At 72.4% G+C, this 54810-nt stretch carries 54 protein-coding genes and 2 pseudogenes (1 of these 56 only partly in view); 28 read left to right on the plus strand and 28 right to left on the minus strand.

Going from position 1 to position 54810, the window contains the following annotated elements; translation table 11 throughout:
• The 4 genes from kdpB to ACFO3J_RS32920 form a co-directional block, all read right to left on the minus strand.
• Positions 1-1490: potassium-transporting ATPase subunit KdpB (gene kdpB / locus ACFO3J_RS32905; protein ID WP_386437509.1), on the minus strand; the 1490-nt coding region annotated here is incomplete at its 3' end.
• Entirely contained in the window at positions 1490-3154 is a 1665-nt protein-coding gene (kdpA, locus tag ACFO3J_RS32910; protein ID WP_386437512.1) for a potassium-transporting ATPase subunit KdpA, read from the minus strand. The genes kdpA and kdpB, both read right to left, overlap by 1 nt.
• On the minus strand, positions 3154-3243 hold the full coding sequence (gene kdpF, locus ACFO3J_RS32915; protein WP_386437515.1) for a K(+)-transporting ATPase subunit F: 90 nt from the start codon (positions 3241-3243) through the stop codon (positions 3154-3156). The genes kdpA and kdpF overlap by 1 nt, the downstream gene beginning before the upstream one ends.
• On the minus strand, positions 3240-3428 hold the full coding sequence (locus ACFO3J_RS32920; protein WP_386437518.1) for a hypothetical protein: 189 nt from the start codon (positions 3426-3428) through the stop codon (positions 3240-3242). Before ACFO3J_RS32920 ends, kdpF begins: the two co-directional genes overlap by 4 nt.
• Positions 3429-3724: 296 nt before the next feature.
• On the opposite strand from ACFO3J_RS32920, the gene ACFO3J_RS32925 reads away from it, so the two are divergent.
• A complete protein-coding gene (locus ACFO3J_RS32925; RefSeq protein WP_386437521.1) occupies positions 3725-5194 on the plus strand; it encodes an aldehyde dehydrogenase family protein in 1470 nt (489 codons plus the stop codon).
• 122 nt (positions 5195-5316) lie between these two features.
• Here ACFO3J_RS32925 and ACFO3J_RS32930 read toward each other — a convergent pair whose 3' ends face one another.
• Both ACFO3J_RS32930 and ACFO3J_RS32935 read right to left on the minus strand, forming a co-directional pair.
• Positions 5317-6474: an ROK family transcriptional regulator gene (locus tag ACFO3J_RS32930; protein ID WP_386437524.1), complete on the minus strand. Its 1158-nt coding sequence runs from the start codon at positions 6472-6474 to the stop codon at positions 5317-5319.
• Positions 6475-6642: 168 nt separating this feature from the next.
• Positions 6643-7146 carry a MarR family winged helix-turn-helix transcriptional regulator gene (locus tag ACFO3J_RS32935; protein ID WP_386437527.1) on the minus strand — a complete coding sequence of 168 codons (504 nt, stop codon included), beginning with the start codon at positions 7144-7146 and terminating at the stop codon, positions 6643-6645.
• Positions 7147-7336: 190 nt separating this feature from the next.
• Between ACFO3J_RS32935 and ACFO3J_RS32940 the strand changes: the two genes are divergently transcribed.
• The 6 genes from ACFO3J_RS32940 (at position 7337) to ACFO3J_RS32965 (ending at position 12020) form a co-directional block, all read left to right on the plus strand.
• Positions 7337-7882, plus strand: a complete 546-nt coding sequence (locus ACFO3J_RS32940) for a YceI family protein (RefSeq protein WP_386437529.1) — start codon at positions 7337-7339, stop codon at positions 7880-7882.
• A gap of 21 nt (positions 7883-7903) precedes the next feature.
• On the plus strand, positions 7904-8302 hold the full coding sequence (locus ACFO3J_RS32945; protein ID WP_386437695.1) for an LUD domain-containing protein: 399 nt from the start codon (positions 7904-7906) through the stop codon (positions 8300-8302).
• A gap of 14 nt (positions 8303-8316) precedes the next feature.
• Positions 8317-9261 carry a DUF5996 family protein gene (locus ACFO3J_RS32950; RefSeq protein WP_386437531.1) on the plus strand — a complete coding sequence of 315 codons (945 nt, stop codon included), beginning with the start codon at positions 8317-8319 and terminating at the stop codon, positions 9259-9261.
• Between the two features lie 107 nt (positions 9262-9368).
• Positions 9369-10334 (plus strand): RNA polymerase sigma factor, encoded by a 966-nt coding sequence (locus tag ACFO3J_RS32955; RefSeq protein ID WP_386437534.1) that lies wholly within the window; start codon positions 9369-9371, stop codon positions 10332-10334.
• 84 nt (positions 10335-10418) lie between these two features.
• Complete coding sequence (locus ACFO3J_RS32960) at positions 10419-11318, plus strand: alpha/beta fold hydrolase (RefSeq protein ID WP_386437537.1); 900 nt, start codon at positions 10419-10421, stop codon at positions 11316-11318.
• A gap of 54 nt (positions 11319-11372) precedes the next feature.
• Positions 11373-12020 (plus strand): hypothetical protein, encoded by a 648-nt coding sequence (locus tag ACFO3J_RS32965; RefSeq protein ID WP_386437540.1) that lies wholly within the window; start codon positions 11373-11375, stop codon positions 12018-12020.
• Between the two features lie 45 nt (positions 12021-12065).
• Here the strand turns inward: ACFO3J_RS32965 and ligD are convergent, their stop codons facing one another.
• A complete protein-coding gene (gene ligD / locus ACFO3J_RS32970) occupies positions 12066-12953 on the minus strand; it encodes a non-homologous end-joining DNA ligase (RefSeq protein WP_386437543.1) in 888 nt (295 codons plus the stop codon).
• A 38-nt stretch (positions 12954-12991) separates the two neighbouring features.
• Between ligD and ku the strand changes: the two genes are divergently transcribed.
• From ku to ACFO3J_RS33005, 7 genes are all read left to right on the plus strand, one after another.
• Positions 12992-14005, plus strand: coding sequence for a non-homologous end joining protein Ku (gene ku, locus ACFO3J_RS32975; protein WP_386437546.1), 1014 nt, complete (start codon positions 12992-12994; stop codon positions 14003-14005).
• Between the two features lie 155 nt (positions 14006-14160).
• Positions 14161-14904: a GNAT family N-acetyltransferase gene (locus ACFO3J_RS32980; RefSeq protein ID WP_386437549.1), complete on the plus strand. Its 744-nt coding sequence runs from the start codon at positions 14161-14163 to the stop codon at positions 14902-14904.
• Between the two features lie 130 nt (positions 14905-15034).
• Positions 15035-15244, plus strand: coding sequence for a putative leader peptide (locus tag ACFO3J_RS32985; protein WP_386437552.1), 210 nt, complete (start codon positions 15035-15037; stop codon positions 15242-15244).
• Between the two features lie 125 nt (positions 15245-15369).
• Positions 15370-16599, plus strand: coding sequence for an LLM class flavin-dependent oxidoreductase (locus ACFO3J_RS32990; RefSeq protein WP_386437555.1), 1230 nt, complete (start codon positions 15370-15372; stop codon positions 16597-16599).
• A gap of 22 nt (positions 16600-16621) precedes the next feature.
• On the plus strand, positions 16622-17998 hold the full coding sequence (locus tag ACFO3J_RS32995) for an NtaA/DmoA family FMN-dependent monooxygenase (RefSeq protein WP_386437558.1): 1377 nt from the start codon (positions 16622-16624) through the stop codon (positions 17996-17998).
• Positions 17995-19080, plus strand: a complete 1086-nt coding sequence (locus tag ACFO3J_RS33000; RefSeq protein WP_386437561.1) for an LLM class flavin-dependent oxidoreductase — start codon at positions 17995-17997, stop codon at positions 19078-19080. Before ACFO3J_RS32995 ends, ACFO3J_RS33000 begins: the two co-directional genes overlap by 4 nt.
• Positions 19077-20246 (plus strand): LLM class flavin-dependent oxidoreductase, encoded by a 1170-nt coding sequence (locus ACFO3J_RS33005; RefSeq protein ID WP_386437563.1) that lies wholly within the window; start codon positions 19077-19079, stop codon positions 20244-20246. The genes ACFO3J_RS33000 and ACFO3J_RS33005 overlap by 4 nt, the downstream gene beginning before the upstream one ends.
• 138 nt (positions 20247-20384) lie before the next feature.
• Here the strand turns inward: ACFO3J_RS33005 and ACFO3J_RS33010 are convergent, their stop codons facing one another.
• The 3 genes from ACFO3J_RS33010 to ACFO3J_RS33020 all read right to left on the minus strand — a co-directional run bounded on the left by ACFO3J_RS33010 (position 20385) and on the right by ACFO3J_RS33020 (position 25658).
• Positions 20385-20603, minus strand: coding sequence for a hypothetical protein (locus tag ACFO3J_RS33010; protein ID WP_386437566.1), 219 nt, complete (start codon positions 20601-20603; stop codon positions 20385-20387).
• Positions 20600-24538: an ABC transporter ATP-binding protein gene (locus tag ACFO3J_RS33015; protein WP_386437698.1), complete on the minus strand. Its 3939-nt coding sequence runs from the start codon at positions 24536-24538 to the stop codon at positions 20600-20602. Before ACFO3J_RS33015 ends, ACFO3J_RS33010 begins: the two co-directional genes overlap by 4 nt.
• A gap of 511 nt (positions 24539-25049) precedes the next feature.
• Positions 25050-25658 (minus strand): TetR/AcrR family transcriptional regulator, encoded by a 609-nt coding sequence (locus ACFO3J_RS33020; protein ID WP_386437569.1) that lies wholly within the window; start codon positions 25656-25658, stop codon positions 25050-25052.
• 125 nt (positions 25659-25783) lie between these two features.
• Here ACFO3J_RS33020 and ACFO3J_RS33025 point away from each other — a divergent pair, with 125 nt between their 5' ends.
• Entirely contained in the window at positions 25784-26488 is a 705-nt protein-coding gene (locus ACFO3J_RS33025; RefSeq protein WP_386437572.1) for an SDR family oxidoreductase, read from the plus strand.
• 64 nt (positions 26489-26552) lie between these two features.
• Here ACFO3J_RS33025 and ACFO3J_RS33030 read toward each other — a convergent pair whose 3' ends face one another.
• Entirely contained in the window at positions 26553-27182 is a 630-nt protein-coding gene (locus tag ACFO3J_RS33030; RefSeq protein WP_386437575.1) for a TetR/AcrR family transcriptional regulator, read from the minus strand.
• Between the two features lie 78 nt (positions 27183-27260).
• Between ACFO3J_RS33030 and ACFO3J_RS33035 the strand changes: the two genes are divergently transcribed.
• Positions 27261-27959, plus strand: a complete 699-nt coding sequence (locus ACFO3J_RS33035; protein WP_386437578.1) for an alpha/beta hydrolase — start codon at positions 27261-27263, stop codon at positions 27957-27959.
• Between the two features lie 61 nt (positions 27960-28020).
• Here the strand turns inward: ACFO3J_RS33035 and ACFO3J_RS33040 are convergent, their stop codons facing one another.
• From ACFO3J_RS33040 to ACFO3J_RS33055, 4 genes and pseudogenes are all read right to left on the minus strand, one after another.
• Positions 28021-29433 (minus strand): LPXTG cell wall anchor domain-containing protein, encoded by a 1413-nt coding sequence (locus ACFO3J_RS33040; RefSeq protein ID WP_386437581.1) that lies wholly within the window; start codon positions 29431-29433, stop codon positions 28021-28023.
• A 58-nt stretch (positions 29434-29491) separates the two neighbouring features.
• Positions 29492-29932, minus strand: a complete 441-nt coding sequence (locus ACFO3J_RS33045; protein ID WP_386437584.1) for a PPOX class F420-dependent oxidoreductase — start codon at positions 29930-29932, stop codon at positions 29492-29494.
• 14 nt (positions 29933-29946) lie between these two features.
• A complete protein-coding gene (locus tag ACFO3J_RS33050) occupies positions 29947-30549 on the minus strand; it encodes a TetR/AcrR family transcriptional regulator (protein ID WP_386437587.1) in 603 nt (200 codons plus the stop codon).
• Between the two features lie 412 nt (positions 30550-30961).
• Positions 30962-31198: pseudogene (locus ACFO3J_RS33055) on the minus strand (short-chain dehydrogenase); the annotation flags it as partial.
• A 301-nt stretch (positions 31199-31499) separates the two neighbouring features.
• Between ACFO3J_RS33055 and ACFO3J_RS33060 the strand changes: the two are divergent.
• Positions 31500-32615, plus strand: a complete 1116-nt coding sequence (locus ACFO3J_RS33060; protein ID WP_386437590.1) for an enolase C-terminal domain-like protein — start codon at positions 31500-31502, stop codon at positions 32613-32615.
• A gap of 66 nt (positions 32616-32681) precedes the next feature.
• On the opposite strand, the gene ACFO3J_RS33065 is transcribed toward ACFO3J_RS33060, so the two are convergent.
• Together ACFO3J_RS33065 and ACFO3J_RS33070 are read right to left on the minus strand one after the other, a co-directional pair.
• Complete coding sequence (locus ACFO3J_RS33065) at positions 32682-33254, minus strand: NAD(P)H-dependent oxidoreductase (protein ID WP_386437593.1); 573 nt, start codon at positions 33252-33254, stop codon at positions 32682-32684.
• 61 nt (positions 33255-33315) lie between these two features.
• Complete coding sequence (locus ACFO3J_RS33070) at positions 33316-33894, minus strand: TetR/AcrR family transcriptional regulator (protein WP_386437595.1); 579 nt, start codon at positions 33892-33894, stop codon at positions 33316-33318.
• A 175-nt stretch (positions 33895-34069) separates the two neighbouring features.
• Between ACFO3J_RS33070 and ACFO3J_RS33075 the strand changes: the two genes are divergently transcribed.
• Complete coding sequence (locus tag ACFO3J_RS33075) at positions 34070-35077, plus strand: zinc-binding alcohol dehydrogenase family protein (protein WP_386437598.1); 1008 nt, start codon at positions 34070-34072, stop codon at positions 35075-35077.
• An 86-nt stretch (positions 35078-35163) separates the two neighbouring features.
• On the opposite strand, the gene ACFO3J_RS33080 is transcribed toward ACFO3J_RS33075, so the two are convergent.
• Entirely contained in the window at positions 35164-35976 is an 813-nt protein-coding gene (locus ACFO3J_RS33080; RefSeq protein ID WP_386437701.1) for an AraC family transcriptional regulator, read from the minus strand.
• 211 nt (positions 35977-36187) lie between these two features.
• Between ACFO3J_RS33080 and ACFO3J_RS33085 the strand changes: the two genes are divergently transcribed.
• A complete protein-coding gene (locus ACFO3J_RS33085; protein ID WP_386437601.1) occupies positions 36188-36964 on the plus strand; it encodes an alpha/beta fold hydrolase in 777 nt (258 codons plus the stop codon).
• Here the strand turns inward: ACFO3J_RS33085 and ACFO3J_RS33090 are convergent.
• Positions 36904-38070, minus strand: coding sequence for an L-dopachrome tautomerase-related protein (locus ACFO3J_RS33090; RefSeq protein ID WP_386437604.1), 1167 nt, complete (start codon positions 38068-38070; stop codon positions 36904-36906). The genes ACFO3J_RS33085 and ACFO3J_RS33090 overlap by 61 nt on opposite strands.
• Before the next feature lie 172 nt (positions 38071-38242).
• Here ACFO3J_RS33090 and ACFO3J_RS33095 point away from each other — a divergent pair, with 172 nt between their 5' ends.
• Complete coding sequence (locus ACFO3J_RS33095) at positions 38243-38824, plus strand: DUF421 domain-containing protein (RefSeq protein ID WP_386437607.1); 582 nt, start codon at positions 38243-38245, stop codon at positions 38822-38824.
• 50 nt (positions 38825-38874) lie between these two features.
• On the opposite strand, the pseudogene ACFO3J_RS33100 reads toward ACFO3J_RS33095, so the two are convergent.
• Positions 38875-39637: pseudogene (locus ACFO3J_RS33100) on the minus strand (SDR family oxidoreductase).
• 271 nt (positions 39638-39908) lie between these two features.
• On the opposite strand from ACFO3J_RS33100, the gene ACFO3J_RS33105 reads away from it, so the two are divergent.
• Positions 39909-40736, plus strand: coding sequence for a helix-turn-helix transcriptional regulator (locus tag ACFO3J_RS33105; protein ID WP_386437610.1), 828 nt, complete (start codon positions 39909-39911; stop codon positions 40734-40736).
• 61 nt (positions 40737-40797) lie between these two features.
• Positions 40798-41100 carry a hypothetical protein gene (locus ACFO3J_RS33110; protein ID WP_386437613.1) on the plus strand — a complete coding sequence of 101 codons (303 nt, stop codon included), beginning with the start codon at positions 40798-40800 and terminating at the stop codon, positions 41098-41100.
• A 133-nt stretch (positions 41101-41233) separates the two neighbouring features.
• On the opposite strand, the gene ACFO3J_RS33115 is transcribed toward ACFO3J_RS33110, so the two are convergent.
• Positions 41234-42664 carry a dihydrolipoyl dehydrogenase family protein gene (locus ACFO3J_RS33115; protein ID WP_386437615.1) on the minus strand — a complete coding sequence of 477 codons (1431 nt, stop codon included), beginning with the start codon at positions 42662-42664 and terminating at the stop codon, positions 41234-41236.
• 222 nt (positions 42665-42886) lie between these two features.
• Between ACFO3J_RS33115 and ACFO3J_RS33120 the strand changes: the two genes are divergently transcribed.
• Positions 42887-43483 (plus strand): histidine phosphatase family protein, encoded by a 597-nt coding sequence (locus tag ACFO3J_RS33120; protein ID WP_386437617.1) that lies wholly within the window; start codon positions 42887-42889, stop codon positions 43481-43483.
• A 288-nt stretch (positions 43484-43771) separates the two neighbouring features.
• Positions 43772-45316, plus strand: coding sequence for an apolipoprotein N-acyltransferase (gene lnt, locus ACFO3J_RS33125; protein ID WP_386437620.1), 1545 nt, complete (start codon positions 43772-43774; stop codon positions 45314-45316).
• 30 nt (positions 45317-45346) lie between these two features.
• Here the strand turns inward: lnt and ACFO3J_RS33130 are convergent, their stop codons facing one another.
• Positions 45347-46237, minus strand: a complete 891-nt coding sequence (locus tag ACFO3J_RS33130) for a Gfo/Idh/MocA family protein (RefSeq protein ID WP_386437704.1) — start codon at positions 46235-46237, stop codon at positions 45347-45349.
• Positions 46238-46423: 186 nt separating this feature from the next.
• Between ACFO3J_RS33130 and ACFO3J_RS33135 the strand changes: the two genes are divergently transcribed.
• Positions 46424-46840 (plus strand): hypothetical protein, encoded by a 417-nt coding sequence (locus tag ACFO3J_RS33135; RefSeq protein ID WP_386437623.1) that lies wholly within the window; start codon positions 46424-46426, stop codon positions 46838-46840.
• On the opposite strand, the gene ung is transcribed toward ACFO3J_RS33135, so the two are convergent.
• The 5 genes from ung to ACFO3J_RS33160 form a co-directional block, all read right to left on the minus strand.
• Positions 46837-47523, minus strand: coding sequence for a uracil-DNA glycosylase (gene ung / locus ACFO3J_RS33140; RefSeq protein WP_386437626.1), 687 nt, complete (start codon positions 47521-47523; stop codon positions 46837-46839). The two genes, ACFO3J_RS33135 and ung, sit on opposite strands and share 4 nt — an antisense overlap.
• Positions 47524-47665: 142 nt before the next feature.
• The gene (locus tag ACFO3J_RS33145; RefSeq protein WP_386437629.1) at positions 47666-48424 is read right to left on the minus strand and encodes an SDR family oxidoreductase; all 759 of its coding nucleotides are present in this window, start codon (positions 48422-48424) and stop codon (positions 47666-47668) included.
• A 22-nt stretch (positions 48425-48446) separates the two neighbouring features.
• Positions 48447-49208, minus strand: a complete 762-nt coding sequence (gene fabG, locus ACFO3J_RS33150; RefSeq protein WP_386437632.1) for a 3-oxoacyl-ACP reductase FabG — start codon at positions 49206-49208, stop codon at positions 48447-48449.
• A 231-nt stretch (positions 49209-49439) separates the two neighbouring features.
• Entirely contained in the window at positions 49440-49823 is a 384-nt protein-coding gene (locus ACFO3J_RS33155) for a DUF3037 domain-containing protein (RefSeq protein WP_386437635.1), read from the minus strand.
• Positions 49820-50638 carry a HipA family kinase gene (locus tag ACFO3J_RS33160; protein WP_386437638.1) on the minus strand — a complete coding sequence of 273 codons (819 nt, stop codon included), beginning with the start codon at positions 50636-50638 and terminating at the stop codon, positions 49820-49822. Before ACFO3J_RS33160 ends, ACFO3J_RS33155 begins: the two co-directional genes overlap by 4 nt.
• Positions 50639-50670: 32 nt before the next feature.
• On the opposite strand from ACFO3J_RS33160, the gene ACFO3J_RS33165 reads away from it, so the two are divergent.
• Both ACFO3J_RS33165 and ACFO3J_RS33170 read left to right on the plus strand, forming a co-directional pair.
• Positions 50671-52821: a S9 family peptidase gene (locus ACFO3J_RS33165; RefSeq protein ID WP_386437707.1), complete on the plus strand. Its 2151-nt coding sequence runs from the start codon at positions 50671-50673 to the stop codon at positions 52819-52821.
• A gap of 73 nt (positions 52822-52894) precedes the next feature.
• Positions 52895-53386 carry a Rieske (2Fe-2S) protein gene (locus ACFO3J_RS33170; protein ID WP_386437641.1) on the plus strand — a complete coding sequence of 164 codons (492 nt, stop codon included), beginning with the start codon at positions 52895-52897 and terminating at the stop codon, positions 53384-53386.
• A 40-nt stretch (positions 53387-53426) separates the two neighbouring features.
• On the opposite strand, the gene ACFO3J_RS33175 is transcribed toward ACFO3J_RS33170, so the two are convergent.
• Positions 53427-54332 carry a LysR family transcriptional regulator gene (locus ACFO3J_RS33175; RefSeq protein WP_386437644.1) on the minus strand — a complete coding sequence of 302 codons (906 nt, stop codon included), beginning with the start codon at positions 54330-54332 and terminating at the stop codon, positions 53427-53429.
• A 72-nt stretch (positions 54333-54404) separates the two neighbouring features.
• Between ACFO3J_RS33175 and ACFO3J_RS33180 the strand changes: the two genes are divergently transcribed.
• Positions 54405-54810, plus strand: partial view of a DMT family transporter gene (locus tag ACFO3J_RS33180; protein WP_386437647.1) — the 5' end (the start) only. It continues 641 nt past the right edge of the window; only the first 406 of its 1047 coding nucleotides appear in the window; it begins with the start codon at positions 54405-54407; the stop codon falls past the right edge of the window.

Genomic DNA, 54810 nt, shown 5'->3' on the forward strand with positions numbered 1-54810 from the left:
GTCCGGATCCCCATCCGGCGCAGCTCGTCGAACCGCTCCCGCATCCCCGACTTGACGACGTCCTTCAGATTGATCACACCCAGCACCGACGCGGTGGTCCGCCCCTCCCGGGTGACGACCTCACCGACCACCAGCGGGGTGCCGCCACTGGAGGCGATGCCGTCGACCAGCGGGCCGACCTCCTCCGTGGGGTGGCCGCCGTTCTCCCGTATCCAGTGCATGACCGAGGTGGCGGCGCCCTTGCGCAGCGCGCGGTGGTCGCCGTCCTCGACCAGGTCGACACCGCTCATCCGGGTCTGCGCGGTGAACGGCACGAACTCGGCGTTGCCCAACTCCCCCTCGGCGCGACCGCGCAGGCCGTAGCGCTCCTTGGCCAGCACCACGATGGAGCGGCCCTCGGGAGTCTCGTCGGACAGCGAGGACAGCTGGGCGGCGTCGGCCAGTTCATTGACACTCGTTCCCCCGACCGGCAGGAATTCGGCCGCCTGCCGGTTGCCGAGGGTGATGGTGCCGGTCTTGTCCAGCAGCAGCGTGTTGACGTCGCCGGCCGCCTCGACGGCCCGGCCGGACATCGCCAGCACATTGCGCTGCACCAGCCGGTCCATGCCGGCGATGCCGATCGCGGACAGCAGCGCCCCGATGGTGGTCGGGATCAGCGCCACCACCAGCGCCACCAGGACCACGATGGACTGCTCGGCGCCCGCGAAGATCGCCATCGGCTGGAGGGTGACCACGGCCAGCAGGAAGACGATGGTCAGCGACGCCAGCAGGATGTTCAGCGCGATCTCGTTGGGCGTCTTCTGCCGGGAGGCGCCCTCGACCAGCGCGATCATCCGGTCGATGAACGTCTCACCCGGCTTCGAGGTGATCCGGACCACGATCCGGTCCGACAGCACCCGGGTGCCGCCGGTGACCGCGCTGCGGTCGCCGCCCGACTCGCGGATGACCGGCGCGGACTCACCGGTGATGGCCGACTCGTCGACCGAGGCGATGCCTTCGACGACGTCGCCGTCGCCCGGGATGATCTGTCCGACCTCGACCACCACATGGTCGCCGAGGCGCAGTTCGGCCGCCGGGACGGACTCCTCGCGCGCGGAGAACGCGCCGGGCCGCCAGTCGAGCAGTCGGCGGGCGACGGTCTCGGTCTTGGTACGGCGCAGGGTCTCGGCCTGCGCCTTGCCCCGGCCTTCGGCCACCGCCTCGGCCAGATTGGCGAAGACCGCGGTCAGCCAGAGCCAGGCGGAGATCACCCAGGCGAAGACGCTCGGCTCCTTGACCGCCTCCAGCGTGGTCAGCAGCGCTCCGACGCCGACCACGAACATCACCGGGTTGCGCGCCAGCAGTCGGGGGTCGAGTTTGCGCAGGGCCTCCGGAAAGGCGACCAGCAGCATCTTGGGGTCGAGCAGGCCGCCGGATATGCGGTGCGGCGGCTGGGCGGCGGCGGTGCCGCCGCCGGTCGGGACCGGAGGCCGGTCAGTGGTCAGGGACATCAGTGCAGACCTTCCGCGAGCGGACCCAGCGCGAGCGCGGGGAAATAGGTGAGGCCGACGACCACGATGATCACGGCCGTGACCAGACCGACGAACTGTGGTCGGTGCGTGGGCAGCGTGCCGGCGGTCACCGGGACGGACTGCTGCTTGGCGAGCGAACCGGCGAGTGCCAGCACGAAGATCATCGGCAGGAAGCGGCCGAAGAGCATCGCCAGACCCAGCGCCGTGTTGTACCAGTGGGTGTTGACGCCGATGCCGGCGAACGCGGAGCCGTTGTTGTTGGCCGCGGAGGTGAAGGCGTAGAGCACCTCGGAGAAACCGTGCGGGCCGCTGTTGAGCATCGAGGCGCGCTCGCCCTTCAGCGACATGGCGGCGCCGGTGCCGATCAGCACCACGGCCGGGGTGGCCAGGATGTAGAGCGAGGCGAACTTCATCTCCCGGGCGCCGAGCTTCTTGCCGAGGTATTCCGGGGTCCGGCCGACCATCAGACCGGCCACGAAGACCGCGATGATCGCCAGGATGAGGATGCCGTAGAGACCCGAGCCCGTACCGCCGGGCGCGACCTCGCCGAGCATCATGTTGAAGATCGTCATACCGCCGCCGCCCGGCGAGAACGAATCATGGAAGGAGTTGACGGCGCCGGTGGAGGTCAGCGTGGTCGACGCGGCGAACAGCGCCGACGCCCAGACGCCGAACCGCTGTTCCTTGCCCTCCAGCATGCCGCCCGCCGCGTGGCCGGCCGCGCTGCTGTAGCTGTGCAGTTCGTTGACGGTGATCAGGGCGACCGACGCGGCCCAGATCAGGCCCATCACGGCGAGGATCGCGTAGCCCTGGCGGTGGTCGCCGACCATCTTGCCGAAGGTGCGCGGCAGCGAGAAGGAGATCACCAGCATGAGGTAGATCTCCAGCAGGTTGCTGAAGCCGGTGGGGTTCTCGAACGGGTGGGCGGAGTTGGCGTTGTAGAAGCCGCCGCCGTTGGTGCCCAGTTCCTTGATCGCCTCCTGCGAGGCGACCGGACCGCCGGTGATCGACTGCTTGTCGCCCACCAGGGTGGTGATCTCGTGGATGCCGTGGAAGTTCTGGATCACGCCGACCGCGACCAGCACGATGGCGAAGACGAACGCCAGCGGGAGCAGCAGCCGTACGGTGACGCGGGTCAGGTCCACCCAGAAGTTGCCGACCCGGTCGGTGTGCTTGCGGGTGAAGCCCCGGATCAGCACGGCGACCACCGCTATGCCCACGGCAGCGGACACGAAGTTCTGCACCGCCAGGCCCATCATCTGGACCAGGTGGCCCATGGTGACTTCGCCGGAGTACGACTGCCAGTTGGTGTTGGTGACGAAGGAGGCCGCGGTGTTGAAGGCCTGGTCCGCCTTGACCGGCGGGAAGCCCAGGGAGAGCAGCAGGTGGTTCTGCAGCCGCTGGAATCCGTACAGGAACAGCACCGATATGACGGAGAAGGCGAGCACGCTGCGCAGATAGACCGGCCAGCGCTGGTCGGCGTCGCCGTCGACGCCCGCGAGTCTGTAGATGCCCTTCTCGACCGCCAGGTGCTTGCCGGTGGTGAGGATACGGGCCATGTAGTCGCCCAGCGGGCGGTAGGTGAGCGCCAGCGCGCCGATCAGGGCGAGTATCTGGAGCCAGCCCGCCAAAGTGTCGTTCACTAGAACTTCTCCGGGTGGATCAGGGCCAGCACGAGATACCCGAGCAGGCCGCAGGCCACTATGAGGCCGACGATGTTCTCCGCGCTCACAGCTTCTCGACCCCCTTGGCCACGAGGGCGAGCACAGCGAACACCGCGATCGTCACGGCGATGAAAACGAGATCGGACATGGGTGGAACCCCGGATCGTCGGATGGGCAGGAAGCTGGAGGAGCAGGTGCCGGAAATTCCGGCTCCCCAAAGAAACCGCCTGCTCGGCGGGGTATCGGCGCTCATTGACGCTTCCCTTGCGCCCGAGGCCGCGACGTTGACGTGGTCTTGACGATGCTGGCACGGGGGTCGGCGGACGGGGCCGAGGCGCGCTCACCGCGGAGCGCGGGCGACCCGGGGGCGGGTGCGGTGCCGGGCGGGCGCGCCCCGGGTAGGCGGACCGGCGGGCCGGGAGCGTCCTTTACCAGGCCCCCACTCCTCAAACTCGCCCCTCGCTGCTAAGTTCAGAGTTCGGAAGGTTAACAAACACAGCTCCTCGGCGCTCCACCCGCACGATCAGCACTTCGAACACGGAGGCCCGTATGCCGACCCCATCCACGCCGAACCCCTGGGACGGCGCTCTCTTCATCGGCGGGGCGTTCGTCCCGGCCGAGGACGGGCGTACCTCGGCCGTTCTGGACAAGGCACGCCAGGAGCCGCTCGGCAGCGCCGGCTGGGCGTCGCCCGCCGACCTCGACCGCGCGGCGCGCGAGGCCGCCGCGGCCGGCCGGGCCTGGGCGGCGACCGACTTCGGCACCCGGGCCGACCTGCTGCGGAACGTCGCCGAACGGCTGCGGGCGCGGTCCGCCGAGTTCGCCGACCTCATCGTCCGGGAGACCGGGTCGATCCGGGGCAAGGCCGAGTACGAGGTGGCCGGCGCCATCGACGAGCTGTACGAGGCCGCCGCGCTGGCGGGCGCCGCGCTGTCCGAGACGCTGCCCTCCCGCGCGCCGGGCCGTGAGAGCGTCGCGCTGCGCGTCCCGCTGGGCGTCATCGGGGTGATCACCCCGTGGAACTTCCCGCTGGTGCTGGCCATGCGCGTACTGGCCCCGGCGCTCGCCGTCGGCAACGCGGTGGTCCTCAAGCCCTCGCCGCACACCCCGCTGAGCGGTGGACTGCTGCTGGCCGACGTGTTCGCTGCGGCCGGACTGCCGGCCGGGGTCCTCCAGGTGGTCCCGGGCGGACAGGACACCGGCGAGGCGCTCACCGCCCACCCGGACATAGCGATGGTGCACTTCACCGGTTCCAGTGCGGTCGGGCGCTCCATCGCCCGGGAGGCGGGCGGCCGGCTGAAGAAGGTCTCCCTCGAACTGGGCGGCAACAACGCCCTGATCGTGCTGGACGACGCCGACCTGGACCAGGCCGGACAGATCGGTGCCTGGTCGGCCTTCCACTACCAGGGCCAGACCTGCATCACCGCCGGGCGCCACATCGTGCTCCGGCCGGTGTTCGACCGCTATGTCGCCGACCTGGCGGCGCGGGCCGCCCGCATCACCGTCGGCGATCCGGCCGAGGACGGGGTGGGCCTGGGTCCGATGATCAGCACCGAGCAGCGCGAGCGGGCCCGCAAGCTGCTGGCCGACGCGGTCGACGCGGGCGCGACGATCGTGGCGGGCGGTGACGGCGAGGGGCTGTTCCACCGTCCGACCGTGGTGACCGGTGTCACCCGGGACATGGCGCTGTGGACGGAGGAGATCTTCGCCCCCATCGCGCCGGTGCTGGCGGTGGACAGCGAGGAGGAGGCCCTGGCCGTCGCCAACGACACGCCGTACGGCCTGGTCGACGCGGTCGTCACCGGCGACCCGGAGCGGGGCCGGCGGCTGGCCCTGCGGCTCGGCGCTGCCATGGTGCACGTCAACGACACGACCTGCCTGGACGAGGCGCGCGCTCCGTTCGGCGGGCGCGGCGCCTCGGGCCTGGGCGGACGGTCGGGCGGCGAGTCCAACCTGCACGAGTTCACCGAGCTGCGCTGGCTGACGGTCCAGCACGAGCCGGTGGCCTACCCCTACTGAGACCGATGTCCGGACGCGGTGCGGTCCGGCGCTCCTCGGGGGAGCGCCGGACCGCGCCGCGTCCTCGTCCCCCCTCCGGAGCCCCCGGCGGGGATCCCCCGGCCCGGCGGCGGCCGCCGCGCTCAGGCCATCGAGTCCAGCGCCCGGGTGACGGCGACGTGCACCGCGCCCAGCAAGGTGGCGCGGTCGCCGAGTCCGCCGACCGTCACCTCGGTGTCCCATGTCAGCTCGCGTACGGTGCGGCGGACTTCGAGCAGCACCAGCTGGTTCTGGCCGACCCCGCCGCCGAGCACCACCAGGCCCGGGTCGATCAGCGCGACCACGGCGGCCACCAGCCGGCCGATGTCCGTGGAGTGCTGGTCCACCACCCGGCGCGCGACGGCGTGTCCGCCGGCCGCCGCCTCGAACAGGGCTTTGGCGTCGCGGGGCACCGGACCGGCGCCGGCGGCCGGCCAGGCGGCGGCGCACCGCTCCATCAGCGCGTCGGAGCCCAGAAACTGCTCCAGTCCGGCCCGCCGGGGCGGCTGGGAGCCCGACCAGGGGAACGGCAGCATGGCGGCCTCGCCGGCCGCGCCGTTGGCACCCTGCATCAGCCGGCCGTCCAGCACGATCCCCACGCCGATCTTCACGCCCACCTGGATGTACGCGAACATCTGCTGATTGCGGGCCACACCGAAGCGGTGCTCGGCGACAGCCGCGCAGTTGACGTTGTTCTCCACGGTCACCGGCACGCCCGGGGGCATCCCCAGGGCCTCGGTGATCCGGGCGGTGCCGTGCGGTCGCAGACCGCCCCCGCGCTCGGTGTTGGGGAGCGTCGGCGCCGCCACCACCACTTCGCGCAGCGGGCCGTGGTGTCCCGCGACCTCGTCGCGCACCTTCCGGACGACACCCGCGGCGGCGTCGGCGGCCTCCGGGGTGACGGTGGGGGCGTCGGCCGGCAGCCGTTCCTCGGCGGAACCGATCTCCCGGCCGTCCAGGGTGTAGGCCGCCGCCCTGACCCCGGTGGCCCCGATCTCCACACCGAGGACGTGGCCGGCCCGGGAGGCCAGCGAGTAGACCACCGCGCTGCGCCCGGTGGCACCCCGCGAACTGCCCTGGCCCGCCACCAGACCGAGCCGCGAGAGCTCGGCCATCGCCACCGACATCGTGGGGCGGGACAGTGCCAGCACCGCGCTGAGCTGCGGCCGGGTCGCCGGACCGTCGACGGCCAGGGCGCGCAGCACCGCTCGCGCGCTGGCGGGCAGGTCGAAGCGGTCGGCGGTGGCGGTCGCGTCCATCATGTCCCTCGATGTCCCTCGTGAGACGAGCTCCTGTGGAGCGGGGGCGACCCGGCGGTTCCGGATCCTGCTCGCGGGATTCTCAGAAGGCAAAGTTACCGGATCTACCTCAGCTGGCTTTCGGGTGTTCGTCAACTTGCCGAACACCCGGGAGGACCCAGCGCGGAGCAGTCAGCCGCAGTGCTGGTCGGGAGCCGGGTCGAGGGACCGGAGCGTGCTGGACAGATCGGCGAACCCCTCGGCCCCCAGCGACCGGACGACCCGTTCACGAAGCGCGCCGGCCAGGGTCAGCGCGGCGGTGACGGCCGCCTTCCGCCCGGCGTCGGTGAGCGTGGCCAGGGTGATACGGCGGTCGGCCGGGAGCTGGCGCCGCTCGAGCAGCCCGGCGGCGGCGAGGCGGTCGGCGACCTTGGTCGTACCCGCGGTGGTGAATCCGAGGGTGGCGGTGAGCTGGTTCATCGGCGCGCTGTTGCCGGCCGCGGTGAGCAGGAACCACAGCACCTGGAAGGACGACGGCGCCAGACCGGCTTCGGCTTCCACGTCACTGAGGAGCTGGTCGCTCAGCCGCCGCATGCCGGACTGCATCACGTCCCACTGGGCCAGCAGCGCCAGATCCTCCGGGTCGGGACAGGCGCCGAGCTGCTCACCGGGGTCGGCCCCCACCTGCTGCGTCACGTTGCGGTGCTCCTCTCGTGCGGTGCGACTGCGCTTGCCCCAGAGTATCAACACCAGTTATTGTCTCACTGGCTACTTAATATCCGGATACTCATTGAACGTTTCTCAACTTGTTTCCGGTCTGCTCGCCCCCCTGCTTCTCGCAGCTCGCGCGTCCACCCGCGCGTCCACCCCCGAAAGGCGATGTGCCATGTCCGAATCCCCCACCCAGGCAACCGACGCGACGACCCCGGCCGTCCGGACCGGCCGCTGGATCCTCGACCCGACCCGGTCGTCCTTCGCCCTACGGCACAAGACCCTGTGGGGTCTGGTCACCGTCAAAGGCACCTTCGCCGACCTCGCGGGAGAAGGGGAGGTCCAGCCCGACGGCACCGCCCGCGGCGCCCTGACCATCGCCGCGTCCTCGCTCGACACCGGCCACGCCAAGCGCGACGTCCACCTGCGCAGCGCCGACTTCTTCGACACCGAGGAGCACCCGGCGATCGGCTACACGGCCCGCCACGCGGAAATCGACGCGCGGGGCAAGGTCGAGGTGACCGGTGAACTCACCGTGCGAGGAGTCACGCAGCCCCTCAATGTCGCCGCCGACATCGCCCGCGCGGGTGACGCGGTGACCTTGAGCGCGGAAACGACCGTGGACCGCGCCGCCTTCGGGCTGACCTGGAACAAGCTGGGCATGTTGACCGGGCGCACCACCGTGACGGTGACCGCGCACTTCACACCCGCCTCGTCCTGAGCGGTCTCGGCCAGCGAGACGCTGCGCTCGTCGGGCATCGCCGCGGACATCGACCAGTCCGGGCGGTACAGGAGCCTGCGGGCCGAGCAGGCGGACTGGGACATGGCCACCCGCTCCGACGACGTCCGGGTCACCCGGTCCGCTCCCGATGTGGTGGTGGGCAGCGTCCACGCCGTCACCGAGGACGGCAAGCTGGTGACGGCCTCCGCCTCCGGCAGCCAGCTCGCCCCGTACGCCTTCGGCGCCGCCCGGGCGGTCTGGGTGGTCGGCGCGCAGAAGATCGTGCCCGACCTGGCCACCGCGCTGCGCCGGGGCCGGAGCGCCCCTGCGACTGCCGTGCGCTGGCGCGCGGCGCCGGAGTTGCCGAAGATGACCGGGGAGAGCCAGGGGAAGTATCGCCCCCCGGCAACGGCCCGCTGATCCTGGAGAGCGACGTGGAACTCTTCCCGAACCTGCCCCTGGAGTCCTGGCGGGACACGAAGGAGACCCTGCACCGGTTCCTGCAGATCGTCGGCAAGATCCGGCTGGCCGGCAGCCCCCGCCGCAACCACTGGTGGAATGTGCCGTTCCACCTGACCGGGCAGGGCATCACCACCCGGCCGATGGGCCCGGTCCAGGGCGGCGAGACCTTCTGCGTCGACTTCGACTTCGTCGCGCACCGCCTGGCGGTGCGCACCCTGTCCGGCCGGGAGGCGTCCTTCCCGCTCACCGGCCGGTCCGTCGCCGACTTCTACCGGGACACCCTGACCGCGCTGATCTCCCTCGGTATCGGGGTGGAGCCCGAGCACCCCTATCCGTACGACCTGCCCGACGCCCGCCGGCCCTTCGCCGAGGACCACGAGCACCACGCCTACGACCCGGCCGCCGTCACCCGCTACTGGCGGGTTCTCAGCCAGGTGAATCTGCTGCTGGAGGAGTACGCGGCGGGTTTCTCCGGCAAGACCAGCCCGGTGCACCACTTCTGGCACACCTTCGACATCGCCGTCACCCGCTTCTCCGAGCGCGAGGTGGAGCCCCCGGCCGGCGCCGATCCGGTCACCCGTGAGGCGTACTCGCGCGAGGTGATCAGCGCCGGATTCTGGTTCGGCGACGCAGACGTCCCGGCGCCCGCCTTCTACTCCTACACCGCCCCCGAACCGGACGACCTCACCACCCGCCCCCTTCGTCCGGAGACCGCCGAGTGGGCGGACAGCCGGGGCAGCCACCTGGCCCTGCTGATGTACGACGACGCGCGGGCCGCGAGCGACCCGTGGGGCACCGCCCTGGATTTCCTGAACAGCGCCTACCGGGTGGGAGCCGACCTCGCCGGATGGGAGCGGCGCCGCGAGTGCCCCGGCGGTGTCACCGACCAGCGGCTGCGGAGCGCCGGGGCGCACTGACCGCGGCGCCCCGACCGCCCGGGGAATGGACCCCCGCCGGGTCCGGTTCGCAGCAGGTGAGGCCCGGAAGCGGGAAGCACGCGACAAGGAAGAGAAGGCGGATCGTCATGACGAGCACCTGGCTCGCGGACGCCGAGCTCACCCGAGCCGCCCAGTCCGGGGACGTGGTGGCGCTGGGACTTCTGCTGGAGCGGCATCAGGCGGGCATGCGCGCGGTCGCGCTGAGCCTCCTGGGGCACGGCCCGGACACGGACGACGCCGTGCAGGACGCCGCGCTCACCGCGCTGCGGCGGATCGGTGACGTCCGGGACCCCGCGGCGGTCGGCCCGTGGCTGCGGATGATCGTACGGAACGCGTGTCTGACCCGATTGCGGTCCACGCGGTACACCGAGCGCGTCGAGGATCTCGAACTGCCCTCGGCGGCGCCCACCCCGGAACAGGCCCTGGACCGGCACGCCCTCCAGGACTGGGTGTGGCGCGCGATCGAGGATCTCTCCCCCACGTTGCGGATGCCGCTCATACTGCGGCACTTCAGTACCGACATCACGTCGTACGAGCGGATAGCGGCGGTCTGCGGGCTGCCGGTCGGCACCGTCCGCAGCCGGCTCAGCCAGGCGCGCGCCAAGCTGGCCGAAGCGCTCACCGCCACCGCCGCCTCGGCGCACAGTGATACGGCCCGGCTGGCCGCCGCCAGCCGCAGGGAGGCCCGCGAGACGCTGGCCGCCGCGGAGCGCGGCGCGTTCGCCGAACTGCTGGCGGAGCGCTGGGCGCCGGACATCACCCTGCTGAGCGGCAACGAACCGGTGGGCGGCGGCGAGCTGCTGGTCAAGGGCATGGAGGGCGATCTGGCCGCCGGGGTGCGCCAGCGCCTCGTCGATGTGGTGGCGAGCCGGTCCCTGGTCCTGTGGGAGATGGACATGACCAGTCCGGCGCAGGACCCGGAGCACTGCCCGCCCGCGGTGACCTGGGTGATGTCCCTGGAAGCCGGCCGGGTGCGCCGACTGCGGCTCTTCCACCCGCGGCCGGCCGGGCAGCCGGCGCACGGCGTAACGACCGCGGCCCGCGCGATGTGACCGCCGTCACATCCGCCGAATCGAACTTCGCTCCCGTCCCCGCGTCCTGTCGGTGTTCCCCGCACCACCAGGATCGGAGCCCCCATGAACACCGTCGCCCGGCATCCGCTGTCGCACGGCGCCCATACCGTCGACATCCAGGGCATCACCCAGCGCTATCACGTCCACGGCACCGGTCCGGTGTGCGTGGCGCATTCCGGCGGCCCCGGGATCCGCTGGGAGTACTTGCGGATGCCCGCCGTGGAGGAGCACCTGACCGTCGTCTATCCGGAACCGGTCGGCACCGGCGGTTCGGGCCGCCTTCCGAACCACCCGCACGGTTACACCCGGGATCTGTACACGAGCTTTCTCGACGCGCTGATCGACCACCTCGCCGTGCCGCGGGTCCATCTGCTGGGCCACTCGCACGGCGGCTTCGTCGCCCAGCACTACGCGCTGCGCCACGCCGACCGGCTGGCCGGCGTCATCCTGTACGAGAGCGCGGCGGCCACCGGGCCCGAGTTCGGCGCGGAGGCCATGCGCAAGGTCGGGGAGTTCGCGACGAGGTTCGCGGACCGTCCGGAGCTGCCGGAGGTCCTCGGCGCTCTCCAGTCGGTCCCCGCCATCTCGAACGACGAGGAGTTCACCGCGGCGGCGCGGGGGCTGCTGCCGGCCTACTTCGCCGACTACTGGAGTCGCGAGGAGGAGCTGGCACCCCTGCGGGCGGCGGTGGGCGGCTCGCACATCTCGGGCCTCGACGCGAACGGCGGCCCGGACGTCATCGACGACCGGGCGGCGCTCGGGTCGCTCGGCGTCCCCGCCCTTGTCGTGGTCGGCCGCCATGACGTGATCTGCGGGGTGCGCTGGGCGGAGGAACTCAACAAGCTCATTCCCGGCTCGGAGCTGGTGGTGCTGGAAGGCAGCGGACACTTCGGCCACATCGAGGAGCCGGAGCGCTTCTCCCGGGCGGTCGCCGACTTCGTGGCCTCCACCGCCTCGGACTGAGCGGCGCCAGGACGGGGTGACGGCGGGACGGGGCCGGACGGTACGGTGCCTGGCGTGAGCCGATCACCGATGCGTACGCCCGGTCCCGTCACCGCCGACGATGTCGACCTCGCCGTCCGCCTGTGCCTGGACGCGCTGCGCCAAATACCGGCGGAGAGCTGGGACGACCGCGCGGGCTCGCTGGACTGGTCACGCTGGGAGACGGCGGAGCACCTGGCCGACGACCTGTTCGCATACGCCGGTCAACTCGGCCCCCGCAAGCCGTCGTTGACCTCCCATGTGCCCTTCGGCTGGCAGCGGCGCTCACCCGGCGGGCCGGCCAACACCATCTCCGCCGACCGGGCCGAGGGCACCGGGGGGCTGATCCGGGTACTGGAGGCGTGCGGAGCGCTGCTGGTGGCCATGGTGCGGGTGACGGCGCCCGGGGTCCGCTCCCACCATGTCTTCGGGGCCTCCGACCCGGAGGGTTTCGGCGCGATGGGCGTGGTGGAGACCCTGGTGCACACCCACGACCTGACCGCCGGGCTGGACATCAGCTGGGAGCCGCCCGCGGACCTGTGCGCCCGGGTCCTGCACCGGCTGTTCCCGGACGCGCCCGCGGACGCCGAGCCGTGGCCGGCCCTGCTCTGGTCGACCGGCCGGCTGGACCTGCCCGGCCGCCCCCGGCCGACCACCTGGCGGTGGTACGGAGAACCGAGGTGATCACGTCATCGCCGGGCGCGCCCGTCGCCGAGCCCCCGGGCCGGATCAGTCCGGCAGGGTCCCGGCGCGACCGGGGTCGAGCAGCGGGGCCAGCGGATCGCCGTGCTGGGCGATCCGGCCCGGCACCTCGTGGAGGGTGAGGACCAGTTCGGCCGGATCGCGCGCCGCGGCCACCTCGTCCCAGGCCAGCGGCGCGGAGACGGTCGGCGCCGCCTGCGCCCGTACGGTGTAGGGGGCGGCGGTCGTCTTGCGCGCGGAATTCTGCGACCAGTCGATGAAGACCCGCCCCGCCCGCTCGGCCTTGGCCATCGTCGCCACCACCGCGCCGGGGTCGCGGGACTGGAGTTCGCGGGCGACGCGCTTGGCGTAGGCGGTGGTGGAGGCGGAACTCGCGCCGCGTACCGGTGCCAGCAGGTGCAGACCCTTGGCGCCGCTGGTCTTGGCCCATACCTCGATGCCGTCCTCGGCCAGCCGTTCACGCAGCCGCAGCGCGACCCGGCAGCAGTCGATCACCGTACGGCCCTCGCCGGGATCGAGGTCCAGCACCAGCCGGTCGGCCCGCTCCGGCGCGGCGGCCGGCCACTGGTGGACATGGATCTCCACGCAGGCGAGATTCGCGGCCCACATCAGGGCGGCCAGGTCGTTGATCTGCACCTGGTCCATCGGTTCACCGCTGTGCCGCAGCGTCTCCTCGACGGTCACCCAGTCGGGCGTACCGGCGGGCGGCCGTTTCTGGAAGAAGCGCTGGCCCTCCACACCCTCGGGGGTGCGGACGAAGCTGGCCGCCCGGCCGCGGATGTACGGCAGCAGGGTGTCGGCCACGGTCGCGTAGTAGTGCAGCAGTTGGCCCTTGGTGGTGCCGGTGCGCGGCCAGAGCACCCGGTCGAGGTTGCTGAGCGTGAGACGTCGGCCCTCGACCTCGGTGATCGGCATACGATAAAGATCCCATAGTCGGATAAAAAGGACATGCCATGCGCAGTGTCTGGTCGGGAAACCTGGCCTTCGGCCTGGTGTCCATCCCGGTGAAACTCGGGTCCGCGGTGTCGAGCCACAAGATCGGCTTCCGCCAGATCCACCGCACCGACCAGGGCCGCGTCCGCTACCAGAAGACCTGCGAGCTGGACGAGCAGGTGCTCTCCGCCTCCGACATCGGCCGCGCCTACGAGACCCCCGACCAGCTGGTCGAGGTGACCGACGACGACCTCAAGGCGCTGCCGCTGCCCACCGCCAAGACCATCGAGGTCAGCGGCTTCCTCGACATGGAATCGGTCGACTCCATGCAGGTCGACACGCCCTACTTCCTGGCGCCGTCCTCCCCCGCGGCCAACAAGCCCTATGTGCTGATGCGGGACGCCCTGGCCCGGTCGGGGAAGGCCGCGGTCGGCAAGTTCGCCATGCGCAACTCCGAGCACCTGGCGCTGATCCGCGCGCAGGACGACGTACTGCTGCTGCAGACGCTGCGCTGGCCGGACGAGCTCAACTCCCCCGCCGAGGCCGCTCCCCGGGGCAAGGTCAGCATCAGCGACTCCGAGCTGCGGCTCGCCGACACCTTGATCGAAGCGCTGGGCGAGGCGGACCTCGCCGAGTACCACGACGAGTACGCGCAGGCGGTGGAGGCCCTGGTCAGCGCGAAGCTGGAAGGCGCGGAGCCGCCGGTGACCGGCGAGGAGGGCCGGGGCGGCAAGGTCGTGGACCTGATGTCGGCGCTGCAGGCGTCCGTGGACCAGGCACGCGGCGACGAGGAGCCGCAGCGGGACGCGACGGTGCACCAGCTGAAGTCGCCGGGGCGGAAGAAGGCCCCGGCGAAGGGACCGGCGCGAAAGCCGACGGGGAAGAAGGCGGCGGGAGCCGGGTCCGCGGCGGCGGAGCGGGACGAGGGGGCGGGCGGGTCGGGCGCGGAGGCCTCGAAGAAGACGGCTGCCAAGAAGACCACCGCGAAGAAGGCGCCCGCAAAGAAGACCGCCTCGCGCCGCCGCACCGGCTGACGGCGCGGACGTACCCCCGTCCCCGTCCGCCGCGGCTTCCCCGTCCGGATCCGCGGCCCGGGATTTTCCGGCGCCGGTTTCGGGTTCGCATCAGTGATCGGAGAATGCCGCCGAGCGCACGACCCGTACGGAAGAAAACGGAGAGACAGCCGACCATGTCGACCAGCCTTCAGCCACCGCACGAGCAGGTGCCGCCCAACGGTCCCGCCCCCTCCGTCCTGGACAACGTCGCCTGGGCGGCGCTGACCGGACGCCAGCGGCACCTGGCGGAGATCGTCGGTTCGGCGGCCCGCTTCCAGCCGGAGGTGTCCCCCTTCACCGCTGTCGCCGACGCCGCGGACCCGGGCTGCTGGACCGACCTGGCCACCCTGGTCGGTCCGGGGAACGCCTTCGCGCTGGCCGGAGTGCCGACGCTGCCCGAGGGCTGGGCCACCGGCCAGTCAGGGCAGGGAGTCCAGCTGGTGGGCACCGCGCTGCGCGGCGAGGCCGACCCGGAAGCGGTGCGGCTCGGCGCGGCCGACGTCCCGGAGATGCTGGACCTGGTGGGCCGCACCAAGCCGGGGCCGTTCATGCCGCGCACCGTCGAGCTGGGCGCCTACTACGGCATCCGCCGGGACGGCGAGCTGGTCGCGATGGCCGGTGAGCGGCTGCGCCCGCCGGGCTGGACCGAGATCAGCGCGGTCTGCACCGACGACCGGTACCGCGGCCAGGGCCTGGCCACCCGGCTGGTCCGCCACACGGCGGCCGGCATCCAGGACCGGGGCGACACGCCCTTCCTGCACGCGGCCGCGGTGAACACCGGTGCCATCCGGCTCTACGAGGCGATGGGCTTCACCAAGCGCCGGACCGTCCTCTTCCACTTCCTGCGGGTGCCGGACGACGCTCTCACCGGTCGCTGAGGCCTTCGGGCCCCGCCCGGCCCGGACCCGGAGGAGACGGGGCCGGACGTGCGGGAAGGGGATTGCGCGCGGTGGCGCGGGCGGGTTAGCGTCAATGGACCTTGGGGTCCGGACAGGGAGGGTGACGGCAGTGCGAGCACAGCTCCGCCCGCGGTTCCACCGCGCCGTCCGCGACGCCCGCACCGTCCACGGGACCTCCTCGTCCGCGCCCGCCGCCCGGCGCGGCTGCTTCCACCCCGCTGCCGTACGCGTACTCGTGCCCGGCGGGCCGCTGATCCGGCTCTACGGACGCCAGCACATCGATCTGCTGCGGGTGGCCGGCGCACTCTGTTGCCGCTGATCCGCTCCTCCGCGACGCGACCGCTTCCCTTCCGGCACCACCGCTGACGTACGCGCTCACGCGTACGTACCAGGGTCCTGCCCGCTCGCGTCCGTCCACGGCCGATCGAGAAAGGCTCCCCCGGTATGTCCCTGTCACCACCTTCCCCGCTGCACCTCGCCGTCGCCCTCCAGGACGCGGGCTGGCACCCGGCCGCCTGGCGGGAACCCGACGCCCGGCCCCGCGAGCTGCTCGACGCCCGCTACTGGCTCGACTCCGTACAGGAGGCCGAGCGCGGACTGCTCGACTTCGTCACCTTCGAGGACTCCCTGTCCCTGCAGTCCTCCCTGCCCTTCGAACCCGACGACCGCACCGACCAGGTACGCGGCCGGCTGGACGCGGTGCTCACCGCGGCCCGGGTGGCCCCGCTGACCCGGCACATCGGACTGGTCCCCTCGCTGGTCGCCACCCACACCGAGCCGTTCCACCTGTCGAAGGCGATCGCCACCCTCGACTATGTGAGCACCGGCCGCGCGGGGCTGCGCGTCCAGGCCGCCGCGCAGACCCATGTGGCGGCGCACTTCGGCCGCCGCGTACTGCCGCCGCTGTCCCTGGCGGACTTCGGGTCGGGGGCCGGCGGTCAGGTCCAGGAAGTGGTGGCCGACCTCTTCGACGAGGCCGCCGACTATGTCGAGGTGGTCCGCCGGCTGTGGGACAGCTGGGAGGACGACGCGGAGATACGCGACGCGGCCACCGGCCGTTTCGTGGACCGCGACAAGCTGCACTACATCGATTTCGAGGGGCGGCACTTCAGCGTCAAGGGGCCCTCGATCACCCCCCGGCCGCCGCAGGGCCAGCCGCTGGTGACCGCGCTGGCGCACGCGACCGTCCCCTACCGGCTGGTGGCCCGCTCCGCCGACGTCGGCTTCGTGACGCCGCACGAGCCGGCCCAGGCTGGCCCGATCGTGGCGGAGATCCGCACCGAGCAGCAGGCCGCGGGCCGCGCCGCCGAGACCGTGCACATCTTCGGGGACCTGGTGGTCTTCCTGGACGACGACGCGGCCGCCGCCGGGGCCCGGCGGGCCCGGCTCGACGCGCTGCTGGAGGCGCCGTACCGGAGCGACGCACCGATCTTCGCCGGTACTCCGGCCCAACTGGCCGATCTGCTGCTGGAGTTCCAGCGAAACGGGCTGACCGGCTTCCGGCTGCGTCCGGCCGACGCCGAACACGACCTGCGCGCGATCACCGGCGGCCTGGTGCCCGAACTCCAGTCCCGCGGCGCGTTCCGCCGCTCCTACGAGGCCGCGACCCTGCGCGGCCTGCTCGGGCTGCCCAGGCCCGCCAACCGCTACGCCGCCGGCACCGCCGGTGCCTGAGCCGGAGGGACCGAACCCCGCCATGACCACGCCCAAGCAGATCCATCTCGCGGCCCACTTCCCCGGCGTCAACAACACCACCGTGTGGAGCGACCCGGCGGCCGGCAGCCATATCGACTTCAGCTCCTTCGCCCATTTCGCCCGCACCGCCGAACGCGCCAAATTCGACTTCCTCTTCCTCGCCGAAGGTCTGCGGCTGCGCGAACAGGGCGGTGTGATCTACGACCTGGACGTGGTGGGCCGCCCCGACACCTTCACCGTGCTGGCCGCGCTGGCCGCGGTCACCGAGCGGATCGGGCTGACCGGCACCATCAACTCCACCTTCAACGAGCCCTACGAGGTGGCCCGGCAGTTCGCCAGTCTGGACCATCTGTCCGGCGGTCGCGCCGCCTGGAACGTGGTCACCTCCTGGGACGCCTTCACCGGCGAGAACTTCCGCCGCGGCGGCTTCCTGGCCCGGGACGACCGCTACTCGCGGGCCAAGCGGTTCCTGGAGACCGCCGGTGAGCTGTTCGACTCCTGGCACGGGGACGAGATCGTCGCCAACAAGGAGTCCGGCCGCTTCCTGGCCGATCCCGCCGCCGGCGCCTTCCGGCACAAGGACGAGCACTTCGACATCGAGGGCCGGTTCAATGTGCCGCGCGGCCCGCAGGGGCGTCCGGTGATCTTCCAGGCGGGCGACTCGGAGGAGGGGCGGGAGTTCGCCGCCTCCAGCGCCGACGCCATCTTCGGCCGGCACTCCGAACTGGAGGCGGGGCAGGCCTTCTACCGGGACGTCAAGGGACGGCTGGCGAAGTACGGCCGCGCCCGCGAGGACCTGCTCATCCTGCCCGCCGCCACCTTCGTACTGGGCGACACCGACGAGGAGGCCCGGGACAAGGCGCATGAGGTGCGGCGCAGCCAGGTCAGCGGCCAGACCGCGATCAAGCTGCTGGAGCAGGTGTGGAACCGGGACCTGTCGGCGTACGACCCGGAAGGCCCGCTGCCGGACATCGACCCCGACCCCGGCGAGCACACCGTGGCGCGCGGCCGCGCCAGTGTCCGGGCCCACCACGACCCGCTGGTCACCGCCCGGGAGTGGCGGAGCCTGGCCGAGGCGGAGGGGCTGTCGATCCGCGACCTGATGATCAGGACCAGCGCCCGGCAGACCTTCGTCGGCTCGCCGCGGACCGTCGCCGACACCATCGACTCCTTCGTGCAGGCCGATGTCGCCGACGGCTTCATCCTGGTGCCGCACATCACCCCCGGCGGCCTGGACGACTTCGCCGACACGGTGGTGCCGCTGCTCCAGGAGCGCGGGGTCTTCCGCACCGACTACACCGGCACGACGCTGCGCGACCACCTCGGTCTTCGCACCCCGCGCCCGGCCGGCGAGGCCTCCCGGGAGGCGGCGTCGTGAGATTTCTGGCCATCACCTTGATCGTGCACGCGCCCGATCCGCTGACCGGGATCAAGAAGCCGACGACGGAGCGCTTCCAGGAGGTCGTCGACAACGCGGTGCTCGCCGAGGAACTGGGCTTCGACGGCTTCGGGGTGGGGGAACGCCACGAGCGGCCCTTCATCTCGTCCTCGCCTCCGGTGGTGCTCAGCCACATCGCCGCGCTCACCTCGCGCATCCGGCTGTTCACCGCGGTGACGACCCTGAGCCTGCTCGACCCGGTGCGTGCCTACGAGGACTACGCCACGCTCGACCATCTGTCCGGCGGACGGCTGGAGTTGATCGTCGGCAAGGGCAACGGCTCGGCCCAGCGCGACCTGTTCCAGGTCACCACCGACGACCAGTGGGAGCGCAACGCGGAGAGCTACGAGCTCTTCCGGCAGATCTGGCGGCAGGACAAGGTCAGCGCGAGCCCCCGCTTCCGGCCCGAGCTGCGGGACGCCGAGGTGTGGCCCCGCCCGCTCCAGCGGCCGGTCCGGGTCTGGCACGGCAGCGCCACCAGCCGGGAATCGGTGGACCTCGCCGCCCGCTACGGCGACCCGCTGTTCTCCGCCAACGTCACCAACCCGATAGAGCCCTACGCCGAACTCATCCGCCACTACCGGCAGCGCTGGGAGCACTACGGCCACGACCCCGCGCTGGCCGCGGTCGGCGCGGGGACGGCCGGCTACTACGCGGCGCCCACCTCGCAGGAGGCCCTCGCCACCTACCGGCCGGTCTTCGAGGGCAATCTCCGGCTGCAGAGGCAGCTCGGTGCCACCCCGGTCTTCGCCACCTTGGAGGACTTCGTCGAGCGCAGCTCCGCGCTGATCGGCAGCCCGCAGCAGATCATCGACAAGGTGCACCGCTATCACGAGGAGTTCGGGCACAGCGTGCTCCACCTGCACGCCGACGCGGGCGGCCTGACCCGCGCCCAGCACCGCGCCGCCCTGGAGCTCTTCCAGTCCGACATCGCCCCTGTCCTGCGCAAGGACATACCCGACCCGCCGTGGCCCTGGGCCCCGGTCGGTCCCGCACCCACCCAGGAAGGCGGCGTCGTATGAACGCGTCAGCGGCTCCCGGCTCCGGCGCCGTACCCCTGTCGATCCTCGATCTGTCCCCGATCCCGTCCGGCTCCACCCCGGCGCAGGCCCTGCACAACACGGTGGACCTGGCCCGGCGGGCCGAGGCGGCCGGCTACTCCCGCTACTGGCTGGCCGAGCACCATCTGGCCACCGGAGTGGCGGGTGTCTCGCCGGCGCTGGTGATCCAGCTGGTCGCCGCGGCCACCGAGCGGATCAGGGTGGGTGCCGGGGCGGTGCAGCTCGGGCACCGGACGGGGCTGTCGGTGGTGGAGGAGTTCGGCCTGCTGGACGCGCTGTTCCCCGGCCGGATCGACCTGGGCCTGGGCCGGACGGGCTTCCCGCCGCCGAAGGCGAAAGCCGACGGCGGCCAGCCGCCGGTCGTGAAGGCGCCGGCGCCGAAGAAGGAGGAGCACACCACCCCCGAGGGGCTGCTGATCCCGGCTCCGTTCGACTTCAGCTCACTGGTCGGCTCGCCGCTGCTGGCCCGCTACGCCGGTCTCGTCCAGTTCCCCGGCGCCGAACAGCCCGAATACCGCGCGCAGTTGGAGCAGATCCTGGCGCTGATCCGCGGCGACTTCCGTACCGCGGACGGCCTTGAGGCGCACGCGCTGCCGGGTGAGGGCGCCGAGCTCGAAGTCTGGGTGCTGGGCAGCAGCGGCGGGGCCAGCGCCCAGGCGGCGGGCGCCCTCGGGCTGCCCTTCGGGGCGAATTACCATGTGAGCCCGGCCGCGATCCTGGAGGCGGTGGAGGCCTACCGCAAGGCGTTCGTGCCGTCCGCGAAGCTGGCCAAGCCCCATGTGCTGGTGTCCGCCGATGTGGTGGTCGCCGAGGACGACGCGACCGCCGAGCATCTGGCCTCCCCGTACGGGCTGTGGGTGCACAGCATCCGCTCGGGGCGGGGGGCCGTCCCCTTCCCGACCCCGGAGGAGGCCGCCGCCCACAGCTGGACTGCGGAGGAGCGGGCCCTGGTCGAGGACCGGATACGCACCCAGTTCGCGGGTTCGCCGCAAACCGTGGTGGAGCGGCTCAAGGTGCTGCAACAGGCGACCGGCGCGGATGAGTTGCTGGTCACCACCATCACCCATGACCACCAGGACCGGGTGCGTTCGCTCGAACTGCTCGCCCGGGCCTGGTGGTCGCGGTGACAGCGGGCCGCCGTCAGCGGCCGCCGCGCCGCCGCGGCGCCGGGTCGGCGATGACCGGCGGGGTTCGACCGGCGTCCCGGTCCGGCAGGCCGGTGCCCGGCGGCACGCTCTCGTCGATCCGGTCGACTATGTCCCGGCCTAGTGTGATCCGGTCCGCGCCGAGCTGACCGTCCAGCTGCTCGAAGACTCCAAGATGCGCGGGCCGATGCTCGCCGAGGTGACGCCGGGGTGCTCCGGGACGAAGGCCGGCGCGAGCTGGACCAGGGTCAGCCCGGCCTCCCCGGCGAGTACGGCGCGGGCGTCTGCCGCCGCCGGCTCGGCCGCGTCGTCCCGGGAGGCGATGCCGAAGCGGGTCATCCGGCCGGGTCGGGGATCAGCTGGTCGACGGTGGCGGCGCCGCCGGTCTGGCGGAAGGCGTCCCACAGGTCGCGGTAGGTGCCGTGCGCGGCCAGCAGACCCGCGTGGGTGCCGGTCTCCACCACCGTGCCGCCGTCGATGACCACGACCCGGTCGGCCCGGGCCGCGGTGGTCAGCCGGTGGGCGACCACCAGCGTCGTGCGCCGCCGGGTCAGCGCCTCGGTGGCCGCGGCGACCCGGCTCTCGGTGGCCAGGTCCAGGGACGCGGTGGCCTCGTCGAGCAGCAGGATGTCGGGGTCCACCAGTTCGGCGCGGGCCAGCGCCAGCAGTTGCCGCTGCCCGGCGGACAGGCCGCGGCCCCGCTCGCCCACCGGCTGGAGGTAGCCCAGCGGCAGCCCGGCCACCATCTCGTGCGCGCCCACCGCGCGGGCCGCGGCCTCGACCTCGGCGTCGCTCGCGTCGGGCCGACCGTAGGCGACGGCGTCCCGCACCGTGCCGCTGAACAGGTGGGCCTCCTGGGGCACCACGCCGAGCCGGCCGCGGTATCCGGCCAGGTCGAGCTCGCGCAGGTCGTGGCCGTCGACCCGGACCGAGCCGGACGTCGGGTCGTAGAACCGCGCGATCAGCTTCATCACGGTGGACTTGCCCGCGCCGGTGGCGCCGACCAGGGCGACCGTCTCCCCCGGTGCGATCCGCAGGTCCAGCGCGTGCAGCACCTCCTGGCCGCCGCCGCCCGCGTAGCCGAAGGAGACCTGGTCGAACTCGATGCCGCCGCGCAGCCGCCGGACGGCGAGCGGGTGGTCGGCGACCGGGGTGCCGGTCGGCGTGCGCATCAAGGTGCGCAGCCGGCCGAGGCCGACGACGGCCTGCTGGTATCCGTCGAAGACCTGGGAGAGCTGCTGGATCGGGGAGAAGAACAGGTCGACGTAGAGCAGGAAGGCGATCAGGGTACCGGCGGTGAGCGCCCCGGAGCGGACCTGGCCGGAGCCGACGGTGAGTACGGCGGCGGTGGACAGGGTGCCGAGGAACTCCACGAAGGGGAAGAAGGTGCCCATGTAGCGCTGGGCGCGCAGCCGGGAGTCGCGGAAGGACCAGGCGAGCACCGCGAAGTCGCGGGCGTTGCGCTCCTCGCGGCGGAAGGCCTGCGTGACGCGGATGGCGGTCACGTTCTCCTGGAGGTCGGCGTTGACGGCGCTGACCCGTTCGCGGGCCTCCTGGTAGGCGGGCACCGAGTAGCGGCGGAACAGCGCGGTCGCCCCGATCAGCAGCGGCAGCGCGCAGAGCAGCACGACGGCCAGTCCGGCATCGATGACCAGCAGGGTGACGAGCACGCCGAACACGGTGAGCAGGCTGACCACCGCCGTGATCAGGCCGGTCTGCAGGAAGTTGGACAAGGCGTCCACGTCGGTGGTCATCCGGGTCATGATCCGGCCGCCGAGCTCGCGTTCGTAGTAGTCGAGGCCGAGTCGCTGGAGCTGCGCGTAGGTCTTCACCCGCAGGGTGTAGAGCAGCCGTTCCCCGGTGCGTCCGGTGGTGCGCAACTGGGCCACGGACACCGCCCAGTCCGCGAGGACCACGACCGCGGCGGCGCCGGCCGCGATCAGCAGCACCTTCCCGGACTGCCGGGCCACGCCCTGGTCCACCCCCTGGCGGACCAGTACGGGCACCACGATCTGGGCGACGGCGTCCAGCGCGACCAGGAGCAGGCCGAGCGTGAGTGCCACCCGGAAGGGGCGGATGAGCGCGCCCAGGCCGAAGTGCGGGTCGGCCGCGCGGGTTTCGTCGGTGGGGACGTCCGGGTCCCGCTCCGGCAGCGGCATCCTGGCCAGTCCGGCCAGCAGTTCCGGGGTCGGCGGGGCCGAGCCCAGCACGCCGGCGCCGGGCGCGCCCCGGCCGCGGCGGCCGGCGGTGGCCGCCGCCATGGCCATCATCTGGGCGGCCCTGAGCTCGGTGCCCTCCTGCCGTTCGGGGTCTGCGGTGTCGGAGCGGCGCCACAGCTCGGCGGTGACGGCAGGTGGCACCGGGGCCGGTTCCCGCTCGTCGGCGGGCAGCCGATCACCGGGGTCGTGCGAGGCGGCCACCTCGGCCATGACCTGCTCGGCCGACACGTCGGCGGTGGACACGTGCCCGGCCGGGCCGGTCGCCGTGTTTTCCGGAGCCCTGGCGCCGTCCAGCTCCGGCCCGGTCGGCGACGGTTCGCCGACGGCCATCAGCAGGGAGCGGAACAGCGGTGAGCGGGCCCGCAGTTCGTCCATCGTGCCGGTGTCCACCACCCGGCCGCCGTCCAGGACCGCGATCCGGTCGGCGAGTTCGAGTGTGGACCGGCGGTGGGCGACGATCAGCGTGGTGGGGCGGCGGGTGGCCTCGCGCAGGGCGGTGTGGATCTCGGACTCGATCCGTGCGTCGATCGCCGAGGTGGCGTCGTCGAGCACGAGGACGGCCGGGTCGCAGAGCAGCGCCCGGGCCAGCGCGACCCGTTGCCGCTGGCCGCCGGACAGGGTCAGGCCCTGCTCGCCGATCACCGTGTCCCAGCCCTGCGGCAGGCGTTCGACGAACTCGTCGGCCCGGGCGATCCTGGCCGCCTCCGCGATCCGGTGCTCGCTCGCGTCCGGGTCCCCGTAGGCGATGTTGGCCCGGACGGTGTCGGACAGCAGCAGGCTGTCCTCGAAGACGTAGCCGATCCTGGACCGCAGCGAGGACAGCCGCAGCGCGCGGACGTCCACGCCGCCGACGCGCACCGCGCCGGAGGGGACGTCGTAGAAGCGCGGCAGCAGCGCGGCGGCGGTGGACTTGCCCGATCCGGCCGGTCCGATCAGGGCGACGGTCTCGCCGGCCGCGATGTCGAGGGTGAAGCCGCGCAGCAGCGGCTCGGCGCCGCCGTAACCGAAGGTGACGTCCTGCCAGCTCAGGGCGGGCGGCTCGGCGGGCAGGTCCTGGGCGTCCGGGGCGTCGGTGATGACCGGTGCCTCGTCGATGACCTCCAGGACGCGTTCGGTGCCGGCCCTGGCCTGCTGCCAGACGGTGAGCAGGGTGGCGACCTGGCGGACCGGGGTGACGAAGGAGCCCAGATAGGTGGTGAAGGCGAGGAAGGTGCCGAGCGAGATCCGGCCGTGCAGCGCCAGCCAGCCGCCGAGCGCCAGCACCGCGACCTGCCCGAGCGCGGGCACGGCCTGCAGGGCCGGGTTGTAGCGGCTGGTGTAGCGCACCACGCGCAGCCGGGAGGAGAAGAGCTTGCGGGCGCGCTGCTCCAGTGCCACCAGCTCGCGCTGCTCCTGCCCGAAGCCCTTGACCACCCGTACCCCGGAGACGGTCGCCTCCACGCCCGAGGCGACCTCGGCCGCTTCCTGCTGGGCGTGCCAGTTCGCCGGGAACAGGTCACGGCGGCTGCGCAGCGCGATCAGCCACAGCAGCGGGCCGACCACCAGCGCCACCAGGGTCAGCAGCGGGGAGAGCACCGCCATGAAGACCAGCGAGATCACGAACATCAGCGCGTTGCCGGTCATGTTCGGCAGGAACTGCAGCAGGGTCTGGATCAGGGTGATGTCGGAGATCGAGCGGCTGACGATCTGCCCGGTGCGCAGCGCGTCCTGCTGGGCGCCGCCGAGTCGCAGCAGGGCGGCGAAGGCGTCGTTGCGCAGGTCGTACTGCACGCCGAGTGACAGCCGTCCGGCCCGGTAGCGGCGCAGGAAGCTGGCGCCGAAGCGCAGCGCCCCCAGCGCGGCCAGCAGTGAGGTCCAGGGCGCGAGGGAGCTGGTGGTGCCGGCCGCGACGCCGTCCACGACATGGCGCAGCACGAGGGGCAGGGTCGCGGTCGCGGTGGCCGCGAGCATCGCGCCGAGGAAGGCGGTGTACAGATCGCCGCGATGGCGCAGGCAGTAGCCGCCCAGCCGGCGGACCCAGCCGACCGGGATCGGGGCCTGCGCCGGGGTCGCCACCGGGGTTGCCGCGGCGGGCGGGTCGGCCGCCGGAACGGGCGGCCCTGGCGTTGCGGGTCGACTGACCGTCACCGAACCTCCGTGAGTGCGCTGCCGGGACGCCCGGCGCCGGTGTCGACCGTTTCGAAGAGGCGGCGGGCGCGGGGCCGGCCGGGCTCGTCCGTGGGAGCCGGGCCGTGCTGCCCGGGCCGGGCGCTCCGGGCCGGCTTCTCCCGGCGGCCGGCCCGGGCGCCGCCGGGGGCGGGGCGCACCCGCCGGCCGGCCGCCGCACGGGCGTTGAGGGGTGCCGGCTCGCGGTCGGTCCCCCGGTCAGGGGGGTCGTTCTCCTCTTCGGATCGCACGGCGGCGGAGTCTACGGCGGCAGGCTGTGTGTCCGGGCGGGACGCGGTCGGGACGGGCGCGCGGGGGCGTGTCGGGGCGCCCCGGGCCGCGCGGCGCCGAACCGGTGACCGAGGCGCCGCGCGCCACTGCCCCGCCGCTTTCCGCCGTCCGCCACCTGCCGGCGCGGTCGTCAGGCGACGCCGGCCGTGTCGATGAGGGATGCGGCGGTGGCCACCGCCAGCCCGTCCAGCGGGTCCGCTCCGATGCCGGCCCGCGCGCTCGCCCCGTCGTAGAGCAGCGTCAGCTGGCGGGACAGCCTGTCCGGGTCGGCCGCGCCGCCGTGTTCGGCCTCGGCGCGGAAGAAGTCGCTGAGGTTCTGCTTGCCGTGGGCGGCCACGATGCTCGCGGGGTGCTCGGGGTCCTTCAGCTCGACCTGGGTGCTGAGATACGGGCAGCCGCGGTAGCCGGGTGAGAGCGCGGCCTCCTCCAGCCGCTCGAAGACGTAGAGCAGCCGGGCGCGGGGATCCCGGGGCGCGCCGGGCGGCGGGAGCAGCAGGGCGGACAGCCCCGCCTCCTGCCTCTCCAGCGCGGCGGCCAGCACCTCGTCCTTGCTGGTGAAGAGCTGGTACATCGAGCGCTTGGACACCCCGGCGGCCTTGCACAGGGCGTCGATGCCGGTGCCCACGCCTTTTTGGTAGAAGAGCTCGGCCGCCGCGTCGAGCAGGCGGTCGCGCGGCGAGGGCTTGACCGTCCGCTGCGCTCGCCCGGCCGGTCGGGGGTCCGGTGTGGTCTTGCTCATAGGGGGAGTTTAGCGCGATGGGTCGACACAGGAAACAGATCGGTTTACTGTCATGGACACCGATCGGTTTCCTGCCGGTCGGCGAGCGACCCACCCCTTCCATCCGCACAGGTAAGGACACCCCCATGAAGATCGACGGCTCCGTGGCACTCGTCACCGGCGGCAACCGCGGACTCGGTGAGCGGTTCGTCCGCGCGCTCCTCGACGCCGGGGCGAGCAAGGTCTACGCCGCGGCCCGCGACCCCAGGAAGGTCACCGTGCCCGGCGCCGTACCGCTGGCCCTCGACGTCACGGACCCGGACTCGGTACGCGCGGCGGCCGCGGCGGCGCAGGACGTCACCCTGCTGATCAACAACGCCGGGTCGTCCACCGGGGGAACCATCCTGGAGGGCGGCGCGGCCGACTTCCGGCTGGAGTTCGACACACATGTCCTGGGCACCCTCGAGGTGAGCCGGGCCTTCGCCCCGGTCCTGGCCCGCAACGGCGGCGGCGCGATCGTCAATGTGCTGTCGGTGCTGTCCTGGATCGCCTTCCCCGGCAGCGCCGCGTACTCGGCCGCCAAGTCCGCGCAGTGGTCGGTGACCAACTCCCTGCGGCTGGCGCTCGCCGAGCAGGGCACCCAGGTCACGGCGCTGCACGTCGGCTATATGGACACGGACATGACGGCCGCGCTCGATGTGCCGAAGTCCGACCCGGCGAAGATCGCCCGGATCGCGCTGGACGGAGTCGAGGCCGGCCTGCACGAGGTGGTCGCCGACGACATCAGCAAGGGCGTGCAGGGCGGCCTGGCCTTCGGCCCGAAGGCGCTGTATCCCCAACTCGCGGGCTGAGGGCCACCGAACGGAGCCCGGCCGGTCGGCGCGGACCGACTCGTGGGGGCGTCCGGTGACAGCATCAGGCCGGCGGTCCGGTCGCCGCTCGTGCCGCCGGCGTATCCGCGGCGGTCTCCGGTGGAAGCATGCCGCCGTGAGAAGTGGTGACGGAGGCGAGCGCGGCCAGGAAATCGTCGAAGGCCTGATCGGCCCGCGCCACCTCACCCGTGGCCTCGATGTCCATGATGAGACCGCGGACGACCGCGAGGACGAGGGTGCCGAGTTCGGGTCGGCCGACGCTTCGCATGCCGTCCTCGAAAGGTCGCAGCCAGTCGGTGGTGGCCTCGCGACGGAAGTCCGGCCACAACTGCTGCCCGGCATCCTCGCGCAGCCTGCCGAACATGCTGAGGTAAGGGCGGCCGGCCGGACCGGTCATGACCCGCCAGGCCCGTCGCAGCGTGCTCGGATAGGGCTCGTCCGCCCGTGGGGACACCAGCTCGCCGAAGAAGTCGCGCTGGCGCCGCCGCGCCCGTCCCAGGGTTTCCCGCAGCAGCGCGTCCCGGGTGCCGAAGTGGTAGATCAGCATCCGGGTCGAGGTCTCTGCCGCCGCCGCGAACGGTTCGAGGCGGTCGGGCAGCCCGTGCGCGAGCGCGTGGTCGACGCAGGCGTCGAGGATCCGGTCGCGGATCTCGGGCTGCTTGTGCCGTCCCATCGCCGCACTTTTTCACGTAATCGGCGATACGTCTACCGTTGGTCCGAGTGATCGGGACACCGGATCGAGGAGGATGGGATGCGTGTTGCCTTCGTGCACGGGGCGTGCGTTCGTGACGGATCGTGGTGGTGGCACCTGGCCGCGGCGGCGCTGCGGGAGCGGGGCATCGGCAGTGTCGCCCCGGCGCTGCCGAGCTGCGGCGAGGGGGACCGGCCGGCCGGACCGCGGGGCCCCGGGCTGACCGAGGACGTCGCCGCGGTGCGGGCTGTCCTGACCGAGGGGGACGAACCGGTCGTGGTCGTGGCGCACAGCTACGGCGGCATCGTCGCCGCCGAGGCGGCGGTGGGCGTCAAGGCGGTGCGTCACCTGGTGCTGGTGTCGAGCTATCTGCCCGAGCCCGGCGAGTCGCTGTCGACGTTCGGCACCGACACACCACCGCCGTTCCTGGACTTCGACCCCGGCGGCGGCACGTTCGGCGCCCGGCCCGAGCTGTTCGCCGAGACCTTCGTCCAGGACTGCCCGCCGGACATCGCCCGCGACGCGGCGGCCCTTCTGGTCCGGCAGACACTGGCCGTGACCCGGCAGCCGGTACGGGCGGCGGCCTGGCACGACCTGCCCACGACGTATCTGGTCTGCACCGAGGACCGGGGCACCCCGGCGGCGGCGCAACGCGGATTCTCCCGCCGCGCGGACGAGGTCATCGAGGTGAGGGCGGGCCACCACCCGTTCCTGTCCCAGCCGCAGACCGTCGCCGGCATCATCGCGGGCCTGTCGTGACCGGGACGGGGGACCTGGCGCGGGCGGCTCCACGGCGCCTTCGGAGGGTATGACGGCGGCTTCATCCGAAGCCGCCGCCGTCGAAGCCCCCGTCGGATCCGCCCCCGCCGCCCGAGCCGCCGCCGAAGTCACCCGGGTCGAATCCGGAGCCGGAGGAGTCGCCGCCGTCGGGACCGTTGCCGGGGCCGCCGTCGTCGTAGCCGTCGTAGCCGTCGTAGCCCCCGTAGCCGTAACCGTCGCCGTAGCCCGGACCGTAGAGCGAGCCGCCCAGCAGGGTGCCGATCAGCAGGCCGGGCAGCAGGCCGCCGCCGAGGTAGCCGCCCGCGTAGGGGCCGTAGACCGGGCCGGCGTTCCAGTAGGGCTCGGGGCCGGACGGGGTGTCCACCGTGCGGGACAGCGGGGTGCCGCCGTCCTCGATCCTGACCGCGTCCGCGGCGCAGGCGGGCACTTCACGGGGTGTGCCGCCGGGCGGCGCCCAGGCCACGTCACGGACCGAGGGGCCGTGCCGGGGATCGAAGAAGCAGGGGGGTCGCCGTTCGGGCAACGGGCGGCCGGCCCTGCGGGCGTCCAGTGTCGCCAGCGCGAAGCGCCCGTCCTCCAGGGCTTCGGTGACCGGTTGTACGTCGTCCGGTCGGCAGGCTGAAGTCATCAGCGACTTGGCGCGCTCGTACAGGTCGAGGGCGCGGGCGTAGTCGCCCCGCATCGGGTCGTCGGCGACCGGGTCGGCGGGCCGGAAGTCCAGCCGGTCCAGTTCCTCGCCGAAGGCGGTGATGTCCTCGTCGATGACCGTGCGCAGCCGGTCGAGCTGGGCCCGCTCCCTCGCGGCCCTGGCCTTGCGGCGGCGCCTGGAGAGCACAAGACCGCCGGCGGCGACGAGGGCCGCCAGCCCCACCAGGACGATGAGGGCGGTCGTTCCCGAGCCGATGGAGCCGGAGCCGGCCGGGTCGTTCCGCCAGGTGTTCGGCGCGTGGCCGCCGGCCTGCCGGAGGGCCTGGTCGACGAAGCTGTTCACTTCGGTGACGGTGTCGCCACCCGAGGAGCGCTGGACCTGGCCGACCAGATTGACCACCGCGCTGCGGGGCATCACCTGGGGATCGGCCCCGGCGTTGAACCGGCTTCCGAGGTGGATGGCGTAGACGCCGGTGATGCCGACCGCGGATCTCAGGTCCTGGAGCGCCGTGGCGGCGGGGAACTCCGGAGCGGCGGGCAGCACGGCCACGAAGACCGGCTTGTCGGCTCCGGTGATCCGGTCGGCGAGCGCGGTGGCCTGCGCCGGGGACATCTGGCCCGCCACCCGGGGATCCACGAAGACCGGACCGTTCCGCAGCGCGGCGGCGACCGTGTCGACGCCGGTGGCGGAGTGTGCGGCGGGCGCGAGGGCGGCGCCCATCAGGACGAGGGCGGCAAGGACGGCCAGGGGGAGGCTCCATGGAGCGGCGGCCCGCCGGGCGAACCGCTCACGGCCGTCGCACATGATGGCGTTTCTCCTCGCGTCCGTCCCGCTCCTGCCCGATCGATTCGGCGTTCCGACATTACTGGACAAAAGGTATGGGTATCGGCTGAACGCGATCCGTGATGTCGATCGCGATGGCGACGAGCCGGCGTTCACGGCGCAGGGCCCGGTCGACAAGCCGCACCAGGCGGTACATGAGGAAGCGTCGCCTCATCATGTCCTGCACGCGGGCGGTCGCCGCGGGATCCAGCAGCCGGGCGGTCGCCCGCGCGGCGGACTCCCCGGCGGGAACCGTGCCCTTCATGTCGCACGGGGCGACGGTCACCTGGGGGTTGGCGCGGATCCGTTTGACCTTGCCGGTCTCCGGCGGCGTCAGGACATAGAGGGTGCCGTCGTGCACGAGGCCGCCCACGGGGGTGGGCACCGGCTGCCCGCCGCGGCGGAAAGTGGTCAGGCTGACGTACTTGCCCTGGCCGATGCGGTCGAGAGTCCGGTGGAAGTCACTGCTCGGGGTGGACATGGAGGTCTCCGGAACTAGCGGGCGGGCCGGCCGGCGAGGGCGCGGGCGGTGCGGGCGGCCTGGTCCTCGACGGACAAGCGGGTGTTCCACGGGCCGGGCAGCATGTCCTGCTGCTGGAACAGGGCCAGCCCGTGGGCTGCCGCGGCGACCTGGACGAGCAGCTCGAACGCCTCGTCCGGGTCGGGGGCGATCCGGCCGGTGACAGGCATGAGGTCGTCGTGGAGGGCGGCTCCCGCCCGGGCCAGCTCGGGATGCCGGGTCTTGTCGAGGCCGGCCAGGAAGGTGATGCCGAACAGCGCGCTCTCTTCCGCGGCGAACCGCACGTAGGCGACAGCGAAGGCCGCCAGCTGCTCCGTCGGGTCCGTGTGCGCGGCCAGCGCGACGCGATAGCGGCGCCGCTGCTCCTGGTAGCCCTGCACGGCCAGCGAGGCCAGCAGTGCCTCCCGGTCGGCGAAGTGCTTGTAGGGCGCCGAGACGCTCACCCCGGCTCTCCGGCACGCCTCGGCGAGGGTGAAACCGTGCGGGCCCCGCTCGCCGACGAGGGCGAGAGCGGCTTCCTCCAGGGCGTTGCGCAGGTCTCCGTGGTGGGTGCCGGTGGAGCGCCGTTTGACTGCCATGCCCTTGAGGTTAACACTATTCACCAGAGGTAAATAGCATTCACCACGATGAGGCGGCCGACCGGCCCCGTCCCCACCGCCGGCCGCCGAACCCGGTAAGACACCTGAAGCAACCGATGACCCGACCGAAGCCCGCGCGCTGGACAGCCCACGGCATACCCGACCAGCGCGGCCGCACCGCAGTGATCACCGGCGCCAACACCGGCATCGGCTTCGAGACGGCCAAGGCCCTCGCCCTGCGCGGGTACGGGACACCGACAAGGGCAAGCACGCGGCGGAGGCGATCACCCTCGTCGCCCCGGCGGCCCGGGTGCGCGTACAGCGCGCCGACCTGGGTTCGCTCGGCTCGGTCCATGCCGCGGCCGGGGAACTGCGGGACTCCTGCGCCCAGGTGGACATCCTCATCAACAACGCCGGCGTGATGGGCGGCGACGGACAAGGGTCCGCCGGCGGGGAGCCTGCGCTGGAGTTCGTAGCCGAACATCAGGTTGGCCAGCTTGGAGTGCCCGTACGCCGCGGTCCGGTCGTACGGGCGCCGCCGCCAGTCGAGGTCGTCGAGATCGATCGGGCCGCCCATGCGGTGGCCGGCGCTGCTGACGGTCACGACCCGGGAGGCGGGCGAGGCCGGCAGCAGGTCCAGCAGCAGTCCGGCTGTGGGCACTCTCCGAGGAGATGACCGGCATCAGGTTTCCCGCGTAGGACCGGGCCCGCACGGACCGTGCGGTGGTCTTCGGCCTCGTTCGGGCGCACCTCACAGGCCCGGGGGCGCGTCCGTCCGGCGGTACGAGCGATTGCCGGTGCCGGCTTCCGCCCGCACGCTGGTCGGGTGGACTGCGGAGTTCGACGGGATGTCCGCGCTCGTCACGGGCCCCGGGCCGATGCGGCCGGCGCCCCGAGCACCGTCCCGGCGTCACAGCACGGACCCCACCGGACCCAGGAATCGAGCGAAAATGACAGCCGCCCACTCTGTCCTGACCAGGCCGCCCTCGCTGCGGGCAGTGCGCAGCCGGACCGTCATCGTGCCGCTGCGCCGTCCGGTCATCGCGGGCATCGGGAAATTCGACCAGTGGCCGCTGGTCCTGGTGGACGTCGAGACCACGGACGGCGTCACGGGCAGCAGCTACATCGCCCCCTACCGCGCCGCCGCCATGCCCACGATCACAGCGGAACTGCGCGACCTCGGCGAAGTATGGAAGAACCGCCCCCTCGCCCCCGTGGACGCCTTCGCGGAGTTCGGCCGCTCGCTCAACGTGGTGGGCGTGGCCGGAGTGTCCATGATCAGCCGTTCCGCCCTCGACATGGCGCTGTGGGACGCGCTGGCGAAGACCGCAGGGCTGCCCCTGGCCCAGCTGCTCGGCGGCACCATCGGCCCTGTGCCGTCATACAACAGCAACGGCTTGTGGCGGCACAGCGTCGACACCCTGGGCAAGGAGGCCGGCGAACTCCTCGACGAGGGCGGCTTCCACGCCGTGAAGCTGCGGCTCGGCAACCCCGACGTCCGCGTCGACCTCGCCGCCATCCGCACCGTCCGGGAGGCGATCGGCCCGGATACCGACCTGATGGTGGACTTCAACCAGGCACTGGGCTTCGGGGACGCGGTCCGCCGCTGTCACGACCTCGACGACCAGGGGCTCTACTGGATGGAGGAGCCGATCGCCTACGCCAATGTGGAGGGATACACCCACCTGGCCGGCAAGATCCGCACCCCGCTGCAGCTGGGAGAGAACTTCTACGGGCCGCGGGACCTCTTCACCTTCCTGCGCAGCGGCGCCGTCCCCTACGCCATGGCGGACCTGATGCGGATCGGCGGGGTATCGGGATGGCTGCAGGTCGCCGGGCTGGCCTCCGCCGCCGGCACCCAGCTGTCCAGCCACCTCTACCCCGAGATCGCGGCGCATCTGCTGCGGATCACCCCCACCGCGCACTGGCTGGAGTGGGTCGACTGGGCCCACCCCGTCCTCGACGAGCCCTGCCTGCCCGTCCACGGCTCCGTGACCGCGACCGACAAACCGGGCATCGGAGTGACCTGGGACGAAAAGGCGGTCCGCAAATACCTGGTGCACTGATCCCGACGCCACGGGCCTGCCGTGCCGCCCCGGCAGGTCGCGGGGGCGGCAGACCGGACGACGGGTTCAGCCGGAGCTGACGGAGCCCGCTTCGAGCAGCGTGCGGTACCGCTTGGCGTGCAGGGCGAGCTCCTCGTCGGTGACACCGCGCGCGTCGTGCAGGACGAGGGGCTCGGCCCAGGCCAGGCCCATCCGGCGGGCTGTCTGCTCCAGCGGGCGGAGCAGCTCGCCGGTGGTGAAGCGGTGGAATCCCTCGGGCCGGTACATCTCGGCCCGGCCGCCGGTGCTCATCGCCACCAGGAGCGTCCTGCCCGTGAGCAGCGGCCTCGAGTCGTAGGCGAAGTCCCGCAGCATCACCTCGTCCAGCCACCGCTTGTGCAGCGCCGGCAGGGAGTACCAGTGGAAGGGGAACTGCCAGACGATCACCCCGCTGTCCCGGACCAGCCGCTGCTCGGCGGGCACGTCGATCACCCCGTCCGGATACAGCGACGCCAGCTGGCGGACGGTCACATGGGGCAGGTCGCGGACGGCATCGGTCAGGGCCGCGTTGATCCGCGACCGGCCGGGGTCCGGGTGGCCCGCGATCACCAGGGTGCGCGGCGCACGGACCACACTCGGCTCTTCCGTCACAACAGACATCGAATACCTCCGGACAAAGAACAAGAAGGGAAAGACAAAGGGTGCGGACCGGAAGGGCGGGTCAGCGGCGGGTGTGCTCGGCGACCAGACGCCGTGCGGCGTCCCGCGCCTCTTCCACCACCGCCGGGTCCTGGAGCAGGCGCCCGGACGCGAGCGCCCCGTCGATCAGCAGGCCGATCTGCCGACCGAGCCGCTCGGGCTCGGCGGCGCCCGCGGCCGCGGCGAGCTCCCCCAGCCAGGCGTCGCGCCGCTCGGTGTGGGCGATCGTGATCGCCCGGGCCTCGGAATCCAGCGGCGCCTCCACCGCGGCGCTCACGAAAGGGCAGCCGAAGAAGCCGTGCCGGGCGAAAGCGTCCAGCAGCGCGTCGAAGAGCCCCGTGAGCTGGTCGGCGGGACCGGACCCGGCCCGCTCCGCCGCCGCGCGCAACTGCGCCCGCCAGGACTCGTCGGTGGCACGCAGATAGGCGGCCACCAGCGCCTCCTTCGTCGGGAAGTGCGCATAGAAGGTGGACTTGGCCACCCCGGCCTCACCGATGACCCGGTCCATCCCCACGCCCCGCAGCCCGTGCGCGTAGAACAACTCCCCCGCCGCACCGAGAATCCGGCTGGCGCTGCTGGTCTTCCGTACCTGAGCGGACATCGGCCCACCTCCTTAATCAGACAGACTAGTCCGTTTGATTAAGCGAGCGGGCCCTGCCGGCTGTGACCTCCGCCATGCCATCACGCCGGGCTCCGCCCCGGACGACCGATGGCGGCGCTCACGACCCCGTGTGAGGCTGGGAGGACCTCGCAGCACAGCGCGGAAGGAGAGCTCCATGGCCGACCGGACGATGGAGGCAGTCGGTGCGTATCGGGCACTCCCGGTGGAGGACCCGGAGAGCCTCCAGGACGTCGTGGTGCCCGTTCCACAGCTGCGCCCGCGCGACGTGCTCGTCCGCGTGGAGGCGGTGTCGGTGAACCCGGCGGACGTCGAGATGAGGGCCGAACTGCGGGACTCCGCGGAGCCCCGAGTCCTCGGCTACGACGCGTCCGGGGTGGTCGAAGCCGTCGGCGCCGATGTGAGCACGCTCGCCGTCGGCGACGAGGTCTGGTACGCGGGCGACATCACCCGGGCCGGCAGCAACGCCGAGTTGCAGGCCGTCGACGAGCGCATCGTGGCGCCCAAACCGGCGTCGCTCTCCCACGCCGACGCCGCCGCGCTTCCGCTCACCACGATCACCGCCTGGGAGTCCCTCTTCGACCACTTCCGGCTCACCGCGCAGTCGCGGGGAACACTGCTGGTGATGGGCGCCGCCGGGGGCGTCGGGTCGATCATGATCCAGCTGGCCAAGGAGCTCACCGGGCTCCGTGTGCTGGCCTCGGCCGGCCGCCCCGAGTCGGCGGCCTGGGTCCGCGAACTCGGCGCCGACGGGGTCGTCGACCACCACGACCTGGTCGCGACCACGCGGCGGGAGGCGGCGGACGGCGTCGACTACATCTTCAGCCCGCACTCGCGCGGCAACATCGACGCCTACGCGACCCTGCTGCGGCCCTTCGGCCACATCACGGCCATCGACGAGGTGAAAGGCCTCGACCTGCTCCCGCTGAAGTCCAAGAGCATCGCCTGGCACTGGGAACTGATGTTCACCCGCCCCATGCTGGAGACCCCCGACATGGACGCCCAGAAGAAGCTCCTCACCGCTGTCGCTTCGCTCGTCGAGGACAAGCGGCTGCGCACCACGGCGACCACCGTCATCGACGACTTCAGCGGCGCCGGGCTGCGCGAGGCGCACCGCCAGGTGGAATCCGGGCACACCGTCGGCAAGGTCGTCGTCACACGCTGAGGACGGGCCGACGTCGGCGCCGCACGACCCGGCTGCGGGCTTCCTGCGGCAAAACCGCTGGGCGGGAGCGTCGACGGGGCCGGGCGTCACCCGCCCGCTGTCGGGTCGTCCTCCGCCTGGGCCCCTGGGGGGCGGGACGCCTGGGCGGTGGTCCGGCGACCGGTCCGGTAGCGGCCCGGAGTCGTTCCGATGATCTCGCTGAAGGCGGCGATGAAGCTGCTGGGGTTGGCCCATCCGCAGGCGGTGGCGGTGCGGATGGTGTCGTGTCCGTCGGCAAGGAGCACGAGCGCGTGGTGGACGCGCAGCTGTGTGCGCCACTCGTAGAAGGTCATGCCGAGTTCGTCGCGGAACAGCCGGCTGAGGGTGCGGGTGCTGGCTCCGATCGTCCTGCCGAGTTCGGCCAGCGTGGCGTTGTCCGCCGGGGTCTCGTAGAGCATCCGGGCGATGGCCCGCAGCCGGTCGTCCCGCGGCTCGGGCAGGTGCAGCGGCTGTTCGTGCGCTTCGCGGAGTTCGTCGACGAGGACGCGAAGCAGGCGGGAGCGCGCTGCGCGGCCGTAGCCGGGCGCGGCGTCGTCGTAGTTGCGGGGACCGGTCAGGGCGAGCAGGACCTCGCGGGCGAGGCCGGAGGCGAGGAACACGGCGGGACGGTCCGGGACGAGCCGGGCGAGGGACGGCGTGAGGAAGACGATCCGCATATCGGTGTCCCCGTGGGCGCGGTGGTAGTGCGTGAACCCGGCGGGGGTCCAGGCGGCCCGGTTGGCGGGCACGATCGAGGTGCCGCGCTCGGTGTGGACCGCCAGGACACCGCTGGCCGCGTACACCAGGTGTCCCCGCGGGTGGGACTGCGCCGCGCTTGTCCCGCCGGACGGCCACAGGTGGCGCCCGCCGGCGGGCCACATGTGGGACGTCGGGCCGGCGGCCGGGCGGGGTTGGCGGCGAACGGGCATCGGTTGGCATCCTACCGGTGGCGGGCCACGCCCTGATCCGGTGAGACTGCTCCATGCGAAGCGGTCCCGGTCGCGCCTGGCGCCGACCCGACCGCAGGTCGTCGAGGCAGCGTGCCTCGACGCCGCGGCCCGGCAGGCCGCGGCTGGAAAGAAGGGGAAACGCATGGCGACGTTCGTCCTTGTGCCCGGCGCCTGGAAGGGCTCCTGGGCCTACGAGGCGGTGGTCCCGCTGCTGGAGCGTGCGGGTCACACCGTTCACGCGCTGACCCTGACCGGTCTGCGGCCGGACGACGGCAGTGCGGCGGTCGCGACCGCCAACCTCGACACCCACGCCGACGACGTACTGCGGCACCTCGATCGCAACCGGATCACCGGCGCGACGCTGGTCGGTCACAGCTACGCCGGGATGGTGATCGCCGCCGCCGCGGACCGCGCCGACGGCCGGATCTCACGGCTGGTGCATCTCGACGCCTACGTACCGGGCGACGGCGAGTCGTGCTGGTCGTCGACGAACGAGCACTTCCGGAAAGTGTTCGCCGCCGGCGCCGCCGCCACCGGCTACGCCGTCCGGCCACCGGAGGGCGGCGATCCCCGCCGCCGTCCCCATCCCCTCGCGTCGTTCCTGCAGACGGTCCGGCTCACCGGCGCGCACGCCCGGGTCCCCCGCAAGGAGTTCGTCTACTGCTCGGGCTGGGAGGACCGGACGCCGTTCGCCGGACTCCGTGCCCGGCTCCTGGCCGATCCCGAGTGGCAGGTCCACGACCTGCCGACCGGCCACGACGCGATGCACGAGGCCCCGGAGGCGGTCGCCGCACTCCTGATCGGCGATCGTGGCCGTGTCGTGGAGCCCGGGCCTGTCGACACCGTCCGAGTGCCTGTTCAGCGGGCGGCGGTCAGCCGGACCGGGGATGCGCCGACGTCCACGCGGACGATCATGTAAGGCGGGATGCGGGCGTCGACCCCGTTGTTGAACAGGGGTGTTCGGGGCAGCTGGTTCACGCTCACATAGAGGAAGCCGTTGCTCGCCAGGGCCAGGGTGTCCGGCCACAGCAGCTTCGGAGCGTGCAGAAGCGTGGACCACGTACCGTCCGGATCCCTTTTGAGTACCGCGCTGTGCTCATAGGCGGTGGCGTACACCGCGCCGTCGGCATCCGACTCCAGGCCGTCCGACGAGCCTTTGTCGCCGAGGTCGGTGATCGTGGCCGCGACCTGCCGGTCGTCCAGCGACCGGTCGATCAGGGCGCTGGTCTCCACGCTGTACAGCCGCCTGCCGGACAGCGGGCAGTAATAGAGAAGGGCGCCGTCCGAACTGATGGCGATACCGTCCGCGCCGACTTCGTAGTGCTCACGGACGACGCCTTGAACGATCGCGCGGAACCCCTTCGTCGCCCTGGTGGAGTCATGGCCCCGCAGCCGGCTCCAGCTCTCCCCGGTGCCGAGGTCCACCACCACGATCGCCCCTTCGGGCTGGGAATCGGTGAGATAGGCGTATCCACCGGATCCCCGCGAGAAATCGAAGCGCACGTCGTTGAGATAGGTCGTTGAATTGAGCGCGTCCGCTTCGAGCCGCACCACCCGGACGACCTGGTCGGTCGCCGGGTCGACCTCGACCAGCTTCGGCCCGCCCTGCACCCACGGCGCGAAGGCGTGGCTTCCCGTGTCCAGCAGCCACACATGTCCCGCCGGATCGGTGATCACACTCTGCACCGAGACGAGATTGTCGCCGGCGGCGCCGCCGCCCCACTTGTTGATCTCGGGATTCGGATAAGCCACCGCCCTTCCGTCGACCACCTCGGCGACGGTATAGGGAACATCGTCACCCCAGCGGGGGAAGGATACGAAGACACGTTCTTCGTCGGTCACGGTCACGCCGGTGGGCATGAGGTCGTCGAAGCGGGCGACCACCTCGTAGTCCGGGGCCACCCAACTTCCCAGCGGAGAGGAGTCGGCCGAGGGAGAAACGGATTTGGACGGCATGGATTTCCCCTTTGCGTATGCGGCGGCGGTGTCATTGTCGCGCCCGGCACTCCGGCCGACCTTCGACACGCCGGTCGCGGTTCACCGGCCGTCCCAGCAGATCCGCGGCCCCATTGCCCCATGGGAGGACAACCCGAATAGGTGCAGTGTGTCGTGGCCCCCCTCTCGCGTCATCGGAAAGAATCGACTCCCATCTGTCCGCGGCGGCCGGTCGACCGATGACCATGGAGAGGTGGTCGGAATGTGGCACGACATCTTCGCACTACCTGTCTCAGTCGCCGAGAAGGTCGTCAGGACACTCCTGGTCTACATTCTCATCCTGGCCCTTTTCCGACTCACCGGAAAACGCGGCCTGGCCAGCCTCAACGCATTCGATTTCGTGGTCATTTTCCTCCTGTCCAATGTCGTCCAGAACGCCGTCATCGGCAATGACACCAGCTTCACGGGCGGCGCGATCGGCGCCGTCACCCTGGTGGCCGTGAACTCCGTGCTGAACCGCTGGCTGGCCGTTGACAAGCGAGCCGCCCACATCATCGAAGGAACACCGACGACGGTCATCGAGGACGGCAAGGCGGTGCCGAGCGCCATGAGACGCCTGGGCCTGCGTCCCGACGAGCTCTCGGACGCCGTGCGCAAACAGACGGGCACGGAAATCAGCAGCGTCTCGCACTCCCGGCTCGAACCCGACGGCCGATTGATCGTGGTGCTGCGGTACGAGGAGACCAATGCGAATCGGGCGGACATCGTGACCCTGGAAAGGCACCTCGCCAAGATCGAAGGCCTGCTGCACTCCCGTCACGATCGGGACGAGAAGGAGGGATGAGGAGACGGCCCGGTGACCGGGTACGAGTCACGCCCGGGGCCGCCCCGGCATCAGCCCTGCGCGGTGGGGCGCACGATCAGCTCATTGACGTCCACCTGGCGCGGCTGGCCGATGGCGAAGGCGACGGCGTCAGCGATGGCCGAGGCCGGAATGGCCAGCTGCTCGGTCGCGGCACGGGCGGCGGCCTGCGCCTGCGCGGCGCCGCCGCGGTCGGCCAGTTCACTGTGTGAATCCCGGGCTGACAACGGTGACCCGGATGTCCCGGCTCTCCTGTCGGAGTCCCTCGGAGAGCGCGGACACGGCGAATTTGGTGGCGCTGTAGACCGCGGCGGTCGGGTCCACCCGATGCCCGGACACCGAGGACACATTGACGATGTGCCCGTCCCCCTGCTCCCGCATCCGCGGCAGTACCGCCGCGATGCCGTAGAGCACGCCCCGCACATTGACATCGATCATCCGCTCCCATTCGTCGATGCGCAGATCGGCGATCGCCGACAGCTGCATCACTCCGGCGTTGTTGACCATCACATCGATCCGGCCGAACTCCTCGATACCGGCGGCGGCGAAGGCACGCATGGATTCAAGGCTGGTCACATCCAGTTCGCGGAAGGCAATTCGCTCCCCCTTCGCGCGCAATTCATCGGTGAGCGCGGCCAGGCGTCCGGTGCGGCGGGCGCCGACGAGTACACGGTGGCCGAGTCCTGCCAGGCGACGGGCCACGGCCTCACCGATGCCGCTGCTGGCACCGGTGACGAGGACGGTCTTCGATTCAGCCGATTCAGCCGATTCGGCCGGTGCGGTCGACGTGGTCATGAGCTCTCCTTCGGTGGATACGGCGGTTGTCCGCCGCTCATCCGAGTGCAACGCACCGGGACGGATCCGGGAAGGCAGCCCGAACCTGGGTGTGCGGCACCCAGGCCCGCACGGCCTTCTTCGCCGCCGGGCAACGGCACACACTGAAAAGGTCGGAATCGCGCCTGGCCGCCGTTGCGGCGCGCCGGAGAGGAGAGACGTGGTGGTCACACGCTTGACGGTCCCGATCACACGATTCGAGGAAAGCGCGGGCGCCGCTAGCATCAATGGCATGACGGGACGCGGCAACGAACTCGGGGGGTTTCTGCGCGCGAGCCGCGCGCGGATCGAGCCGGGTGACGCCGGACTCGCCGGAGGTGTCTCGGGCCGTCGCGTCCGCGGGCTTCGGCGGGAAGAGGTCGCCGTGCTCGCCGGGGTCAGCGCGGACTACTACGCACGGCTTGAGCAGGGACGCGAGAGGAATCCCTCGGCGCAGGTGATCGACGCCATCGGGCGCGCGCTCCGCCTGCCGGCCGACGCGCGCGAGCATCTGTACCGGCTCGCGGGACTGAACCCGCGGTCCGGGCCGGACAGCCGCCGCGATCTGGTCCACCCCTCGCTCCTGCGCCTGCTGGAGACCTTTCCCGGCGCGGCGGCCTACGCGCTGGGGCCGGCCTTCGACGTGCTCGCGGCCAACCCGATCGCCAACGCGCTGCTGTCGCCGTTCGGCGACGAGCGGAACATGCCCCGCGTCCTGTTCACCCACCCCGAGGCGAAGACGGTCTTCACCGACTGGGAGCTGCTGCGGCGCAGCACCGTGTACGCGCTGCGGCTGAACGCCGGGCGGTTCCCCGACAACACCGGCATCACCGGCCTCGTCGCCGAACTCTCGGAGGTCTCGCCGGAATTCCGCGCGCTGTGGGACCAGAACAACGTCGGAAGCCTGACCCGGGCCTTCAAGGTCTTCGTCCACCCCGAGGTGGGACGCATCGAGCTGACCTACCAGACCTTCGAGGTGGTCGACGCTCCCGGGCAGCTGCTGCTCGTCGGCACTCCCGAGCCAGGAAGCCGCAGCGAGCAGGCGCTGACCTACCTGGCCTCCATGGCGGAGCCGGGCTGACCCTCCCCCCGGCGGCGCCCGGCCCCGCCCCGCTCACCCACCATCGGAAAGGCACCCGGCCATGGCCGAGATCCTCGAAGTGACCACGCTCCGACCCGCACCGGGCCTCGCGCCCGAGGACTTCGTCGCGGCGAACGCGGACATCAACGCGTACCTCAAACGGCAGCCCGGATTCCAGTGGCGCCGGATCGTCGTACGCGACGACGGCACCGTCCTGGACATCGTCGCCTACGACAGCATCGAGCACGCCCGCGCCGGGGCCGCCGGGATCACCGGTGAGATGGCGGACTCGCCCGTGCACGACGCGATCGACCACGGCACCGTCGACTGGCAGCTGACCACCGTGCTCCAGCACGTCGAGTGACCTTCCCCGCAGCGCGGTCGGAACGGCCCGCGGCGCCCGGGTCCCGGCCAAAGGCGGGCCCGGTGCGGACCTCCCGCTCCGGGCAGCGGGCCGGCACGGCCTCGCCCCGCCCCCGCGGACCCGCCGTATGCCCTCAGCCGCGGTACGTCTCCAGCAGCCGGAGCCAGACCTCGCTGATCGTCGGGAACGCGGGAACGGCGTGCCACAGCCGCTCCAGCGGAACCTCGGCCGTGACCGCGATCGTCGCCGAGTGGAGCAGTTCGGAGACGCCCGGGCCGACGAAGGTGACGCCGACCAGGTGGCCGCGGTCGAGGTCCACCACCATCCGGGCCTTGCCGCGGTAGCCCTCGCCGTACAGATACGCGCCCGCGACCGAGCCGATCTCGTAGTCCACGACCTTGGTGCGGCGGCCCTCCCGCTGGGCCGCGGCGGCGGTCAGGCCGACCGAGGCGACCTCCGGATCGGTGAAGACGACCTGGGGGACCGCGACGGTGTCCGCGGTGGCGGCGTGCGCGCCCCACGGGTCGTCGTCCAGCGACTCGCCCGTGGCGCGGGCGCCGATCACCGACCCGGCGATCCGGGCCTGGTACTTGCCCTGGTGGGTCAGCAGTACCCGGTGGTTCACATCGCCGACCGCGTACAGCCAGCCGTCGGCCACGCCGGGCGCCCGCAGGGTGTCGTCCACGGTGATCCAGTCGCCCGGGGTCAGGCCCACGGTCTCCAGGCCGAGGTCGTCGGTGTGCGGGCGGCGGCCGGTGGCGAAGAGGATCTCGTCGGCGGTCAGCTCGCCGCCGTCGTCCAGGCCCACCCGCACCTGCCCGTCCTCGCGGATCGCCGACACCACGGACACCCCGAAGCGGACATCGGCCCCGGCCTCGCGCAGCCCGTCCGCCACCAGTTCACCGGCGAAGGGCTCCATCGTCGTCAGCAGGCCGCTGCCGCGCACCAGCACGGTGACCTGGGCACCGAGCCCCTGCCAGGCGGTGGCCATCTCGACGGCGACCACACCGCCGCCGACCACCACCAGCCGGCCGGGGACCTCCTTGGCGCTGGTGGCCTCCCGGCTGGTCCAGGGACGCACGTCGGCCAGGCCCGGCAGGTCGGGCAGCGCCGCGGTGGTGCCGGTGCAGACGGCGACGGCCAGCCGGGCGGTGAGCGTCACGCTGCCGCCGTCGGGGGTGGCCACCGTCACCGTACGCGGGCCGTCGAGCCGGCCGTGGCCGCGCACCACATCGACGTTCACGGAGTCCAGCCAGGCCACCTCGCCGTCGTCCTTCCAGTGCGAGGTGGCCTCGTCGCGGCGGGCCAGCACCAGGGGGGCGTCCAGCGGACCGGCCACCGCGTCGCTCAGGCCCGGCAGCCGGCGGGCGTCCGCCCGGGCCAGTACCGGCCGCAGCAGGGCCTTGCTGGGCGTGCACGCCCAGTACGAGCACTCGCCGCCGACCAGCTCGCGCTCCACGATCGCGGTGCTGAGCCCGGCGGCCCGGGTACGGTCGGCCACGTTCATTCCGACCGGGCCCGATCCGATGACCACCACGTCGTAGGTGCGGGGGGCGTCGTTCATACCGGCTCCTGTACTGCTGCTGGGTCATTGACGGACGGACGGACGGGTGTGTCGCGCGTCATCGTAACGACGGGGCCCGGCGGGAAGTCTCTGCCACGCCTTACCGTTGCCGTCACGTAAGGGAGTTGCCAACCGGCGGCCATCAGCTCCGGATGTTGCCACCGGATCGAGCACGTATGATCAAGATCGCGGCGCCGAGCGGCGCGACGGGAGGTGTGCTCGATGGGCGAGCTTGTTCTGATCCGGCACGGAGAGACCGAGTGGACCCGGTCCGGCCAGCACACCAGCTACACCGACCTCCCGCTCACCCCGCACGGCGAGGAGCAGGTGCGTACGCTCGCGCCGCTGCTGGGCTCGGAGCCCTTCACCAGCGTGCTCGTCAGCCCGATGCAAAGGGCCCGGCAGACCGCGAAGCTCGCCGGTCTCGACCGGATCCGTATCGACCCCGACCTGCGCGAGTGGGACTACGGCGGCTACGAGGGCATCACCACCCACGACATCCAGCGCACCCGGCCGGACTGGGACCTGTGGACCGACGGCGTCATCCCCGGCCCCGAGGGGCACCCCGGTGAGACGGCCGAGCAGGTCGGCGAGCGAGCCGACCGGGTGCTGGCCCTGGTGGACGCCGCCTTCCGGGACGACGGGGCGGGCGACATCCTGCTCGTCGCCCATGCCCACTTCCTCCGGGTGCTGACCGCCCGGCGGCTGGGCCTGCCGCCGACCGACGGCGCGCTCTTCCTGCTGGAGACCGGCACCATCAGCCGCCTCGGACTGGAACACGGACGGCATGTGCTGACCGCGTGGAACCGGATGCCCTGACCCTTTCCGAATCCGGCCCCTGCGTGGGTGCGGGCGTGGGCGCGGGGAATTCCTGGGAGCTGTGCGTCGCGGGGGGCGACGGCGGCTCCCTTTCCCGTGGTCGCGTCTGCCGGCGGGTCCGTACATGCGTGTCCCCGCGCGCACACGTGTACGCCCTGCCACCGGTCGCCGGACCCCGCCCGGGACGACACGCGGGACGGGCGGCATGGCGCGGGTGGCGAGGGGTAAGCCGGTGCCAGGACACTGGTCGCCCCGGCAGCGGCGCGGGGACTTCTGAGGGAGCGGCGTATGACGGTGACGGCCGAGCGACGCGGCGCGGTCCGGCTGTCGTCCCCCTGGCAGCGCGGCGCGGCCGCGGCGCTGGCGGGGGCACTGCCCGCGCTGGCCTTCCCCGCGCCGTCGCTGTGGTGGCTGGCCTACGCGGCCCTGGTGCCGTGGATGCTGCTGGCCCGCTCCGCGCCGACCGGCCGGCGGGCCGCCCTCGACGGCTGGCTGGGCGGCGCCGGGTTCATGCTCGCCGTCCATCACTGGCTGCTGCCGAGCCTGAATGTGTTCATCGTGGCACTCGCGCTGCTGCTGGGCGCGCTGTGGGCGCCCTGGGGCTGGGCGGTGCGCCGCCTGCTGGGCCCCGGCGCCCTTCCCGGGCAGGCCGCGGCGGCGACCGTACTGCTGCCGTCGGGCTGGCTGATGGTCGAGCTGGTGCGCTCCTGGCAGTATCTGGGCGGCCCGTGGGGGCTGCTGGGCGCCAGCCAGTGGCAGGTCCCGCCGGCGCTGCGGCTCGTCTCGGTGGGCGGGGTGTGGCTGGTCAGCTTTCTGGTGGTGCTGGTCAACACCTGCCTGGTGGCGCTGCTCGCCGTCCCGGCGGTACGACGGCCCGCGGTCACCGCGCTCACCGTCGCGGCGCTGGTGACCACCGCCGTATGGCTGTGGGCGCCGCGGGCGCGGCAGTCCGGCGCGGCGCGGATCGCGATCGTGCAGTCCGGTGTACTCCCGGCCGGCGAGAGCAGGTTCCAGCGCGAGATCCAGCTCACCCGGCAGCTGGCCGGCACCCATCCCGACCTGGTGGTCTGGGGCGAGAGCAGTGTCACGGTCGACCTGTCCGACCATCGAAGGACGGCCGACCGGCTGACCGCGCTGTCCCGCGAGGTGGGCGCGGACCTGCTGGTCAACGTGGACGCGGCCCGCGCCGACGGCACCGGTATCTCCAAGACCTCGGAGCTGGTCGGCCCGGACGGCGTGACCGGCCCGACCTACGACAAGATGCGGCTGGTGCCCTTCGGCGAGTACATCCCCTTGCGGTCGGTGCTCGGCTGGGCCACCTCGGTGGGCCGGGCGGCCGGCCAGGACCGCAGGCCCGGCACCCGGCAGGTGGTGATGGACACCGGATCGCTGCGCTTCGGGCCGCTGGTCTGCTTCGAGTCGGCGTTCCCCGACATGAGCCGCCATCTCACCGGTGACGGCGCCGAGTTGCTCATCGCGCAGTCGTCGACCTCGACCTTCCAGAACAGCTGGGCGCCGGCCCAGCACGCCTCGCTGGCCGCACTGCGCGCCGCCGAGGACGAACGGCCGATGGTGCACGCCACGCTCACCGGGATCAGCGCGGTGTACGACGCCGAAGGCCGTCCGGTCGGGCGGCGGATCGGGACCGGTTCGAGTACGTCGGTGGTGTACGAGGTGCCGCTGGCGACCGGCCGCAGCCTGTATGTGCGGTTCGGTGACTGGGTGCCCCGGCTGGCGCTGCTGATGGCGCTGGCGGCGGTCGCCTACGAGGCGCTGGGCCGGGTACGGCGACCGGCGCCGGCCCTGCCGAAGGCTGCCGGGCAGGCCGGCTGAGCCGTCGCGGGGCGCGGGGCCGGGCGGCCGTCAGCCGGTGATCTCGGTGACGATCCGCTCGCACAGCTCGTGGGTGCGCAGCGCGTCCCGGGCGTCCAGCAGCCGGCCGCCGCGTACCGCGTCGAGGAACGCCAGCGTGATCTGTTCCAGGCCGCGCTGCCGGGCCACCGGCACCCAGTCGCCGCGCCGCCGCACGGTCGGCTGGCCCTTGTGGTCCACGACCTCGGCGAGGTTGAGCACCTGGCGCCTGGAGTCGTCACCGCTGATGTCCAGGCTCTCCTCGGTGGAGCCGCTCGTCCGGTTCATCGAGCCGATCGCGGTGAAGCCGTCGCCGGACAACTGCAGGACGACATGGTGGAGCAGTCCGCCGCGCACCCGGGCCGAGATCCGCACCGACTCGACCTCGCCGGGCGCGAGGAAGCGCAAGGTGTCCACGACATGGATGAAGTCGTCGAAGACCACCGCGCGCGGCTCGCCGGCGAGGCCGATCCGGTTCTTCTGCAGGAAGATCAGGTCGCGCGGGTGCTCCAGGCACTGGGCGTAGCCGGGCGCGTAGCGGCGGTTGAAGCCGGCCATCAGGCTCACCCGGCGCTCCTCGGCGAACTCCACCAGGCGCCGGGCGCCCGCCAGGTCGTAGCCGAACGGCTTGTCCACGTAGGCCGGGACGCCGGCCTCGATGAGCCGGGTGCCGATCTCCTCGTGGAGTTCGGTGGGCGCGTGCACGAAGGCGGCGTCGAGACCCTGGTCGAGCAGGGCGTCCAGGGTGGTGTGCCGGTGCGGCAGCCGGTGGGCGTCGCCGATCCGCTCCAGCGTGGCCGGACTGCGGGTGTGCAGGTGCAGTTCGAGGCCGGGCTCGGCGGTGAGCACCGGGAGATACCCCTTCCGCGCGATGTCACCGAGTCCGATGACGCCGATCCTCAGGGGGGCGCTGCCCGGTGCCATGGGTGCTCCTGTCGTGTCCGTCCGTCGTCCGACACCGCAGCATACGGGCTGGTCAAGGGAGCTGTGCCGGCAGCTCCATACGGGTGCGGAACGAGTGTTCGACCAGCGAACCTTCACTCGTACGGGGAATACCGAGCCGGCCGGGGCTCCGGCAGAGTTGCCCGGGTGCGTCGATCCTCTCTCGCTCTGATCCTGCTGCTGACCGCCTGCGCCGCGACCGGGTGCACCAGCGTGTCCGCTCCCCCGGCCCCCGCGCCCGGTCCGGCGTCGTCCGCCGGTCCGCGTCCCGGTCAGGGCTCGGCCGAGCTCTCGGTGGTGCCGGGGCCGGCCCACGAGGTGCTCGGGACGACGGGTGTGACGCCGCCCGCCGCCCACCCGGTGTCACCGCGACCGCCGGTGCCCGAGGCGGGGCCCCGCCCCCACGCCCCGGCGCCCGCCGCGCCCCGACCGCGCCGCGGAGACGCCCCGCCGGCCGTCCCGGCGCCCAAGCGCACCTCGGTGTGCGATCTGGGCGAGGCCTACGGCGGCTGGGCTCCGGGCAGCGCGGCGGCGACCATCTGCCGTCGGCAGTACGGTGGTTAGGCGGTCGCCTTGAGGTCGGGGATACGCCAGTCGATCGGGTCGTGCCCCTGCTTCTTCACCGCTTCGTCCATCTGGCCGAAGGGCCGGCTGCCGAGGAAGAGCTTCGCCGACAGCGGGGACGGGTGCGCGCCCTGGATGACGGTGTGCCGGGCGGTGTCGATGAGCGGCAGCTTCTTCTTGGCGTAATTACCCCACAGCACGAACACCGCGGGGTCCGGCCGGTCCGAGACCGCCGAGATCACGGCGTCGGTGAACCGCTCCCAGCCCTTGCCCTTGTGCGAGTTGGCCTCGCCCTCGCGGACGGTGAGCACCGCGTTGAGCAGCAGCACGCCCTGCTCGGCCCATGGCATCAGATAGCCGTTGTCCGGCATCGGATAACCCAGCTCGTCCCGCAGCTCCTTGAAGATGTTCCGCAGGCTGGGCGGGGTCTTCACCCCGGGGCGGACCGAGAAGCACAGGCCGTGTCCCTGGCCCTCGCCGTGATAGGGGTCCTGGCCGAGGATCAGCACCTTCACCCGGTCGAACGGGGTCGCCTCCAGAGCCGCGAACACCTCGTCACGCGGCGGGAAGATCCGGTGTTCGCGCCGCTCGTCCTCGACGAAGTCGGTGAGCTGCTGGAAGTAGGGCTTGTCCAACTCCTCACCGAGCGCGGTCTCCCAGGAGTCGGGCAGCATGCTGGGCACGTCAGGAACCTCCGGTAAGCGATCCATTACTGCGCACGAACGTACCGCCCCCCACTGACAACGCGCTCCAGCGACGTGAAAACCCCAGGTGGCAGGCCGGTCGAGGCCGCCACCCGGGGTTGTCCCGCACCCCCGTGCGGAGTCAGGAACCGGCCCGCAGGAAGATCCCGCCGTCGATCACCAGATTCTGGCCGGTGATCCAGCCGGCCTGGTCGGAGAGCAGGAAGGCGGCGGCGCCGCCGATGTCCTCGGGCACGCCGAGCCGCTGGAGCGGATATCCGGCCGCAGTCTCCTCCTCGTGGCCTTCGTAGAGCGCGGCCGCGAATCTGGTCTTCACCACCGCGGGCGCGATGGAATTGACCCGCACCCCCGGCGCCATCTCGGCGGCGAGCTGCACGGTGAGGTTGATCATGGCCGCCTTGCTCATGCCGTAGGCGCCGATGAAGGGGGACGGGACCAGGCCGGCGATCGAGGCCATGTTGACGATCGCGCCGCCGTTCTCCTTCTGCCACGCCTTCCAGGTCCGCTGGGCGAAGCCGAGGGCGGAGAGCACATTGGTCTCGTAGAGCTTGCGGACCACCCCGAGGTCGATGTCGCTGAGCAGTCCGTAGACCGGGTTGGTGCCCGCGTTGTTGACGAGGTTGTCGATCCGGCCGAAGGCCTCCATCGTGCGCTCGACGGCGATCGCCTGGTGGGCCTCGTCATGGGCCTTGCCCGCCACGCCGACGGCCCGGTCGGGGCCGAGCTTCTCGACGGCCTCCTTGAGCGCCTCCTCGTTGCGTCCGGTGATGCAGACGCGGTCGCCGCGGGCGACGAGCGCCTGGGCTATGCCGAAGCCGATACCGCGGCTGGCGCCGGTGATCAGGGCCACACGGCCGCTGTCCGGGGGAAGCTGAGTCATGTCGATCCCGCCTTCACGCTTGTCAGTTGAGCGGACCGCCGGCCACGTACATGACCTGTCCGGAGATGAAGCCGGCGGCGTCGCCGGTGAAGAAGGCGATGGCGTTGGCGACGTCCTCGGGCCTGCCGACCCGCTGGACGGGGATCTGGGTTGCGGCGGCGGCCTGGAAGTCCTCGAAGCCCATGCCGACCCGGGCCGCGGTGGCCGCGGTCATGTCGGTGACGATGAAGCCGGGGGCGACCGCGTTGGCGGTGACGCCGAACTTGCCCAGCTCGATGGCCAGGGTCTTGGTGAAGCCCTGCAGACCGGCCTTGGCCGCCGCGTAGTTGGCCTGGCCGCGGTTGCCGAGGGCGGAGGACGAGGAGAGATTGACGATCCGGCCGAAACCGGCGTCCACCATGTGCTTCTGGACCCCGCGGCTCATCAGGAAGGCGCCGCGCAGATGGACGCCGAGCACGGTGTCCCAGTCGGTGGCGGTCATCTTGAACAGCAGATTGTCGCGGAGCACGCCGGCGTTGTTGACCAGGACGGTGGGCGCGCCCAGCTCCTGGACGACCTTGGCGACGGCGGCCTCGACCCGTTCCTCGTCCGCGACGTCGGCGCCGACCGCGATCGCCTTGCCGCCGGCCGCCGTGATGGTCTCCACGGTCTCCTTGCAGGCGTCCTCGTCGAGGTCGAGGACGGCGACGGCGCGGCCCTCGGCGGCCAGCCGTACCGCGGTGGCGGCGCCGATTCCGCGGGCGGCGCCGGTCACGATCGCGACGCGCTGCTCGGTGGTGGACATCTGTGTCTCCTCAGCCCGGTGTGGCGGGCGCTCGCCCATACGTCCACGCATGAGCGACCGCTTAGTAGGTCCGTAGCCGAAACCGTAGGAGGGCCGTGACCCAGTGTCAACGCCCACCACCGGCGATGTCGCCCGGGCCCCGGCTCGCGCCCGGCTGCCGCTCGTCCGTCCGCCCCGGCGACCGCCGGCCCCGGCAGGGGTCCGCCGCGGACCGCCGCCGGGCCGGAGCCCTCACCTGACCAGCAGTTCCAGCAGGCGGTCCGCCTCCTTGTCCGCGTCGGCGGTCAGCCCGGTGTGGATCGGGCCGGGCTGCACGATGGTGCTGCGCGGCGCGGTGAGCCAGCGGAAGCGGCGGCCCGGGTCGTCGCCGGCCGCCTGTCCGGCCCGCTCGCCGCCCGCGCAGATGCCCTGATAGCCGCGAAGCGCCGCCCGTACCCCCTCCACGTCGGCCTCCGCGTCCAGACAGCGCAGCCGGCCCTCGTCCAGGTGCACCCGGGCGCCGACATAGCTCTGCGCCCGGCAGTAGACCAGCACCCCCGCGTTGATCATCTCGCCGCGCTCGATCCGCGGCACCACGCGCACCAGCGCGTACTCGAAGACGTCGCGCCCGCTCATGTGGCGTTCTTCCCCTCGACCCACGGACGCAGCCACTCGGGCGGCGGCTGTTTCTCCTGCCGCAGCCCGGTGGTGATCCGCCGGTGGATGTCCAGCGCCCGGGCGCCCAGCAGTTCGCGGTAGGCCCGGCGTACATCGTCGGGCGTGTCGAAGCCCGGTTCGTCCAGCAGCCATTCGTCGGGCACCAGCGCGGTCACCTCGGTGAGCAGTTCATCGGTCACCTTCGCCGCCAACTCGGCTGCCACCGCGGCCGGTTCGGGAGAGAAGCGGGCCAGCGCGTGGTCGGAGGCGTCATACGGCTTGGCCGAAGCGGCCGCCGCCGACTTCCAGTTGTGGTGCCAGATCAGCGAGGCGCCGTGGTCGATCAGCCACACGTTACGGTGCCAGACCAGCATGTTAGGATTCCGCCAGGACCGGTCGACGTTGCCGATCAACGCGTCGAACCACACCACCCGGCTCGCCTCCAGGGGATCCACGCCGAAGACCAGCGGGTCGAACCCGAGGGCGCCCGGCAGGAAGTCCATCCCCAGGTTGAGCCCGCCGCTCGCCTTGAGCAGGTCCTGTATCTCCTCATCGGGCTCACCGAGCGCGATCACCGGGTCGAAGTCGAAGCGCACCAGTTCGGGCACCCGCAGCTCCAGCCGTCTGCCCAGCTCACCGGCGATCACCTCGGCGATCAGGGCCTTTCGGCCCTGCGCGGCGCCGGTGAACTTCACGACGTACGTGCCGTAGTCGTCCGCCTCGACCACTCCGGGCACCGAGCCGCCCTCACGCAGCGGCGTCACATAGCGGATGCCCGCCACTTCTCTCAACATCCCCCCAGGCTAGCCGGGTGGAGACTGCCCTTATGGACAAGATCACTCTTCCCCGCCAGCTCGCCCGCACCCAGCGCTTCACCCTCGGCCTCCCCCGCTCCTTCACCCTGCTCCCGGACGGCGGCGGCGCGCTGTTCCTGCGCACCCGCGGACCGGAGGACCGCACCAGCTGCCTGTGGCTCCGCGACGCCGCCGGTGAACGGCTGCTGGTGGACCCCGGAGAGCTGGCCGGCCCGGCGCGCGAGGTGCCCGCCGCCGAACTGATCCGCCGGGAGCGGGCCCGCGAGCGCTCCGGCGGCATCGTCGCCTACAGCACCGACACCGCGGTGCGGACGGTCGCCTTCGCCCTCGACGGCGCCCTGTGGGTGCTCGGCCTCGACGACGGCCGGGCGGCACGTCCGGCGGCCACCGCGGGCCCGGTGGTGGACCCGCGGATCGACCCGACCGGGCGCCGCGTCGCCTATGTCACCGAGGGCGCCCTGCACGTGCTGGAACTGGACGGCGCGGACCTCCGGCTGGCCGCGCCCGAGCACGCCGAGGTCAGCTACGGCCTGCCCGAACACGTGGCCGCCGAGGAGATGCACCGCCCGCGCGGCTACTGGTGGTCGCCGGACGGCGAGCGGCTGCTGGCCGCCCGGGTGGACGTCACCGGGGTACGGCGCTGGTGGATCGGCGACCCGGCGAACCCGGACCGGCCGCCGCGCGCCATCGCCTATCCGGCGGCGGGAACCCCCAACGCCGACGTCTCGCTGTGGGTCCTCGGCCTGGACGGCGCCCGCACCGGGATCGATTGGGACCGGACCGCGTACGAGTATCTGCCCAGCGCCGGCTGGGACGCCCACGGTCCGCTGCTGAGCGTGCAGAGCCGCGACCAGCGGACCGTACAAGTACTCGCCGCCGACCCCGGCTCCGGCGTCACCACGCCGCTGCACGAGCAGCGCGACCCGGCGTGGGTGGAGCTGATCCCGGGCACCCCGGCCAGGACCGCCTCGGGCGCGCTGGTGCACGCCGCGGACGAGGGCGACACCAGGCATCTGACGGTGGGCGGCGAGCCGGTCACCCCGGCCGGCCTGCAGCTGCGGGAAGTGCTCTCGGTGGACGGGGAGTCGGTGCTGTTCGTGGCGAGCGACGAGCCGACCGAGGAGCACCTGTGGTCGTACGACCCGGTACGCGGCACCGAGCGGCTCAGCTCGGCGCCCGGCCTGCACACCGGGGCCCGGGCGGGCGGCTCGCTGCTGCTCGCGTCGAGCCTGGACGGGGGCCACGAGTTCCGGCTGTTCACCGGCCCCGAGGGGACCGGACCCGCCGGACCCACCGGACCCGCCGCCGTCGCGCCGGCGCTCCTCGCCGGCGCCCGTACCCTGCCGATCGCCTCGCTGGCCGCCGATCCGGTGATCACCCCGCGGATCACCCGGTTGCGGGCCGGCGAGCTGGACCTGCGCACGGTGCTGCTGCTGCCCTCCTGGTACGCGCCGGGCGGCGACCCGCTGCCGGTGCTGCTCGCGCCGTACGGCGGCCCGGCGGGGCAATTGGTGACCCGGGGCCGCGGCTGGGCGATGGCCGAGGCGCAGTGGTTCGCCGACGAGGGCTTCGCGGTGGTGATCGCGGACGGCCGCGGCACGCCGGGGCGCGGCCCCCGTTGGGAGAAGACGGTGCGCGGCGACACGCTGAGCGCGCCGATCGAGGACCAGGTGACGGCCCTGCGCGCGGCGGCCGGGCACTGCCCGGATCTGGACCTGGGACGGGTCGCGATCCGGGGCTGGTCCTACGGCGGCACGCTGGCCGTCGCTGCGGTGCTGCGCCGCCCCGACGTCTTCCACGCCGCGATCTCCGGGGCCGGGCCGAGCGACCAGCGACTGTACGACACCCACTGGCGCGAACGCTTCCTGGGCCACCCCGACGACGAACCCGAGGCCTACGACCGCAGCTCGCCGATCACCGGGGCCGCGTCGCTGAGCCGGCCGCTGCTGCTGGTGCACGGCCTGGCCGACGACAATGTGGTGGCGGCCCACACCCTGCGGCTGTCGGCGGCGCTGCTGGCCGCTCAGCGGCCGCACGAGGTACTGCCGCTGTCGAACACCACCCACTCGCCGACCGACGAGGCGGTGGTGGAGGGGCTGCTGCGCCACCAGCTCAACTTTCTCCGCGTGTCGCTGAACGTTCCGCCGCGATCAGCCGTATGAACGGGCACGCGTGAAAGCACGCTGCCGGGCGGCGCGGCGCCGACCGGTCTCATCAGCGGACAGGATGCAGCTCATGCCCGAAACCTCCGGATTCCCCGTCTCCCCCACCCGTCGCGGTGTCGTCGCAGCGGCCGGCGGCGTGGGACTGGCCGCCGTGCTGACCGCCTGCGGTTCCGGCTCGGACTCGGACTCGGCCTCGAAGGCCCCCTCCTCGGACACCGGGGACTCCGGCTCGGGCTCGCCCGCGACGTCGGCGCCGGCCGCGGGTGGGGGCGGGGGCACCCCGCTCGCCAAGACCTCGGAGATCCCGGTCGGCGGCGGCAAGGTCTTCGCCGACCAGAAGGTGGTCGTCACCCAGCCGACCACCGGGCAGTTCAAGGGCTTCTCGGCGATCTGCACGCACATGGGGTGCACGGTCGCCAGCGTGTCGGACGGCACCATCAACTGCCCCTGCCACGGCAGCAAGTTCCATGTGGCCGACGGCAGCGTGGCCAACGGCCCGGCCACCTCGCCGCTGCCGGCCAAGCAGGTCACCGTGTCCGGCGACGAGGTGACGATGGCCTGAGCGCCCGGTCCGCGGAGCGCCCCCGGACGCGGCCGGCCGGTCAGACCCGGGGCTGACCGGCCGACCGCCGCAAGGCCTCGACCGCGACGCGGATGGCGGGGCGGCGGTCCGCGTCCTCCCGCCAGACCGCGTACACATGGCGGCGCATGGTGTGCCGCACCGGGGCGATGCGTACCCCTTCCGGCATCGGGTCGCGGCCGAGCCTGGGCATCACCGCCACCCCGAGACCGGCGGCGACCAGCGCGAGCACGGTGGCGTGCTCCTCGGCGTGGTGCGAGATCCGCGGTTCGACGCCCTTGCCGCGCAGGGTGAAGAGCAGCCATTCGTGGCAGAAGCCGCCGTCCGGCCAGGTGATCCAGTCCTCGTCGGCCAGTTCGTCCAGCTCGATCCACGGGCGGCTCTCCAGACGGTGCCCGGCCGGCAGCGCCACGTCCACGATGTCGTCCAGCAGCGGCGCCTTGGCCAGACCGGCCGGCAGCGACAGCGGCTTGTTGTACCAGTCGAGGACCACGGCCAGATCGATGTCCCCGCGGGCGAGGCGGGCCAGCGACTCTTTGGGTTCCAGCTCGTGCACGACCGGGCGCAGGCCCGGATGCCCGGCGCGCAGCGCGCCCAGCGCGGCCGGGAACAGGCCGCGCACGGCGGTGGGGAAGGCGGCGGCCCGCAGTTCGCCGACGGCCGCGCCGCGGTGCGCCTCCAGGTCGGCGTGCGCCAGCTCGACCAGGGACAGTATCCGGCCGGCGTGACCGCACAGCAGCCGGCCGGCGTCGGTGAGCCGTACCCCGCGTCCGTTCTTGGCGAGCAGGGTCTGAGCGGTCTCCCGCTCCAGCTTGGCCATCTGCTGCGAGACGGCGGAGGTGGTGACGCCCAGCACGTCGGCGGCGGCGCTCACCGAACCGTAGGTCTCGATCGCGTGCAGGATGCGAAGGCGTTCCAGGCTCAACATGTAAGCAATGCTACGTCGTCCGCTCACGAGAACTCGCTTGTTCTACCAGGTCGAGGCGGCCATCGTAGGGGCATGAGCGCACCCGCCGAGAGCCGCCCGCAGAGCCCGCCCGCCGTCCCGATCGCCGCCCCGACCGCTCCCGTCACCGCGGCAGCCCCGGCCGCCGGCGCCCCGGAGCCCGGCGTCGCTTCCCCGCCCGTCCCGGTGGTGCGCCGCCTGCTCGACTGGCGGGTGCGCTTCGCGGTGCTGGGCCTGGTGTGGGGTTTCAGCTTTCTGTTCATGAAGGTCGGCAACGAGGCGTTCGCACCGCTCCAGGTCACGCTGGGCCGGATGGTGTTCGGGACCGCGGTGCTGGCCGTCGCGGTCGCGGCGAAGCGGGAGCGGCTGCCGCGCGGCCGGCGCACCTACGCGCATCTGTTCGTGGCGGCCTTCCTGCTCAACTCGCTGCCGTTCTCGCTCTTCGCCACCGCCGAGCGGA

Origin of the sequence: Streptomyces polygonati, from assembly GCF_042650325.1 — a bacterium.
GTDB classification, from domain to species: Bacteria; Actinomycetota; Actinomycetes; order Streptomycetales; family Streptomycetaceae; genus Actinacidiphila; species Actinacidiphila polygonati.

Coding starts and splice junctions, on each gene's coding strand:
- ACFO3J_RS32925 (WP_386437521.1), top strand. CDS start 3,725: ATGCCGACCCCATCCACGCCGAACCCCTGGGACGGCGCTCTCTTCATC.
- ACFO3J_RS33025 (WP_386437572.1), top strand. CDS start 25,784: ATGAAGATCGACGGCTCCGTGGCACTCGTCACCGGCGGCAACCGCGGA.
- fabG (WP_386437632.1), bottom strand. CDS start 49,208: ATGTCCACCACCGAGCAGCGCGTCGCGATCGTGACCGGCGCCGCCCGC.
- ACFO3J_RS32955 (WP_386437534.1), top strand. CDS start 9,369: ATGACGAGCACCTGGCTCGCGGACGCCGAGCTCACCCGAGCCGCCCAG.
- ACFO3J_RS32920 (WP_386437518.1), bottom strand. CDS start 3,428: ATGAGCGCCGATACCCCGCCGAGCAGGCGGTTTCTTTGGGGAGCCGGA.
- ACFO3J_RS33165 (WP_386437707.1), top strand. CDS start 50,671: ATGGACAAGATCACTCTTCCCCGCCAGCTCGCCCGCACCCAGCGCTTC.
- ligD (WP_386437543.1), bottom strand. CDS start 12,953: ATGCCGATCACCGAGGTCGAGGGCCGACGTCTCACGCTCAGCAACCTC.
- ACFO3J_RS33070 (WP_386437595.1), bottom strand. CDS start 33,894: ATGTCCGCTCAGGTACGGAAGACCAGCAGCGCCAGCCGGATTCTCGGT.
- lnt (WP_386437620.1), top strand. CDS start 43,772: ATGACGGTGACGGCCGAGCGACGCGGCGCGGTCCGGCTGTCGTCCCCC.
- ACFO3J_RS32930 (WP_386437524.1), bottom strand. CDS start 6,474: ATGATGGACGCGACCGCCACCGCCGACCGCTTCGACCTGCCCGCCAGC.
- ACFO3J_RS33075 (WP_386437598.1), top strand. CDS start 34,070: ATGGCCGACCGGACGATGGAGGCAGTCGGTGCGTATCGGGCACTCCCG.
- ACFO3J_RS32995 (WP_386437558.1), top strand. CDS start 16,622: ATGACCACGCCCAAGCAGATCCATCTCGCGGCCCACTTCCCCGGCGTC.
- ACFO3J_RS33085 (WP_386437601.1), top strand. CDS start 36,188: ATGGCGACGTTCGTCCTTGTGCCCGGCGCCTGGAAGGGCTCCTGGGCC.
- ACFO3J_RS33020 (WP_386437569.1), bottom strand. CDS start 25,658: ATGAGCAAGACCACACCGGACCCCCGACCGGCCGGGCGAGCGCAGCGG.
- ACFO3J_RS32990 (WP_386437555.1), top strand. CDS start 15,370: ATGTCCCTGTCACCACCTTCCCCGCTGCACCTCGCCGTCGCCCTCCAG.
- ACFO3J_RS33155 (WP_386437635.1), bottom strand. CDS start 49,823: ATGAGCGGGCGCGACGTCTTCGAGTACGCGCTGGTGCGCGTGGTGCCG.
- ACFO3J_RS33010 (WP_386437566.1), bottom strand. CDS start 20,603: ATGACCCGCTTCGGCATCGCCTCCCGGGACGACGCGGCCGAGCCGGCG.
- ACFO3J_RS33120 (WP_386437617.1), top strand. CDS start 42,887: ATGGGCGAGCTTGTTCTGATCCGGCACGGAGAGACCGAGTGGACCCGG.
- ACFO3J_RS33060 (WP_386437590.1), top strand. CDS start 31,500: ATGACAGCCGCCCACTCTGTCCTGACCAGGCCGCCCTCGCTGCGGGCA.
- ACFO3J_RS33110 (WP_386437613.1), top strand. CDS start 40,798: ATGGCCGAGATCCTCGAAGTGACCACGCTCCGACCCGCACCGGGCCTC.
- ACFO3J_RS33105 (WP_386437610.1), top strand. CDS start 39,909: ATGACGGGACGCGGCAACGAACTCGGGGGGTTTCTGCGCGCGAGCCGC.
- ACFO3J_RS33005 (WP_386437563.1), top strand. CDS start 19,077: ATGAACGCGTCAGCGGCTCCCGGCTCCGGCGCCGTACCCCTGTCGATC.
- ACFO3J_RS33050 (WP_386437587.1), bottom strand. CDS start 30,549: ATGGCAGTCAAACGGCGCTCCACCGGCACCCACCACGGAGACCTGCGC.
- ACFO3J_RS33160 (WP_386437638.1), bottom strand. CDS start 50,638: ATGTTGAGAGAAGTGGCGGGCATCCGCTATGTGACGCCGCTGCGTGAG.
- ACFO3J_RS32960 (WP_386437537.1), top strand. CDS start 10,419: ATGAACACCGTCGCCCGGCATCCGCTGTCGCACGGCGCCCATACCGTC.
- ACFO3J_RS33065 (WP_386437593.1), bottom strand. CDS start 33,254: ATGTCTGTTGTGACGGAAGAGCCGAGTGTGGTCCGTGCGCCGCGCACC.
- ACFO3J_RS33175 (WP_386437644.1), bottom strand. CDS start 54,332: ATGTTGAGCCTGGAACGCCTTCGCATCCTGCACGCGATCGAGACCTAC.
- ACFO3J_RS32940 (WP_386437529.1), top strand. CDS start 7,337: ATGTCCGAATCCCCCACCCAGGCAACCGACGCGACGACCCCGGCCGTC.
- ACFO3J_RS32980 (WP_386437549.1), top strand. CDS start 14,161: ATGTCGACCAGCCTTCAGCCACCGCACGAGCAGGTGCCGCCCAACGGT.
- ACFO3J_RS33045 (WP_386437584.1), bottom strand. CDS start 29,932: ATGTCCACCCCGAGCAGTGACTTCCACCGGACTCTCGACCGCATCGGC.
- ACFO3J_RS33040 (WP_386437581.1), bottom strand. CDS start 29,433: ATGTGCGACGGCCGTGAGCGGTTCGCCCGGCGGGCCGCCGCTCCATGG.
- ACFO3J_RS33080 (WP_386437701.1), bottom strand. CDS start 35,976: ATGTGGCCCGCCGGCGGGCGCCACCTGTGGCCGTCCGGCGGGACAAGC.
- ku (WP_386437546.1), top strand. CDS start 12,992: ATGCGCAGTGTCTGGTCGGGAAACCTGGCCTTCGGCCTGGTGTCCATC.
- ACFO3J_RS33170 (WP_386437641.1), top strand. CDS start 52,895: ATGCCCGAAACCTCCGGATTCCCCGTCTCCCCCACCCGTCGCGGTGTC.
- ACFO3J_RS33115 (WP_386437615.1), bottom strand. CDS start 42,664: ATGAACGACGCCCCCCGCACCTACGACGTGGTGGTCATCGGATCGGGC.
- ACFO3J_RS33030 (WP_386437575.1), bottom strand. CDS start 27,182: ATGGGACGGCACAAGCAGCCCGAGATCCGCGACCGGATCCTCGACGCC.
- ACFO3J_RS33095 (WP_386437607.1), top strand. CDS start 38,243: ATGTGGCACGACATCTTCGCACTACCTGTCTCAGTCGCCGAGAAGGTC.
- ACFO3J_RS33145 (WP_386437629.1), bottom strand. CDS start 48,424: ATGACTCAGCTTCCCCCGGACAGCGGCCGTGTGGCCCTGATCACCGGC.
- ACFO3J_RS33035 (WP_386437578.1), top strand. CDS start 27,261: ATGCGTGTTGCCTTCGTGCACGGGGCGTGCGTTCGTGACGGATCGTGG.